Source organism: Paenibacillus sp. H1-7 (assembly GCF_022354825.1).
Classification (GTDB): domain Bacteria; phylum Bacillota; class Bacilli; order Paenibacillales; family NBRC-103111; genus Paenibacillus_S.
Genome location: NZ_CP031168.1, coordinates 495,001 through 552,671 on the forward strand (window position 1 = coordinate 495,001; position 57,671 = coordinate 552,671).

A 57,671-nucleotide genomic window follows, 5' to 3' on the forward strand; every position below is an offset into this window, starting at 1 on the left:
AAATAGCTTTAGGGCTAGCCTCGGGAGATGAGTAGTGGAGGTAAAGCACTGATTGGGTGCGGGGCCCGCCAAGGGTTACCAAGTCCAGTCAAACTCTGAATGCCACATACTTTATCCCGGGAGTCAGACAGTGAGTGCTAAGATCCATTGTCAAGAGGGAAACAGCCCAGACCATCAGCTAAGGTCCCCAAGTGTGTGTTAAGTGGGAAAGGATGTGGAGTTGCGCAGACAACCAGGATGTTGGCTTAGAAGCAGCCACCATTGAAAGAGTGCGTAATAGCTCACTGGTCGAGTGACTCTGCGCCGAAAATGTAACGGGGCTAAACACGCCACCGAAGCTATGGATTGCAGATGATGAATCTGCTCTGGTAGGGGAGCGTTGTATGTAGGTTGAAGGTCGATCGTAAGGACGGCTGGACAGCATACAAGTGAGAATGCCGGTATGAGTAACGAAAAGACAAGTGAGAATCTTGTCCGCCGAAAGCCTAAGGGTTCCTGAGGAAGGCTCGTCCGCTCAGGGTAAGTCGGGACCTAAGGCGAGGCCGAAAGGCGTAGTCGAAGGACAACAGGTTGATATTCCTGTACCACCGTGAACCGTTATGAGCAATGGGGTGACGCAGAAGGATAGTGACGCGGGCTGATGGATGCCCGTCCAAGCAGAGAGGCTGATGTGTAGGCAAATCCGCACATCGTAAGGCTGGTCTGTGATGGGGAGTGAAAATTACAGTAGCGAAGGTCATGAGTTCAGGCTGCCAAGAAAAGCCTCTAGCCAGGGAGAAGGTGCCCGTACCGCAAACCGACACAGGTAGGCGAGCAGAGCATGCTAAGGCGCGCGGAAGAACTCTCGTTAAGGAACTCGGCAAAATGACCCCGTAACTTCGGGAGAAGGGGTGCCTCGGTAGGGTGAATAGCCCGAGGGGGCCGCAGTGAAAAGGCCCAAGCGACTGTTTAGCAAAAACACAGGTCTGTGCGAAGCCGCAAGGCGAAGTATACGGGCTGACGCCTGCCCGGTGCTGGAAGGTTAAGGGGAGTGGTTAGGGGTAACCCGAAGCTATGAACCGAAGCCCCAGTAAACGGCGGCCGTAACTATAACGGTCCTAAGGTAGCGAAATTCCTTGTCAGGTAAATTCTGACCCGCACGAATGGCGTAACGACTTGGGCGCTGTCTCAACGAGAGATCCGGTGAAATTTTAATACCTGTGAAGATGCAGGTTACCCGCGACAAGACGGAAAGACCCCATGGAGCTTTACTGCAGCTTGATATTGGACTTTGGTACGATCTGTACAGGATAGGTGGGAGCCTAAGAAGCATGAGCGCCAGCTTGTGTGGAGGCGACGTTGGGATACCACCCTGATCGTATCGGAGTTCTAACCCGCGGCCGTGATCCGGTCGGGGAACAGTGTCAGGTGGGCAGTTTGACTGGGGCGGTCGCCTCCTAAAAAGTAACGGAGGCGCCCCAAGGTTCCCTCAGAATGGTTGGAAATCATTCGAAGAGTGCAAAGGCATAAGGGAGCTTGACTGCGAGACAAACAGGTCGAGCAGGGACGAAAGTCGGGCTTAGTGATCCGGTGGTACCGAATGGAAGGGCCATCGCTCAACGGATAAAAGCTACCCTGGGGATAACAGGCTTATCTCCCCCAAGAGTCCACATCGACGGGGAGGTTTGGCACCTCGATGTCGGCTCATCGCATCCTGGGGCTGAAGTAGGTCCCAAGGGTTGGGCTGTTCGCCCATTAAAGCGGTACGCGAGCTGGGTTCAGAACGTCGTGAGACAGTTCGGTCCCTATCTGTCGTGGGCGCAGGAAATTTGAGAGGAGCTGTCCTTAGTACGAGAGGACCGGGATGGACGTACCGCTGGTGTACCAGTTGTTCCGCCAGGAGCACGGCTGGATAGCTACGTACGGACGGGATAAGCGCTGAAAGCATCTAAGCGTGAAGCCCCCCTCAAGATGAGATTTCCCAGTATGTAAGACCCCTTGAAGACGACGAGGTAGATAGGTTCGGGGTGGAAGCACGGCAACGTGTGGAGCTGACGAATACTAATCGGTCGAGGGCTTATCCATTGATCTGCCATACGAAGTATGGTCAGAGATGCAATACACTTGCTTATTACACGCATCGTTTCGTATCTAGTTTTCAAGGAATAAATCCTTGAACAAAGCGTATGCTTACGAAGCCAGTTTTCTAACGAAAACTCTTAGTTTGGTGATGATGGCGGAAGGGAACCACGCGTACCCATACCGAACACGACCGTTAAGCCTTCCAGCGTCGATGGTACTTGGACCGAAGGGTCCTGGGAGAGTAGAACGTCGCCAAGCGGACATTCCCTGATAGCTCAGTTGGTAGAGCACTCGACTGTTAATCGAGTTGTCACAGGTTCGAGTCCTGTTCGGGGAGCCATAAGCTTCCATAGCTCAGTAGGTAGAGTGCATCCATGGTAAGGATGAGGTCACCGGTTCGATCCCGGTTGGAAGCTCCAGTGCACGGCCCGTTGGTCAAGGGGTTAAGACACCTCCCTTTCACGGAGGTAACAGGGGTTCGAATCCCCTACGGGTCACCATTCTCTCTATACATATGGAGGCTTAGCTCAGCTGGGAGAGCATCTGCCTTACAAGCAGAGGGTCGGCGGTTCGATCCCGTCAGCCTCCACCATGAATTTGCCGTTGTAGCTCAATTGGTAGAGCAACTGACTTGTAATCAGTAGGTTGGGGGTTCAAGTCCTCTCGACGGCACCATCTTTACACTCAATGCATATTGGGGATTAGCCAAGCGGTAAGGCAACGGACTTTGACTCCGTCATGCCTAGGTTCGAATCCTAGATCCCCAGCCATGTATGAGCCATTAGCTCAGTTGGTAGAGCACCTGACTTTTAATCAGGGTGTCGTAGGTTCGAGTCCTACATGGCTCACCATGTTTTTCTTAAAGCGCGCGTATGGCGGAATTGGCAGACGCACTAGACTTAGGATCTAGCGGGCGACCGTGGGGGTTCAAGTCCCTCTACGCGCATTGTTTTTGCGGAAGTGGCTCAGCGGTAGAGCATCGCCTTGCCAAGGCGAGGGTCGCGGGTTCGATTCCCGTCTTCCGCTCCATAATTATGTGCCCTTAGCTCAGCCGGATAGAGCGTTTGACTACGAATCAAAAGGTCGGGAGTTCGAATCTCTCAGGGCACGCCATTAATCAAATACAAGCTTATGCTGTAAACTTTTAAAAGTTTGCTTCATATACCATCGGGACGTAGCTCAGCTTGGTAGAGCACCTGGTTTGGGACCAGGGGGTCGCATGTTCAAATCGTGTCGTCCCGACCATTTTTATTTACGCGGGTGTAGTTCAATGGTAGAACTCCAGCCTTCCAAGCTGGTAGCGTGGGTTCGATTCCCATCACCCGCTCCATAATCTTTAACGATGACTTGAGATTGCTCAGGTTTTTTTTATATTAAATTACTTTAATACGTTAATTTGATGAAGTGAAGATGGCAAATTGAAGTTAGCTGCGACAGCTACGGCCATCGGCGGCTTGATCGCCTTTGCAGGACTGCTGATCCCCCACATTACCCGGCTGCTGGTCGGCTCGGATCATAAGGTGCTCCTTCCGTTCTCGGCCCTTGCCGGGGCATTGCTTATACTGGCTTCCGATACGCTCGGAAGAACGCTGCTCGCTCCTGCCGAAATTCCGGCATCGATAATTATGACGGTGATCGGCGGCCCTTTTTTACTTTAGAAAGAATAATCGCATCTATGGAAAATAGAGATGTCAGCTTTTCCTACGACAAAGCAAACGATCAGCTGAAATCGATAACGGGCAGCATCGACACCGGCAAAATTATAACCATCATTGGACCGAACGGCTGCGGCAAATCGACGCTGCTTGGCGTCATGTCGCAAAACTTCGCGCCCCGGAGCGGGCAAATCGTACTGGACGGCAAGCTGCTGAGCGAGTATAAGCCCAAGGAGCTTGCACGAAAGCTGGCTGTCGTTCATCAGCAAAATGAAGCTCCGTCGGATCTGACGGTTGAGAAGCTGACCGGCTTCGGACGGATGCCTCACCGGCGTTTGTTCGCACAGCCGGATGAAGAGGATGAGCAGGCAGTGGAGTGGGAGTTGTCGTGCACGAATTTGCTGTCCAAGAGGAAATTGACCATTAATCAATTATCGGGCGGAGAGAGGCAAAGAGTGTGGATCGCCATGGCATTGGCGCAAAAAACAAAAATACTGTTTTTGGATGAGCCGACAACGTATCTTGATATATATTACCAAATTGAACCATTAGAGTTAATTAAGACTCTTAACACGACCTACGGGCTGACGATTGTTATGGTCCTCCATGATGTTAACCAAGCGATTCGTTATAGCGACTGGTGATCGTGATGAAGGATGGAGCCATCTAGATGATGGGTGAGCCGAGGGAAGTCATTACAGCCAATGCGGTCAAATCGATCTACGGGGTAGATGTGGTCGTAAAAAATGAAGAGGACACCGGATTCTATCTGGTACCGCTAGGCATCTCATGACGAGTAGCGGGAGAAAGTACTTGAGGGGAGCTTTCATGGGACTAAGTATAATCGGAATAGCTTATTCCTCGTATCAGCTTGGCTTCAGCTATGCAACAGGCAGCCAGGCTATGGCAGAGCGCGCCAAATCTATTATTCGAGCTCGGAGGAGCCAGCGGAAGCAAAACCACCGGAAGCCAAACGAGCGGAGGCCCGAGTCCCTTCCATCCCTGCCATCCCTACCATGCCTTTAAAGGCAGCTTCCCGATTCAACAGCTTGAATAGATCACTCCGGACGTTGTCGGCTGGTTAAGACTGAATGAGACCCCGATTGATTACCCCATCGTTCAAGCGCAAGATAATGAGTATTACTTGAACCGCAACGGCATGAGGAATCGAAGTCCGGAAGCATTTTTATGGACCATCGCAATAGGGCTGAAGAAGAGAATCGGCACACCGTTATCTACGGCCATAATATGAAAGACGGCTCGATGTTCGGCCAGCTGAAGCGGTACGAGATCCGGAATTTTTCCGCGCCCATCCTGCATTCACCTTCGATACCTTATATGAGAGTTATGTCGCGGAGGTGTTCTCCGTCTACTACACGACAACCGATGTCGACTATATCCTAACCCAGTTCGATACCGACGCGGAATATGAAGCATTTGTACAAGACTTTCGGGAACGGTCGTTGTATCCTTCGGAAGTGTCGCTTTCTGCGGATAGTCTAATTATTACCTTATCTACGTGCGATAATACAATGGATAAGGAAGCAGGGCGTTTGGCGGTGCATGCGAAGCTGACTAAGCTCGCGAAGAAGGATGTAGCCGGCGGATCCGAATAATACTTTACGGAGCATTCGAGATTATTCGACTTTTCCAGCATAGGAAAAAGCTTCTATATTACTAGACCCCTGCGGGTCTTTTTTCTTTGTTTTTACAAGGGAAAGTAAGAAAGTCTAACATTTCCTTTATAAATTTACTGCATGGTAGCGCGGTATTGTGTTAAAATATTCATTATGACCAAGGTAAGGGATGGAGGAGAACCATGTCGGATTCAGGCAGCTTGATTAACAAAAACACGTCAAACAACCTTTTGCGCAGAGATGTTCGCTTCTTGGGACACATTCTGGGAGAGGTTCTGGTTCATCAAGGCGGTAACGAGCTACTGGCCATAGTAGAGCAAATTAGAGAGATGAGCAAGAACCTGCGCGCCCAGTACAGTCACGAAATGTACGCGGAATTTAAAGAGACGATCAACTCTTTGGCCCCTGATAAGAGACATCAGGTTATTCGTGCATTTGCAATTTATTTTCAATTAATCAATATCGCTGAGCAAAATCACCGTATTCGCCGCAAACGCGATTACGAGCGCTCTGCAGGGGAAAATGTACAGCCGGGCTCCATTGAGGACGTTGTCCGCGATCTGAAGCACCAGGCAATTCCTGCAGCCCAAGTGCAGGATATGATTCAAGGCATTTCGCTCGAGCTCGTAATGACGGCTCATCCTACGGAAGCAAGCCGCCGCGTCGTTCTAGATATTCATCAGCGGATTGCCAACGACATGATGGAGCTGGACAACCCTAGTCTGACGTTCCGCGAGCGCGAACAGCTGCGGACCAATCTGCTCGGCGAAGTCGTTACGCTATGGCAAACGGACGAGCTTAGAGACCGCAAGCCGACCGTTATCGACGAAGTGCAGAACGGCATGTACTATTTTGACGAGACGCTGTTCGATGTACTGCCGGAAGTGTATCAAGAGCTTGAACGCTGTCTGCATAAATACTATCCTGAGGAATCGTGGCATGTGCCTGTCTATATGAAGTTCGGTTCCTGGATCGGCGGCGACCGCGACGGCAACCCTTCGGTAACATCCGATGTAACCTGGGAGACGCTGACGATGCACCGTGAGCTGGCTCTTCAGAAATATGCGGAGCTGCTGCAAGACTTCATTAAGCATATGAGCTTCAGCAAAAACATCGTTGAAGTAACGCAGGAGCTGCTGGATGCGGTGGAGCATGACCGCAAGCATGTGAAGCTGTCCAATGCCGATGAAGTATGGCGTAATGACAAGGAACCGTATCGGATTAAAGTGTCCTACATGATTGAGAAAATTCAGCAATCCGGCAATTCCCGCGTGAACCCGTTACAGAAATATAACAATCCGGATGAATTCCTGGCGGACCTGAAGATTATCGAGCGCAGCTTGCGTAATCATTATGCCGATTTCATCGCGGACACCTACGTGACGAAGCTGATTCGTCAGGTGGAATTGTTCGGCTTCCATCTGGCATCGCTCGATGTAAGACAGCACAGCAAAGAGCATGAAGCGGCGATGACGGAAATTCTAGCCAAAATGAGCATTTGTCCGGATTATTCGGCTTTGGGCGAAAACGAGAAAATCGAGCTTCTGAGCAGCCTTCTGAATGAACAGCGGCCGATTACTTCGCCTTATATGAACTATTCCGAATCCACGCAGGAATGCTTGAACGTATACCGCGTTGTGAAGAAAGCGCAGCAGGAGTTCGGACGACAATGTATCTCCAGCTATTTGATCAGTATGACGCAGGGCGCCAGCGATTTGCTCGAGGTGCTTGTGTTCGGCAAAGAAGCAGGCTTATACCGTCATGAGCAGGACGGCTCGGTCGTCTGTACGCTGCAATCCGTGCCGTTGTTCGAGACCATCGACGATTTGCACGCAGCACCGGATATTATGCGCACCTTGTACAAAATTCCTGCTTACCGCAACAGCCTGATCAGCACGAACCATCTGCAGGAAATTATGCTGGGCTATTCCGACAGCAACAAGGACGGCGGCGTGATCACAGCCAACTGGGAGCTTCGCGTAGCGCTTCGCAGCATTACGGAAGCGGCCAAAGAGTTCGGCGTGAAGCTGAAGTTTTTCCATGGCCGCGGGGGCGCTCTCGGCCGCGGCGGTATGCCTCTCAACCGCAGCATTTTGGCGCAGCCGGCGGATACGGTTGGCGGCGGCATCAAAATTACGGAGCAGGGCGAAGTGCTGTCCTCCCGTTATTCGCTGAAAGGGATCGCGTACCGCAGCTTGGAGCAAGCTACTTCGGCTTTGATCACGGCTGCTTTGAACGGACGCAATCCTCAAGCCGAGCAGATCGAACCGCAATGGGAAGAAATCATGAAGGACATCTCGGAGCAGGCGCAGACGAAGTATCAGGATCTGATCTTCCGCGATCCGGATTTCATGACTTTCTTCAAGGAGTCGACTCCATTGCCGGAAGTAGGAGAGCTGAACATCGGCTCCAGGCCGTCCAAGCGTAAAGGCAGCGACCGGTTCGAGGACCTGCGCGCTATTCCTTGGGTATTCGCATGGACACAAAGCCGTTACTTGCTGCCTGCATGGTATGCTTCCGGCAGCGGCCTCTACAGCTACTACCAAGGCAAGCCGGAGAACTTGACCGTGCTTCAAGAGATGTACCAGAACTGGTCGTTCTTCCGTTCCTTGATCGACAACTTGCAGATGGCGTTGGCCAAAGCGGATCTGTTGATCGCCAAAGAGTATGGCAACATGATCAAGGACAACGCTATAGCGGAGCGTATTTTCAATTTGATCAAGGACGAGTACGACCGTACGTCGGATTTGATCTTGATGATTACCGGACAACAGGAAATTTTGGACAATGTACCGGTTATTCAAGAATCGATCCGCCTGCGCAATCCTTACGTCGACCCGCTCAGCTACTTGCAGGTTCAATTGATTTCCGAGCTGAGAGCGCAGCGGGAACTGAACGAGGACGATGCGCTGCTGCTTCGGGAAGTGCTCTTGACCATTAACGGTATTGCCGCGGGACTTCGGAATACGGGCTGATCGTATTCGTATCCCATACGGAAATTGCATAATGTAATCCCCATCGGGCGGCCTGGACTCAGGCCGTCTGATTTTTTTGCTATGAAACGAAATCGTTCCTTCCCCGTAGGATAAAATAAAAACAATATTGAAGCCAATGTGCAGCAGCATAGTATTCTCTCTGGTTTTTTATGAAAAACTGTACATGTGGTGCGATGGTTTGGTATGATTTTCATATTGGCAGGAATCATTCCCGAAGATACCATGAACGGGGAGCGTCCTGACGAGTCCGGCCACCATAGCTTGAAGCAAGGACCGGAAGTCTGGAGGAGTGTCGTTTGAGTGAAATGGATGTAAGGCTCGCCAAATTGGCCCGAAATGGGGACAGGGCTGCGTTTGCCGAGCTAGTGGAGCTGTACAAGGACAAAATTTATCATCTGGCCAACCGGATGCTGCATAACCGCCATGAGGCGGAGGAGATTGTCCAGGAAACGTTTTTGCGCGTGTATACGAACCTGGAACGGTACGATGAGAACCAGAAGTTTTCCACCTGGATTTATCGGATCGGTACGAATCTTTGTATTGACCGTCTGCGCAAGCGGAAGCCGAATTATTCCCTGGATGCCGAGATGAGCGATGGGGAAGGTACGGATTGGTATGCCATGCTGCCGAGCCAAGAGGATACGCCTGACGATCAGGTTGTGCTAAGCGAGACGCAGTCGGAAATACGCAAATCCATCGATACGCTGCCGGATAAATATAAATCGATAGTCATCTTACGCTATTTGCAGGATTTGTCCCTTCAGGAAATCAGCGATGTTCTCTCGATGCCGGTGACCACAATCAAGACCAGGCTGCACCGCGGCAGGGAATATTTGCGCAAAAAATTAGAGCATATTTTATAAATGTTTTTGAAACAAAATCGAATGTCGTACGTAAAGTAACACACAAGCGTACAAGGACAACGGAAAGGAGTTGCTCTATATGGATTGCAATGAAGCCCTTCCTTTGATGCATGAATATTTGGATGGCGGATTGAAGGGCAAAGAGGCCGTCGCATTAAAAGAGCACTTGCTTGCTTGTCCGGCTTGTAGAGAGCGTCTGAAGCAGTTCGAAAAAGTCGAAGCGCTCATTCAAGCGTGGCCGAAGCAGGAAGTGCCCTCAGGGCTGACAGAGCGCATCATGCAGGCTCTACCGCCTGAGAAACGTAAAAATCCTTGGTGGCAATGGATTCGCAGACACCCGGCCGCATCGGTCGCGGCAGTATTTGCGCTCGTGATGATGAGCAGTTTCATGTCACTATGGAATCAGGATACCGAGCTCTTGGTGAAAGGTTCAGATCTTCGGTCGGTCGTAATAGAAGGGGATACGGTTTACGTTCCTCAAGGGAAGACTGTTGCCGGTAATTTGACGGTCGAGAACGGGAAGCTGAAGGTGGACGGAGATATTGAAGGAAATATTGTCGTGATTGACGGATCGGTCGTAATGGCGTCGACGGCGCATATTTCCGGACAAATTACAGAGATCGACGAGGCGTTCGGCTGGCTCTGGTATAAAATGAACGATTGGGCTTCGACCTTATCGCATAAATAAATAGTTCGTATGAACCATTTTTCGAAAATCCTCCCTAATTGACAGTGTGAAAGGGAGGGTTTTTTCTTCATTATGTGGTATGATGGAAAGAAGGGATTATAGATATATAAGCTGGATCCTGTTTGGGGGCAAATGATATGGATTTCATTCGTGCCATCAGTATCAAAGACATTGTCGACATTCTAATCGTTAGCTACGTTATATATAATTTGATCTTGCTGGTCAGGGGCACCCGAGCCATTCAGCTGCTAAAAGGAATTTTCGTAGTCGTGGTTACATGGGCGCTCAGTATTTGGTTCAAGCTCAACACGCTGCAGTGGATGATGAATCAGATGTTCACCTTCGGGGTTCTTGCGGTCATCATCATTTTTCAGCCGGAACTGCGCAGAGCACTGGAGCAGCTGGGCCGCGGAACTTTGTTTAGCAGAACCACAACGGAGGACGATCAAGAGTTAAGTCGGCGGGTCGGCGAAGTACTTAAGGCAGTTAATTATTTAGCACGTCGAAAGATTGGGGCATTAATCGTTTTTGAACGGGAGACCGGCTTGAAGGATTACATAGAGTCAGGGATTTCGATTGAAGCGCACATCAGCTCCGAGCTGTTGATCAATATTTTTATACCGAATACGCCTCTGCATGACGGGGCAGTCCTATTAAGCAAAAATCAGCTTATGGCCGCGGGATGTTACCTGCCTTTGTCCGAGAATCCTTTTATAAGCAAAGAATTGGGTACACGGCACCGCGCGGCGATCGGAATGAGCGAAGTGTCCGATGCGATCTGCGTCATTGTCTCGGAGGAAACGGGACAAGTCTCTCTCGCTATGAATGGGCATATCGTCCGCGATATTAAGGAGGAATCGCTTCTCTCCAAGCTGTTCGAGGAGCTCAAGTCGAAGACGAAGACTAAGGAAAAAAGCTCCATTTGGAAATGGAGGCTGCGATGATGGACCAATGGCTGCGCAACACGAATGTAGTGAAGGTGGTCGCTCTCGTCATCGGGATTTTATTGTGGGCAGTTGTCCATATGGATGACAGCACGGTCCCCGGCACGGGAGGAACGGGAGTACGGGAGGAGCAAATCTCCAACGTCTCTGTTACGCCAAAATACGACAATAATCAGTTTTATGTTGAATCCATAGACCCTGCTCAGGTAGTATTAACCATATCAGGGAAAGATTCCATATTGAAGAAAGCCATGAGCACGAGCAACTATTCCGTCGAGCTTGATTTGACGAAGGTTGGCAAGGGAGAGCATATACTGCCGCTGACACCGGTTGGATTTCCCTCCAACGTGACGGTCAAAGTAAGCCCGCCTAATGCGAAGGTTGTAATAGACGAGAAGTCGAACAAGCAAATGCCGGTTACCGTCAATGTTACCGGGATCCCTGCCGTCGGATTGAAAGCGGGGCAGCCGATCGTGAAGCCGAACAAGGTAACCGTTACGGTTCCTAGCGGCAGCATCGAGGAGATCGAGTCCGTAAGAGCTGACGTGAATGTGGAGAAAGCCCAATCTCCGGTATCCAGCAAGGCGCGTCTCGTAGCCTACGACAAAAACGGCAAGGTTATGGAGATGGCGGCCATCAACCCGGCTGTAGTCGAAGTGGAGGTGCCGATCACGAGTCCTTTTACGACGGTACCGCTTCAGCTGAAGCTGGTAGGGGAACCGCCGCGGGGCTTCAGCGTAGCTTCGCTGCAGCAAAATACGGATAAAGTGACGGTGTACGGGTCGCAGGATGTCCTGAACCGCATGGAGTATTACGAGGGGCCGAGCGTCAATCTGGCGGATTTGAAGGAGGAGAAGGAATATACGCTCTCTCTGGATATTCCGCTGCGCAACAAAGCCACTCAGCTGGACCCTGCCAAGGTGGAAGTAAAAATCAATATTGTTGCTTCGGCAACGAAAACGTTGGAGCAAATCCCATTGTCCATTGTAGGGCAAAATGACGGGTTCGACACGAAGGTGGTGCTGCCGGAAAGCGGCAAGCTGAACCTGGTCGTAGAAGGTGCTCCGGCGCTTCTGGATAAAGTGAAGGCGCAGGATGTGCAAGCAATCCTGGACGTCAGCAATTTGCCGCCGGGTCGTCACGAGCTGCCGGTCACGCTGAATTTGCCGACCTTTATTAAGAAAGGTCCGCAGCAAGACTTTAAAGCGACAGTCGAGATCAGCGCCAAGCAGGCGAACGCTAACGCCAATGCGAACACGAATGCAAATGCTAATGCGAACACGAATGCAAACGCTAATGATGCGGCCAAGCAACCATAGCCAACGGGAGAAGAAAGGGAGATTTCGTTCATGGGGAAATATTTTGGAACTGACGGAGTACGTGGAGTCGCGAATCAGGAGCTGACTCCCGAGTTAGCATATAAGATCGGCCGCTGCGGCGGTTATGTATTGGCAGGGCAAGTGGAGAAGCCGAACGTATTGATCGGCCGGGATACCCGGATTTCGGGAACGATGCTGGAAGCCGCGCTTGTAGCGGGACTTTTGTCCATAGGAGCCAACGTCATTCGACTTGGAGTCGTTTCGACGCCGGCGGTTGCCTACTTGACCCGTACGATGAAGGCGGATGCCGGAGTTATGATTTCGGCTTCCCATAACCCGGTAGAAGATAACGGGATCAAATTTTTCGGCGGGGATGGCTATAAGCTGTCCGATGAAACCGAGCTCGAAATCGAGCGTCTGATGGATGCCGAGGTGGACGAGCTTCCTCGTCCTGTCGGAGGCGATCTCGGAACGGCTGAAGACAACGAGCAGGCTAAATATCAATATTTGGACTTTTTGAAATCGACGGTGAAGTCGTCCTTCAAAGGCTTCAAAATCGCGCTCGATTGCGCTAACGGTTCCGCATATGAGCTGGCTCCGAAAGTATTCGAAGCATTAGGTGCCGAGGTTATTACGGTAGGAGCGGAGCCTAACGGCCGCAACATCAACGACCATTGCGGGTCTACGCATCCGGAAGCACTGCAGAAGGTAGTGCTGGAGCATAAAGCTTCAATCGGTTTGGCGTTCGACGGCGATGCGGACCGGTTGATTGCTATCGACGAGAAAGGTGAGGAAGTCGACGGCGATTTCATTCTGAGCATTTGCGGACACGCGCTGAACGAAGCGGGCTTGTTGAACAACAGCACGATTGTAACGACGGTAATGAGCAATATCGGCTTTTTCAAAGGGATTGAAGCGGTTGGCTTGAAGGCGGCGAAGACGGCGGTCGGCGATCGTTATGTAATGGAGGAAATGCGCAAGGGCGGCTATAACCTCGGCGGTGAGCAATCCGGACACGTGATTTTCCTGGATTACAACACAACGGGAGACGGCATTCTGACGGCGCTCCAATTGATGGATACGCTCGTTCAATCCGGGAAGAAGCTGAGCGATTTGAAGCAAATTATGCGCAAATATCCGCAAAAGCTGGTTAACGTGCGCGTAGCTGATAAGAGCAAATGGAAAGAGAACGAGGCTATCGGCCAGGCCATTCGCAAGGTTGAAGAAGAGCTCGGAGATAACGGCCGCGTACTGGTAAGACCATCCGGTACGGAATCGCTGATTCGGGTTATGGCGGAAGGTCCGGACAAAGCTCAAGTAGAAGCCTACGTACAGGATATTGCCGGAGTCATCCAGCAGGAGCTTGGCTAATAGATAATAGGCATTGTAGATGCAATCATATCCATATCATAGATTTATTAGTAGAAATTCTCTAATGGGTTTTGAAGCCTGTTAGAGAATTTTTCCTTAAAACTGACGCATGAAAACATCATGAAAATATGTGTTGCACATCGGTACGAAAATGAATATGATGGTTATATGCATTTTGATTCCGAAATGGAAAGGTGGGTAGAGGTTACAACAATCATAGCGCCAGAACTTACGAGGGTTTCTACATAGATTGGAAGTCCGATTCATAGGACTAGACAGGATCTAGCGTTTGGAAAGCCGCTTGTAAGTTGACGAGGTGAAGGTGTTCGAAACATTCGGCGGGGACCTTCCGGTAGACGATCACTACCGTACAAGCCGCGATTGGAAATCATCCGGGCGACTGGATGGACAAAGATCCGGCATGACGAAAAGACGGACGGACGTTGTATCACTCCGCAGGGGAATGGCGTCTCAGTCACTAGCTAGATGCATTCATTTCCTGCTGCTGATACAAAATGTACCAATTGTGTCGGTCTCATTCTAAAAGTGCGTTCGCAGAGGACGCATTTCCTAAAATAGCAGGAGGTTCTATCCCTTATGTGCGGTATTGTTGGATACGTTGGAAAACGTAATTCTCAGAATATATTGATTGAAGGCTTGAAGAAACTGGAGTATCGCGGTTATGATTCCGCAGGTGTTGCCGTATTTACCGAGAACGGGTTGGAAGTGAAAAAATCGAAGGGCAGACTTGCGAACCTGGAGTCGAAGCTGGGAGAAGCGCCGCTGAACGGATATATCGGTATCGGCCATACCCGCTGGGCTACGCACGGCAAGCCTTCGGACATTAACTCTCATCCTCATACGGATAATTCGCATAAATTTTCCGTCGTTCATAACGGCATTATTGAAAACTATATTTCTTTGAAAGAAGAATTGATTGCCAAAGGACACGTATTCGTATCGGAGACGGATACGGAAGTCATTTCGCACCTTATTGCAAGCCTGTATCAAGGCGATATTGTTAAAGCGGTACAGCAAGCTGTTACCCGCATGAAAGGCGCTTTTGCACTTGGTGTTTTGACCGAATATGAGCCGGAGAAGCTGGTAGCCGTTCGTTTGTCCAGCCCGCTGATTATCGGCGTAGGGGAAGGCGAGAACTTCATCGGTTCGGACATTCCCGCGATTTTGGACTATACGCGTAATGTGTATATTTTGAATGACGGAGAAATGGCGGTTTTGACGAAAGATGGTGTCGAATTAATGACACTGGAGGGGAATTTTATTTCCCGGGAATTATTCTATGTCGATTGGGACATTATGACGGCGGAAAAAGCCGGATTTGATCACTTTATGATGAAAGAGATCCATGACCAGCCGAAGGCTTATCGCGATACGATGGGATCCCGTCTGGATGCGTCCGGAACCAAAGTCGTTCTGGATGACATTAATATGTCGGCTGAGCAGATCCGCTCGATCCGCAACGTTCATATTATCGCATGCGGTACCGCGTATCATGCAGGTCTGGTTGGAAAAACCGTCATTGAGAAGCTGGCTAGAATCCCTGTGGAAGTCGATGTTGCTTCTGAGTACCGTTACCGTGAACCGATCATCAACAAAGACACTTTGGTTATCGTAGTGAGCCAATCCGGGGAGACGGCCGATACGCTGGCTGCACTTCGCGAGGCCAAGCGTAACGGTGCTGCGGTTCTTGCCATTACTAACGTAGTAGGCAGCTCGGTTGCTCGTGAAGCCGATCATGTTATCGTAACATGGGCCGGTCCGGAGATTGCCGTTGCTTCTACGAAAGCTTATACGTCACAGCTGATCGCATTCTATCTGTTCGGTCTGTACCTGGCTCAAACGCTGGAAACGAAAGAAGCAAGCTTTATCGCGAATGTGATTTCCGAGCTGAAGCTGCTTCCGGAGAAGGTTGAGCAAATTTTGGAGCAATCCGAAAGCATCAAAGAATGGGCTGAGCAAATTTCGACACACAGCAACCTGTTCTTTATCGGTAGAGGTCTTGATTACGCAGTTGCACTGGAAGGCTCCTTGAAGCTGAAGGAAATTTCCTACATTCACTCCGAAGCTTATGCTGCAGGCGAGTTGAAGCACGGTACGCTGGCGTTGATCGAAGATGGCATTCCGGTCATTGCGCTCGGAACGCAAGAAGACCTATTGGAAAAAACGATCAGCAACATCAAGGAAGTTAGTGCCCGCGGCGCTCATGTATTCGGGCTTCAGTCCGAAGGGCAAGCTGAGCTCGGCAAAGCAGTGGACGGCGTATTCACGATCCCTCGCACCTTGCCGCTGCTGACACCGGCCTTGTCCGTGATTCCGCTGCAGCTTCTGTCCTACTACGCCTCCTTGGCGCGCGGCAACGATGTCGATAAACCGCGTAACTTAGCTAAGAGCGTGACGGTAGAGTAAGGTTGTCTGTTTTGTGGGGGATAGTTGTTCAGTGAAAATAAAGTATTAGACTGAAAAATAAAGTATTAGACTGCGAAAATAAAGTATTAGACTGAGTAAATAAAGTATTAGACTGCTGGGCGTGACAGCATTTACTCCGAATAACAGACATCATGAGCTTGAACCCCGTAATTGTAACTAATTACGGGGTATTTTTGTTTTCTGGAGCTGATACAGATGAATCTAGGTGAGAAAGTCAGATTTATCCGAAAATCAAATGAGTTAAATCAGAAGGAATTCTCGGTCAGGATTGGAGTCTCTCAAGGGACGCTGAGTGACATTGAACGCGGTGTTTGTCTCCCGTCATGTGAAACGATTATTGCACTCAGAAATAAATTCAAATGCGATTTGAATTGGCTGCTTGCTAATGAAATTGAGTCTTCTTCCATGCAAACCGATGTATTAAATGAGGAGTTGGAACTGCTCGACAGCATTCGATCCCTCCCTACTCGTGAAAAAAACGAACTGTTTGAAATCATACATATCAAGCTAAGGAAAAATAAATATCCGTTTACGGATTAAAAAATCCGAAAAGTGTAATCATGGTAACATTACCGAAAAATGCGGGGTGTTACCTTGGAAGAAGATAAGTTGGATATAGGAATCGTAACTCCAAGCGGAATCTGGTTTGATGGGAAAATCTATTCTTGCTCTTGGGCTGTTCGACATCAATGGTTTAAGCATGCGGAGTTCATTGGAGGCTGGCCAGTATCCGTAAGAAGTCACAAGGAGCAAGCAGATCAAATAGAAGTCATACTGAAGGATGGCAATCCTGTCGTGTGCATCAGGATAGATCACATACCTGTTAATTCAGTGAAACTCGAAGCGTACTATCTGGAGTTTCAAGGGTTAGTGACTTTAAGAAAACAGCGGCAGGCTGTGAAAGAAACCATTCCAGAAGATCAGAGACATTCGGATGAGCCTACTAACAACTGAGGTGAATGATGGCCAAACGAAAAAGGCAACTAACCGAAGCGAAAATCGAAAAAATGATCAAGGAAGGCAGAGGTCAAGGCACCGGTAAAGACTATCTTCCTTGGCTCAAGATTCAGGACGTTCCATCGGAAGGCAGAGCAACTCGTGGCGTAGGCTGGACCACAGGCCGAAGACACGAGCTTCTTTCGGATATTGAGCGTGATTATTGCTATCTGCTTGACTATGCAGATGAGGTTTCAGATATCCGTGAACAATACCCACTATTGCCACTTGAGGAAACCTTGATGATTGCAGAGAAAATCGGAGTAAATCATCCGCATGATCCTAAGACTGGCATTCCTATCGTGATGACTACGGATTTCCTCATCACTTACGGGGACAAGGATTTTGCAAGGACTGTGAAGCCCTATAGTGAAATGGAAGATGAACGAACGATAGCCAAGTTTGAAATTGAGCGGGTCTATTGGGAAACACGTCATATAGATTGGGGCATTATTATTGACCGTGATTTACCTGATGTGCTGATTAGAAATATAGAGTGGGTCCATAAGGAGTATCATAACGAGGACGTATCTGATCTAGGTGTGTTTACTATTCGCAATTTAGAACAAATGCTCGCTGCCCATTTACACGAAGGGGAAGCAATATCGAAGGCTTGTTTAGCTTGCGACGAACGATTAGGACTAGAAGTTGGAACATCTCTTGCTTTGTTCCGTCATTTTGTCGCGCGTAAAAAGTGGTCTGTAAATATGAATGATAGAATCATTCCGACTCTCCCTGCGAAAGAGTTTAAGATAGCGGCTCCTGAATATAGACTTGAAGCCAAAGGCGGTTGATTATAATGCAGGCGATTTATGAAAATATGGTCGTGGAATGGATCTCGTCTGATTCAGAGGATCGGCACTTAGAACGTATATTATGGATTTCCCCTTTTAACGACGTGGTCTTCAGTATTGCAATGGAAGATGACAAGGCTTTCCCCATCATGAAAACATATTTCGAGTATATTACAGGCTTCGAATCAAATCTTTGCAAGACAGTCGAATGGATAAATGGAAATATTCCTTTACTGGATAAGGACATTAATGAAGATTATCTGACCATTAGAGATAAAGCTTGGGACGTAATTAAAGACATCGTTATGGATGAACCGGGCTGCTTCGATAAGAATTTCCGAGGCTCACGAGTAAGAGAATCGCAGGAGCGAACCGGATTACATAAAAGTACGATTTACCGTTACTTACGAAGGTATTGGCAAGGCGGAAAGATGAAGAATGCTCTTCTGCCCCATTTTAATAATAGTGGTAGTTATGGGACTGAGAGATCACCGGGAGATGCGAAGCGCGGTCGTCCGCGAAAGTTTGAAGATGAACCGTTAGGCATAAATATCGACGAGGAGACAAAACAATTACTACGGTCGGGCATCCGACTGTTCTATAACAATAAGCAGAAAGCTCCTCTCAAACATGCGTTCCAAAAAACATTGGAGAAGTTCTTTGCTAACGGATTTCGACAAGATGGACAAGCGTTGGTGCCGATCCTTCCTCCCCCTGAGAAGCTGCCGAGTTTTGGGCAGTACAGGTACTGGTTCAAGAAAGAAATGAATTTAGAGGATACGCTCAAAAGTCGGCTTGGAGAAAAACGTTATGCTTTAGATTATCGGCCTATTCTTGGAAGCTCCACGTTTGAAAGTTTTGGCCCAGGGTCTAGGTTTCAGATTGATGCGACTGTTGCAGATGTGTATCTGGTCAGTGAGTACCACCGGGAGTGGATCATTGGTCGCCCTATAATCTATATCGTTATTGATGTCTTCAGTCGTTATATTACAGGTATCTACATTGGACTTGAAGGTCCAAGCTGGATTGGTGCAATGATGGCTTTAGCTAATACGACAGCCGATAAGGTAAAGTTTTGTGCCCAATATGGGATAGATATCGAACCTGAAGAATGGGTATCCAGTCATTTACCGCAGAAACTGACGGCAGATCGTGGGGAACTTGAAGGGGAGAAACCCAGTCACTTAATTGACGTGCTTGGTGTTGATGTGGAAAATGCCCCACCGTATCGTGCCGACTGGAAAGGCATCGTTGAACAACAGTTCAGATTGGCGAACCTGCGAAGCATTCAATTCATTCCTGGAGCGATAAAAGAGCGCTATAGAGAACGTGGACAACGAGACTATCGTTTGGATGCAAAGTTAACGCTTCGAGAGTTTACGAAAATTATGATTCAAACTGTCCTTTATCATAATAATGATCATCACATGCTGTGGTATGACCGGAATGAGTTTATGGTAGCTGACGAAGTATCTCCTATTCCTAGAGACTTATGGCATTGGGGGGTCATCAATCGCAACGGAAGGCTTAAGAAACAACCGGAGCATATCGTTAAGCTAAATCTAATGTATCAAGGCGAGGCAACAGTGACTGCTGCTGGTATCCAGTTCAAGGGTATGCACTATAGTTGTGAGTTGGCTATGCGGGAACAATGGTTCGTTAAAGCAAGGGCAGGCAAGACTTGGCGAGTTAAGGTCTGCTACGATCCTCGATCAACGAATGAAATCTATTTATGGTTGGACGAAGGGCGCCTTTTTGAGACTTGTATTCTACTAGAGCGTGAAGAGCGATACCTCAATAAGAGAATTGAGGAAGTCGAAGATTTGCTCGAGATTGAGCGGTACCAAGGACGACATCAGGAAGTAAACAATATGTTATCCAAAATTGAGCTCGACGCACAAACAAAGGCTATTGTTGATGAGGCAACCAAGAAAACGGATGCAGCCATCCAGCAAAGCGAGGAAAGCAACAGTAAGCGTGTCAAAGGCACCAGACAGCGGCGTTCTAACGAGAAAGCGACTAATCGTGAACAAGAAGCATTCCAGTTGTCTGAAAAAGTCTCGACACCAAGCAATCCAACAAACAACGTAGTTCCCTTGAAACGCGACGACAAGGCAGAGACCAAACAAGCCTATGTTCCTCCAGCGGACAAGTTATCTAAAATAAAAGCTTATTTGCTTGAAGATGGTGATGATGAATGAGCGAATTTGATGTCCCGTTATTCCATTTCAGCCGCGGCGAGTTTGTGGAAGCCGATTACCAAGATCCGCTTCTTGAAGATTATCGGAATAACCCACTGCTCGAAGCTCTACCGCCGATTTGGGATGATAAGACGGTTGTGAACAAACTGGCGTCCAAGCCAATCTTCAATGCCTCGGAGCGTGACCTTCCCGTTCATCTCCGGTTGCACTGTGTCCAACGTATATCGCGCGACTTCTTTCGACCGTTATCCAGACATTTAGAGCTTCAGCAGAGCATTTCAAGGCTTATTCGTGACGGTTATGTAGGACGTAATCCTCTGACTCCAAATTACGCTTTCAGAGCTCGCAAGGACGCCTATGAGCTCATTATGCAGGGCAATACAAGCGGTTACCCCGTGAATACTCCAACCTCTGCTGGATTTGCCTTAGTTGGCATATCCGGGATTGGTAAGTCCAGCAGTTTGTTGCGAATTCTGCAGATGTATCCGCAAGTCATTCTTCACCGCAAGTATAGAGGGCAGGATATGCCTGCTCCGTTCCAAATTGTTTGGTTGAAGATGGATTGCCCTCATGATGGCTCCATAAGAGGGCTATGTCTAAACTTCTTGTTAGCAGTAGACAGCCTCGTTGGAACTAAATATTACAAGAAAAATGTAACCAAAAGCCCAGATGAGTTACTTCCTCTGATGGCACAAGCTGCGGCAGTCCACTGCCTCGGGGTGCTTGTCATTGATGAAATTCAGAATCTTCAAGAAGCCAAGGATGACCGCGCTGCTCAAATGCTTAACTTCTTTGTTCAGTTAGTTAATACCATTGGGCTGCCGGTAATTCTTGTCGGAACCTACAAAGCTCTTCCTGCATTGAACGGCGAATTTCGTAATGCTAGACGGAATAGTGGTCAAGGAGATGCCACATGGCATCACTTCAAGAAAGATGAGGAATGGGCCTGGTTGCTTCAGGGGTTGTGGAAGTACCAGTGGACGGACAAGAAAATGGAGCTAGATCAAGAATTCATAGATATCATGTATGAAGAGTCACAAGGCATATCGGATATTGCCATTAAGCTATTCATGCTAACGCAATGGAGAGCTCTGGATAAAGAACTCGAATCGGTTACGCCGGGGTTAATTCGCTCTGTGGCAAAAGATCGACTCACTTTGATTAGGCCAGCTTTAGAGGCCCTACGTTCCGGTAAGAAAGCTCAGATCCAGAAATTCGCTGATATTTATGACAGTGTTTCCATTGACGATTATTTGGATCGCATTGAAGCTGAACAGCGGCAAGCAGAACGGTTAGAAGTAATTCGAACAGAACTTGGTTATGACGTTACTGAACAGACGATAAACGAAGTTAGTGCTTGGCTAATCGAGGCTGGTGTGACACAAGCCATAGCTTCTCAAGCTGCGGAAGAGGTAACGAAAATTCATCTTCATGAATTGGATGAAATCGATCTTCATAAAGAGGCACTTAAAGTGGCATTTCAGAAGCAAAGTGTTTTGGTGAATAACTCATCGCAGCAGCGTAGTAAGACGAACCCAAAGGTCATACCGTCGAATCCAAGCGATTTGCGGCTCATTGTATCACAAGGCCGAAAGAAGAAAATGTCTGCTTACGATTCGTTGAAGGCTGCGAATTATATTAAAAATCCAATGGAGTTTCTCGGATAGGTGATAAAAGTTGAGTGAATGGTGTGCACTTCCAATCCCATACCCTGACGAACTCTTGTACAGTGTGATCGCCAGGTATCATATTAGATCACATAATACGAGTCCCAAATGGACACTTAGGGAAGTTTTCGGTACTGACAATGTCATTCCTACGATCGACCTTCCAAGCCATCTGGATGCATTGTCAAGAAGAAACATAGTTCAGATCATGGCTGATGAATGGATTAGGAAGCACACCTTTTATTCTTACTATGCCCCTTTCTTACCGGACTCCCGAGCGATGCGCGTTAAGGCACTTATGAGAAGCATGGATGGATCGGGCATTCATGCTTTAGTAGGCATAACAGCAAGCACGATTGATCGGATGGATCGATTGTGGTTTTGCCCTTCCTGTTACGAACAAGATATTCAACGTTATGGTGAGCCCTACTGGCATCGAGTTCATCAATTACCAGGTGTATATCTCTGTCCTCATCACCGGAGAGTTCTACGTAAGCTAACGAGTCCATTGTCGGATAGACATGGTTTAAATGTTTTGCCGATATCTAGACATATGTTCCGTTCGATTGCTGTCATTGAAGATTTACCCGATAAACTAAATGATCGTCTGTCGGATATTGCTGAAGACATTCATTTACTCGTTCAGCTGGACAATCAGCCGATTTTATATGACTTAAGAACGGCTATCCTGCCACGATTAGCAGAGAAGGGATATGTTACTGTATCATCGCGTATCCGCCAACAGAAGCTTTGCGAGCAGCTTGTGCTATTCTATGGTCGAGAATTGTTAGATCTAATAGATAGTGACCCGACAGAAAGCAGATATTCGTGGTTAGAGCAATCAACGAGAACAGCGCGGCGAGCTATTCATCCTTTACGTCAGTTGCTTCTTATCCGATTTTTATATGGGTCATTTCGTGAATTTCTTGATCGCACGGACGGTACAAACGCTCCGTTCGGCAATGCACCTTGGCCCTGTCTAAATAAGGCAGCTGACCATTATAAGGAATTAGTTGTTACGCAGTGTGATATAACCCGTTGCTCAGATACAGGGCAACCTGTTGGCACATTTGTATGTTCATGCGGATTCTCCTATTCCCGTCGTGGTCCTGATAGATCTGAGGAAAACAAGTACTATCGGGGAAGAATCAAGTCCTTCGGTCCGATATGGACGGAAAAACTTAAGCAATGCATGCAAGAAGGGATGTCCTATCGCTCCGCTGCTGAGAGACTTGGGGTGGATACGAATACTGTCATCAAGTATGCCAACGGGAAATGGCCGGAACGAAATGTTCCAGTTAAACAAAAGTACACTAAGAAGGCTGCAATAGCTCCTTCTTTGATAAATACAAGGAAGTCCCCTCGCATACGCGTTGACTGGGAAAATCGTGATTTGAAGCTAAGCTGGATGGTTGAACAGGTATGTAAAGCCATGTTGGCCGAAAGTAACGCCAAGCCTGTTCGCATTACAATTACTTTGCTTGGCAAGAGAATCGGGAAGCTTAGCTGGCTAGAGAAGTATCAACATAAGCTTCCAGTAACGGTGAGTATTTTAACTACCTATGTAGAATCTGTGTCCCAGTTTCAGATACGCAGAGTACGCTGGGCTGCGGAACGTTTGTCCGGAGAGTGGCCTATTAAACGATGGAAGCTGGAGAAGCTTGCAGGACTAAGACCGGACTATTCTCAGGAAGTATTAGACGAAATTAATCGATGCATCGGTCAAAGCCGACTATTGCAACCATACACATCACCAGAGGAGACTTCTTCATGGCAACACTGACGTTGAGATCCTGGCCTTTTCCAGAGAATCACGAGGCAGAATTAGTCTGGTTTGGATCGCCGTTTATGGACTATAAGGGTAATTGGAGAATTCGTGTCGCATTTAGAACTATATCTGAAGGGATAAAGGTAGTATCTTACCCCTGGGGTACGATGCCATATTTGCGGATTGGCCAAGTTTATACCAATGGCATGTATGACCAGATAAGACCTATGAGCGGATCAGCTTTTCAATTTACTATAGATTCCTTCAACCAAGGCAATCTGACTAACGGTTTTAAGCTGCCTAAACGATTGAATGATTTTGGCAAAATTCCTGAGCTCGGGCTACAAAATATTATTCAGTATCAAACGAATGGTCTCACATACTGTATACCGGTAATTGAATTGATTAGAGCTCTGTTTATTAACTCGAGGTACTTAGCCTACTATTTGCTCCAACCTCATGGCTTGGACTTGTTAATCGATAATAGCTATTCATTGGGGGGGACATTGCATTTCGACTTGAGCAATCGAGTTCCAACCAAATTGGCTACAGACAGCAATGTACGCCACCTCTCATGGATCTACACAGACCCGATGATTCGGTCTTTGTGGGATTCTGTTTATCAGAGTATGTTCAGTCATGCAGTTAAAAGTTCACCCTATAATCCATCCGCCACCTTAAAGAAAGGTGTTCCTTTAAATATCGATCTTCCGCCCTTAGGCCCTATTGAAATACATAGTCGTGGGGTTCAATTTATTGATTACGTGTTAGTCAAAGAAATTATTGCCATAGGCGGATTTCAGCACCCATCTAATGAGATTCTCTTTTGGCATCCTTCTAAAAAGCGCCGTGAATGGAGCTCAGGTGACAAGACTGTACGTATGATTCCTGGTTCTAAAAACACTGACTATGTGCTGAACGATCAAAGTGACAACGCCAAAGAAGATTTGAATCAAGATATACTGGAAACTTCCCCTACAATAATGCGATTCGCCAATTATCCTGTAGTGGAGACTCGTCGATCAAGTGTAAGACAATCGAATACAGGAAATGAAGTCATCGTGTCGACTGGACGCGGGGGAAAACATACGGCTGCTTCTGAAGAAATCAGTACTCAGGATTCCATGGTTGGCGGGGATACCCCACCTATCGACTTCCAGACACTCGAGACGATTCCAGCGTCCGATGCAATCGGTCTTGAACCATTTTTTCTGATGATTGAATTGTTGAAGAAGACATTCCCAGTAAGTGTAAGGATATCAGTAGTAAGAGTGCAGCCTGGTAAGCGATTCTCTGTCTGTATGAACGGAGCTCGCAGAACATGTGCCATAGTTCAGGTGACTACTGGAATCACGACATCCTATATTGTCGAAGTGGCAAGACCGGATGATTGGTCGATCTCTACCCTTATTCTCCGTCCAAAAAATCCGTTGTTGTCATTTAGGATAATAGAGCGAAACATAAAGCAGCTTCTCGATGGATTGGTTCAAAAAGGTGGACACTGGGATCAGTCAGTCCTTAACCAATGTGAGACCTTGAATATTGAAAAATTAAAGCATTATCAAAGTGATACGATTCGCGAGTGGGCCTCTAGACTTGCAGGTAAGTTAATGACGTAAAGAACCGATATCAATCGGTTCTTTATTTTTAGTATTTGAATACTTGATTTTATTATGGTACTATTTAGGTGTAAGTTCCTAGGGCTAGAGGGTGATACTTTGATTGAAACGTTCTGGAATATTTGTCTTCTTCATGATATAGCTGCCCGAGATCAATTGCTTCGAGAAGCAGTTCGGGTCGTTCAAACAAGAAAGTCGCTCGAACTGCAAGGAGCTGCACACACATCTATCCTAGAACCGGAAATGCTGTTCCAGTGGATGAAGCAGTATGCTGGTGAGCGTGAGTTCGGACACTTCCCCGGTGATCGGGATTTGTTCTATAGGCTGTATCAAGTGGGCAAGGATATGAACTTGTTAGATTATGCCGTACAGACGATACAGCAAGATCGTATTACAGGCGGTATTGTTGTTCATACGAGTATTGTGGACAGATTTAAAGACATGTGTGAACGCAACCTCTACCGAACGCTGTTAATAGCAGAAGTGGAGAAATACTTACGTGGTTTGGCGGAAACTCGATTATTCAAGAAATCATTTACGATTACGCTGCTGACCGAAAGTTACATTATCGCCAAGCTGCTGAAGACTTATTTTGAAGCTTATCCGAACGTTAATATCATTCAAGGCACGATCTATCAGCCGTTACCTTTGCAAGAGAAGTTCGATGCTATCTTAACCATCCCAAACTTCGGATTAAAGATGGATGACGTTGAAGATGCAAGCATTAGAGATTCGGAAGGCGTAGCCGTCAACCATTTACTTCCCCTGTTGCGAGACACAGGGAGAATAAGTGTGACATTCCCCCCAAGGATGATGTTTCAATCGGGGAGCATTGCAAAGTGGCGTGAACTGACGAATGAGTCTTACCCTGTTCAATCGGTACACATGCTGCCCGATGGATTGTTTCGACCCTATACATCGGTCAAGACCTATCAGGTTGAATTTGGGAGATCGCCAGAGCAAGTTCTGATAGGTCGATTACAGCTGCAAAAGATGTCATTGGAGCCTGAGCGAGAAATTTCGATTCATGCCGAAGCATTTGCTCAACTTGAAAACTGGCGAATCGATATGCTGCTTGATGAAGATCAAGATACACTGCGTTCCTTCCATCAAGCGCCTGTTCCTAAGGTGAAGTTACGGGATGTTGCGGATATATTTCGGGGAAAGTCTGTTCTCAAGCAAGACCTTAGAGCTGGAAACATTAAGGTGCTTAATATCTCCAACATTGATGACGGCGAAGTAAAACTGGATCAGCTGGAAACGATTGACGAAGAAGAACGGAAGGTCAAACGTTATGAGATCCTTCCTGGTGATCTTGTCATGGCTTGCCGTGGCACGGTGAATAAACTTGCCATCTTTCCAGAAGCAGAAGGTACGGTGATTGCTTCCGCCAATATTATCGTAATTCGATTCAAAGCGTCTATGATAAGCGACTTTGCAAAAATATTTCTGGAAAGCCCTGTGGGAATAACAATGATTCAGAGCTTCCAGCGAGGAACGACTGTTATGAATTTGAATCCCTCAGATGTAGGGGAAATTGAACTGCCTCTCCTCCCTCACGATGAGCAGATCAATCGAGTGAATCGTTATAACGAGGAGAAGGAACGATTTAAACAAACGATTCGTGAGGCAACGGATCGATGGGTGCAAGTGAAGAACAAGCTTTATAGTGAACTCTACTGAGGAGGATCTTGGGAATGGCAACAGCGAACCTGGGTTTTGAAGAAAAATTATGGAGCATGGCCGACAAGCTGCGCGGCAGCATGGATGCTGCGGAGTATAAGCACGTCGTGTTAGGCCTACTATTTCTTAAATATGTTTCTGATGCATTTGAAGAGAAATATGAAGCACTGAAGAATGAGCCCTATGCGGACCCCGAAGATCGGGATGAATATGTTGCCGCGAATATCTTCTGGGTGCCTAAGGATGCTCGTTGGAGTCACATCAAGAACAATGCCAAGAAACCGGAAATCGGCCAAATCATTGACCAAGCGATGATAGACATCGAGAAGGAGAACACTTCTCTGAAAGGTGTTTTGCCGAAGGATTATGCAAGGCCTGCTCTAGATAAAACACGTCTTGGTGAAGTTATTGACTTATTCTCGTTCAAGGTTGGCGATGAAGATAGCCGCTCCAAGGACGTGCTTGGCCGGGTATATGAATACTTCCTTAGTAAGTTCGCTAGCGCCGAGGGTAAGAACGGTGGCGAATTCTATACGCCGAACAGTGTTGTCAGCTTGCTCGTTGAGATGATTGAGCCATTTAAGGGACGTGTCTATGACCCATGCTGCGGCTCTGGCGGCATGTTCGTTCAGAGTGAGAAGTTCGTCGAAGAACATCAAGGTAAGCTTGGCGATATCGCAGTATATGGTCAAGAATCGAATCCAACGACTTGGAAGCTATGCAAAATGAACTTGGCAATCCGTGGAATCGATAGCAACTTGGGCGATCATAATGCCGATACGTTCCATAACGATCTTCACAAGAACTTGAAGGCCGATTACATACTGGCCAATCCTCCGTTCAACATAAGTGATTGGGGCGGTGACCGGTTAACGGAAGACGCCCGTTGGTCGTATGGTATTCCACCAGTAGGCAATGCCAACTACGCTTGGATCCAGCACATGGTGAATAAGCTGGCTCCAAGTGGTGTAGCCGGTTTCGTCTTGGCGAATGGTTCCATGTCCACCAGTACGACGGCTGAATTGGACATTCGGAGCAAGCTGGTCAATGCGGATTTGGTGGATTGCATTGTTACTCTGCCTGGGCAGTTGTTCTACTCAACGCAAATTCCTGTCTGCCTCTGGTTTATGGCGAAGAATAAGTCACCAAGAGGACTACGAGACCGTCGTGGAGAATTGCTGTTCATTGATGCCCGCAAAATGGGTCAAATGGTCGATCGTACGCATCGTGAGATGACGACGGAAGATATCACGAAGATAGCGAATACGTACCACGCTTGGCGCGGTCAGGTCCAAGCCGGGGCATATGAGGATGTTAAAGGCTTCTGCAAAGCTGCGAAACTTACTGAAGTGCAGGAGCATGAATACATTTTGACGCCTGGACGATATGTAGGCATTGAAGATGTCGAAGAAGATAGCGAGCCGTTCGAGGATAAAATGGCCCGGCTGACATCGGAGCTGGCGGAGCAGTTCGCCAAATCTCATCATCTGGAAGACGAGATTCGTAAGCGGCTTGGAGGGATTGGGTTTGATTTCTGAGTTGGGGTTTGATATTCCTTTTGACTGGAAAGTATTTAATCTTGTTGATGTAGCTTCTGAGGAAAAGAGATCAATAATCTCTGGTCCTTTCGGATCGAGTATTAGCAGTAAATTTTTTATTGATGAAGGTATACCTGTCATTAGGGGAAGTAACCTCTCTGTCGATATTAAGAAATTCAACGAAGAAGGGTTTGTCTTTATATCTAGAGAAAAAGCAGAGGAGCTTAAAGCATGGGCACTTTCAGGAGATATAGTGTTTACTGCAGCAGGTACCCTCGGTCAAATAAATATTATCCCTGAAAGCTCTAAATTTTCAGAATACATTATTTCTAATAAGCAGCTAAGAGTTCGTTTAAACGAAAAACTTGTAGTCCCGATGTTTGCGTATTACTGGTTAAAAAATAAGCCAATGGTAAGCCATATAATTAACCAAAATACTGGATCTACGGTTCCTTTGATAAATCTGACAATATTAAAAAAATTGCCTATAGCATTACCTAGAATTAATGAGCAAAAACAAATAGTCAATATTTTAGAGAGTCTTGATGACAAAATTGAACTTAACGATGCTATCAATAAAAACCTTGAAGAAATGGCCCAGGCCATTTTCAAACGCTGGTTTGTCGATTTTGAGTTCCCGAATGAAAACGGTGAGCCGTTTAAGTCCAGCGGCGGCGAGTTTGAGGAAAGTGAATTAGGGTTGATTCCTAAGGGATGGAGAGTTGGAACACTATCTGATCTTGGCGAAGTTGTAGGCGGGGCAACTCCCTCCAAAAGTAAGGAAGAATACTATACTACCTGGGGGATTCCTTGGATAACCCCGAAGGATATGTCGATAAATAAAAACAAATATATTTCTAGAGGCCAAATTGATATTACCGAAGAGGGGTTCAAGAGTTCAAGTACACGAATAGTCCCTAAAGGCACTGTTCTTTTTAGCTCTAGGGCGCCTATCGGATATATTGCCGTATCAAAAAATGAAGTGACCACAAACCAAGGTTTTAAATCCCTTATTCCATTTGAGCATATCGGGTCTGAGTTTCTCTATTATGTCTTGAAGTTCAATACTGAGACTATAGAAAACAGAGCGTCCGGCTCGACATTTAAAGAAATCTCGGGTAGTGAAATGAAGCGAGTTCCCGTGATAATTCCACCCTTTTATGTAATTGAACAATTCAACATTATTGTTGAGCCAATTGGAAAAATGGTTGAGAAATGTGAGTCGGAAAGTGACTCATTGATACAGCTTCGAGACTCTCTTCTCCCCAAACTCATGTCAGGAGAAATTCGGGCACCATTGAAGCAAGAATATTCGTATTCTCAGATGTTTGAGCTGCCAATGGCAGCAGAAAAAAAAGCGCAATACTCCACAACTTAACCAAAGGAGGTGCAAATATGGCCCTGTACACCACATCCTACACAGAGAGTGACCTCGAACAAGCCGCTCTGGAATGGTTCGAAGAACTGAACTACAACAAAGCCTATGGTCCCGAGATTTCACCTGAAGGAGAATATCGGGAAAGACAGTTCTATCAGGACGTTATTCTGAAAGATCGTCTCCGCGAAGCGCTCGTTCGAATTAACAAGCAACTGCCACGGGAAGCGATTGAGGAAGCGATTCGTATCATCGAAGTGCCTCGAAGCCCGAGTCTGCTGATTAACAATAAAGCTTTTCAGAAAATGATAACCGACGGAATCGATGTCCAGTATCGGGCAGCGAATGGCGACTATCCGACAGAGAAAGTCTGGTTGTTTGACACACATCCAGATCGGGTGGACAACAACGACTTTCTCGTAGTGAATCAGTTTACGGTCATTGAGAACCAAGTGGATAAGCGCCCGGATGTTGTGGTATTCGTCAACGGCCTTCCGATTGCGGTACTTGAGCTGAAGAGCGCCTCCAATGAAGAAGTGGGAATTAGTGATGCGTACAATCAGGTACAGACCTATAAAAAGGCGATCCCGTCCCTCTTCACGTACAATTCCTTCATGGTCATCAGTGATGGAGTCAATGCCAGAGTAGGTACTCTGACGGCTGACGAGGAACGGTTCATGATGTGGCGTACCATTGATGGCGAGGATGTGGCCTCCTCTTCCCTGCCGCAGCTCGAAGTATTGATTAAGGGCATGTTCGAGAAAGGTCGTCTGCTGGACATTATCAAGCATTTTGTTCTATTTCAGACGGATGGTGAACGTCTATTCAAAATATTGGCTGGTTACCATCAATATCATGCTACGAATAAGGCGATTGCTGCTACGGAAAGAGCAACACTTGAGGAAGGCGACCGCAAGATCGGAGTTGTCTGGCATACTCAGGGCTCGGGCAAGAGCCTTTCCATGGTTTTTTACGCCGGCAAACTGGTTCTGACACTCGATAACCCGACGATTGTTGTCGTAACAGACCGTAACGATCTCGACGATCAGTTGTATGCTACTTTCAGCAAGTCGAAAGATTTGCTCCGTCAAACCCCGCAACACGCCGAAGACCGCACTCACTTAAAACAGCTGCTTTCGGTGGAGGCAGGTGGAATTATTTTTACAACGGTTCATAAGTTCACGCCTGAAGAAGGCGAATCTAAGTACCCTGTGCTGACGGACCGCCGTAATGTCATCGTAATGGCAGACGAAGCGCATCGCAGTCAATACGGTTTTCAAGCTGAGATGGTCGCATCGGATGAGGGAGCAGACATTAAGTATGGCTATGCGAAATATATGCGTGATGCATTGCCGAACGCTTCTTACATTGGGTATACCGGAACGCCGGTTGAGTTGACGGATAAGAACACCCCGGCTGTTTTCGGTGATTATATCGACATCTACGACATGACCCGGGCTGTGGAAGATGGTACGACCGTCAAGATTTACTATGAGAGCCGTATCGCACGGTTGGAGCTATCGGATAATGAGCGTCCAGTTATCGATGAAGAGTACGAAGAGATCACTGAGTATCAAGAGTATTCTCAGCAAGAGAAGCTCAAGTCCAGATGGGCGCGTCTAGAGGCGCTTGCTGGTGCGGAGAAACGGATTAAAAAGGTCGCCAAGGATATGGTTGACCATTATGAGCAGCACAAAGGAGCTATGTTCGGTAAAGCGATGATTGTCGTTATGTCGAGACGTATTGCCATCGATCTCTACAGAGAGATTATTGCTCTTCGTCCGGACTGGCACAGCGACGATGACAATGAAGGCAAAATCAAAATCGTCATGACGGGAAGCTCAAGCGACCCTGCTGAATGGCAGCCTTATATCGGGACAAAGCGGCGTCGGGAACATCTGGCCAAGCGAATGAAGGACTTGAACGATCCTCTGGAGATCGTCATTGTGCGCGATATGTGGTTGACCGGGTTTGACGTACCGAGCATGAACACAATGTACATTGATAAGCCAATGAAGGGTCATAACCTGATGCAGGCTATTGCTCGTGTCAACCGCGTATTCCGTGACAAACCGGGTGGGCTAATCGTGGATTACATTGGTATAGCAGATATGTTGAAGTCGGCACTCCAGCAATACACGGAAAATGATCGCAAGACTGCGGGGATCGACACCGATCAAGCTGTCGATTTCATGCTGGAGCGGATTCAACTCATTCGTGAGCAGTTGCACGGACACGGCTTTTCAAAATTTGCATCTGAAAAAGCCTCTGAGCGGATGAAGGCAATCGTCGAGACAGTAGACTATGTGCTTGGACTTGGTGACCAAGGCAAACGTAATTTCGTCAATTGGACGACGGAGTTGGCGAAGGCTTATGCATTGTGCGCTACGACGGAAGCTGCAGAATCGGTCAACCTGGAAATCAGCTTCTACAAGGCCGTAAAATCAGGCATTGTAAAAATCATCACCACAGAGAACAAAAAGAAAACTACAAATGAGCTGGATGCGGAACTGAACCAGTTGATTTCTAAATCGGTCATGTCCGATGAAGTCGTCGATATTCTCGAAGCTGTCGGTTTGCAGAAGCCGAACATCGCGATTTTGTCGAATGAATTCTTAGAGCATGTTCGGGGATTGAAGCAGAAGAATCTCGCTGTCGAATTGCTGAGAAGGCTCCTTCAGGGCAAAGTAAAGGCTGTATCTCGAACCAGCATTGTACAGTCAAAGAAATTCTCAGAAATGCTTGAAGAAGCTATTCGGAAATACAATAATCGTACTATTGAGACAACGCAGGTAATTGAAGAGCTAATCCAGATGGCCAAGGAGATGAATGCTGCCGTCAAGCGCGGCGAAGACCTCGGGCTTATCAAAGAGGAAGTTGCCTTCTATGACGCATTGGCTTCTAATGAGGCTGCAAAAGAGTTAATGGGAGATCTAGTTCTTAAGCAGATCGCTCACGAGTTGACCCAAGCTATCAAGAACAATATCAAGGTGGACTGGACTCTTCGAGAGAATGTACGGGCTCAGATGCGGATTACGGTTAAGAGACTGTTGAAGAAATATGGCTATCCACCGGATCTTGAGAAAATGGCAATTGATTTGGTGCTTCAACAGGCGGAGTTAATGGCGCAGGCAGAGACAGAAGAATTTAAATACTAACAGACAAGAGCGCAGACTACATGAATGATTCATATGGGATGCGTTCTTTCTATTCTCTTGATCAAATGTGGGGGTTGAAATGAAATATACGTTATGCTTGTCTGGCGGAGGATTTAGAGCAACATTGTTCCATTTAGGAGTCATTAGGCGGTTAATATTCCTAAATGTATTTAATGAAATTGAAAGAATAAACTCTGTTTCCGGCGGATCCATTGCAGCAGCTATGGTTATGCAGGAATTAACAAAGTCATCATTTTCCTCTATCGAAGATTTTGATCATCGGGTTATTAAACCAGTTGTGAACTTTATTCAAAAATCACCTAGAGGGAACATATATACAATCATTCCACTTAGAAAAGATCCACTTAAATTTGCAAAGGTATTGGATGAGGAGTTATTTCAAGGTCTATCATTCAATAAGCTTGCCAAATCGCCGCAATGGGTTTGTTACGCCACTTCTTTAAATTCAGCATATTCTTGGAAGTTCTCGCAGGATGAAATCGGTGATTCATCAATAGGACATACTCAACCTACTCAGGATGATCGAATCTCAATAGGGGTAGCTGCGTCGGCATGTTTTCCACCTCTCTTTAAGCCACTGAGATTTGAAACTTATAACCGAAGTTTTCAGTTCAAATATGTTGAGGGTATGCTTGTTGATCGTAACAATCCTACCCCTCCCCAAACTATCTTACTTACTGACGGGGGAGTTTACGATAATTTGGGCTCAGAATCAGTTTTAACAAAAGGGAATTCATTTATTATATCCGATGCGTCAGGTATAACCGGTAATTGGCGACATGACCTTCCTGGGTTATTGGGTGAGCTAAAACGCCCAGTTGATATTGCGATGGACCAAATTGGAAAATTACGTAGAAGGCTCCTATTTAACATGTTGATAAAATCCGATGATAGCATTTTGATTGAAGCAGCTAAGCCACTGAGTGCATACTCGACTAAAGAATTACCCGGAAAAGAGTCCCCTACTAGACCAGATAATATGCCCGTATATGTATCATTACCCAGAGATTTGGAAAAGTCGATTGGCGAAATTCGAACCGATTTAAATGCCTTTCATGATATTGAAATTCACCTACTTTTATGGAACGGTATGGTGAAAATAGATGCTGCACTGAAACGATGGGTTCCATATTTAATAGATAAGAAGTTTTGGAACGTAGTTCCAGATATAAATATTGACTTTGATAAGGCACTTGAGATCATGAAATCTGGAAAAAGCGTAAGGGTATGGGGAGAACTGCATAAGGAACTGCATATTAATCCTCAGAGGAAGTTCATTGATCATATTACAACGGTACTTTAACTTTATAATATGTATGAGGTGCATGAGATGAGTATTATCAAATCGTTTTCTGTAGGCAACGGTGACATGTTCTATATTAATCATGGGTCAGACAACTTTACTGTTATTGACTGTTATTTGTCCGAAGAAAACAAGATGTCAATAACTGATGAAATACTTATTGAGTCAAGAGATAAAGGTATTACCAGATTTATTTCAACGCATCCTGATGAGGATCATATTCGTGGTTTAGAATATTATGATGAAAAACTTTCAATTGCAAACTTTTATTGCGTCGAAAATGAAACAACAAAAGAAACAGGTACAACTGATTTTAATAAATATTGTGAGCTTCGAGATTCATCTAAAGCCTACTATTTGTATAAAGGATGCAGTCGTAAATGGATGAACGAATCGGATGCTGAGCGTGGAAGCTCCGGCATTAATATTTTGTGGCCAGATACCGACAATGATCATTATAAAGAAATGCTTACTAAAGCAAAAAACGGTGGTAGTCCTAATAATATATCTATAATTATGAAGTATTCATTACAAGACGGTGTTAATGTTCTTTGGATGGGCGATTTGGAAACGGATTTTATGGAAAAGATCAAAGATGAAATTAAATGGCCCGAAGTAGATATTCTCTTTGCGCCTCACCATGGAAGAGGGAGTGGAAAGATTCCTAGTGAAATACTAGAAATGTTAAATCCCAAAATTATTATTATTGGAGAAGCACCTTCGGGTCATTTAAATTATTACAATGGATATAACAAAATAACTCAAAATTCTGCATGGGATATAACATTCGAATGTGTTACAAATAAAGTGCATATTTACGTCTCGAATCCAAACTATAGTGTGGATTTCCTTGCTGACGAAGGAATAAGTAATTATAACCATTATATTGGTACATTGAATCTATAAATGAGTCACTGAGTAGTCTAATACTTTATTTTCTTGCCTGCGACTATTATGAAATTCAGTTACTTAGTCAGTCTAATACTTATTTCTCAAAAGCTGACGATTTTTCAACTCAAAAACCGCGCTAAATCAACAACTCCAGTCTAATACTTTATTTTCTCCTAACAATAGTGTCCGGTGATAAAGATGTCTGGAACCAGTGAAAGATCTATGGAACTAGTAAAAGAAGGGAGCCCGAGAGGAATAATTCGGTGCTCCCTTTTAAATTGTGTTTAAGTTGATTTACAGAGAACTTCAAGACCGGTGGTGAAATTGATGAGTGACATTGGCATAGAATCAAATGTATCCGCAAAGAGAATAGTTTAAACCAAATTCAGTTTGCAAAAAGTATAGGCATATCACAAGGAAACCTGAGTGAAATTGAAATGGGAAATAGTAATCCCTCTGCGGAATGAAATAATTGAGATAATGCGACTTAAAGAAAGATTAAGATCAATAAAACGAAGCTAATATTAATTAGTGGGTCCCAAGCGAGTGGTTTTTTACATGCTACATACCAAATGAGCAAACCGTTTCGCGGAAATTTTCCGTGGAACGGTATTTTTGTATTTGTAGAAAAACAAATGAGCTAAATAAACAAATAAAAATGAGCTCTTTGGCAAAGAAACTCTTTCGTCAAAATAATATTCATAGCTCATGCTGTCCCTGCAAAATAAAGTGATAGACTCGGAAATAGTTGTAGACTATGAAAATAAAGGTATAGACTCAGAAAATAAAGGACTAGACCGACTGCGGCGTTACGCTAACCGGCAGTATAATTACTCAAACTCCCGTTGTTCATAAGCGGACAAAACATCAGCAGGGACCTTAAGAAAACTAGCAGAATAGTTCAATTAATTCTACAGAATGCCAGGGGGATTGAGTATTTTAAAATCACAAATCAGACGTTACCTGGAAAGAATTATAAACAAAAAAACGCCTATAGAGAAGAGACGGGAGAGCAGAGATGCACAGAGTGCGTGGCGATGACAATCTGAAGCAAAACAAACGAAGGAACGCTTGTTTAAGTGTGTTTGTGACGAAGCCCAAAAAGTGCGGAGCGTGTCTGCCCTTGTTGTATTGTTGGATTCTTGACACGGGGAATATTTGATTCCCTCAAGTCTTCGGCTAAAATCAAAAAACGCGCCTGAACCATGGTGGCTTTGCGCGTTTTGTCGGACGAAATACGGTGTCAGGACGGGATGTTCATAGCGGTCTGAATATTTTTCAGATCGAGCTGAATTTGCTCCGGAATATGGTAGGGATGGTATAGGCCCCGCTGCATCATGTAGTTTGTTATCTTTTCATGGGAGTCTATAGCTTCGTCGAGCTGTTTCATCAAAATTTGCTTGATTTCGGGGGTGGCACATTCGGTTACGGCCATGGCGTAGTTTCTGACTCCGCTCTTGGCGTTCATCAAAAAATCCATTGCGATCACGTCGTCGGTCAGCGTATGAAGCCCTGTCAAGTGTTCTAATAGGGGGTTCATGTTTCTATCTCCTTTTAGGTTAGGGTCACTTTAGACAGCACTCCACCGAGCTCCTGAAGCTGCTGCTGTGATAATTGCACGTCTTGCTGCAAAATTTGTCTGAGCTCCGGGTCGGTTACCAGAGCCTGCATGGTTTTGCATTTGGTCATGCAAACGGTCTTGAACGCAGCCATTTCATGAACCTCCAGCATCTCATGCAAAGCGTAATTGGAATTCATTCGGATTGTCCTCCCCTGTATTTACCCATATTCAGGGCTTTAAGATGACTTTGATGCAATTGTCCGTTTTCGTATCGAACATTTCATAGCCGTGCTTGGCCTCGCTAAGCGGAATGACGTGCGTAACAATATCTCCAGGGTCTACTTTGCCCGACGTTACCAGCTCGTACATATACGGCATGTAATGAATGACCGGGGCTTGTCCGGAACGGATATTCACGTTGCGCTGCATGATGTCGCCGAGGGGGAATCCGTTATAGCGTCCGCCGTATACCCCAGTGACTTGGATGGTCCCGCCTTTGCGGACAGCCTGAGACGCAATGATAAATGCGCTCATGGTGCCGCCTTGCAGTTTCAAACCGCTGGCTAGAAATTCGAGATCGCTCATCTTGCCGTCCATTCCTACCGCATCAATCACGACATCGGCGCCGCCTTTGGTCATTTCCTTGAGATTGTTGCCGATATTCTTATCCTGTTCGAAGTTTACGATTTCCACATTGTTTGTTCGCTTCGCATGCTGTAAGCGGTAATCGACATAGTCAACGGCGATGACTCGCTTTGCTCCCTTCAGCCAGCAGAATTTCTGGGCCAGAAGTCCGACCGGACCGCAGCCGAGCACGATGACCGTATCTCCATTCTTGACACCGGCGTTATCTACGCTCCAGAATGCCGTCGTCATGGCATCGGCGATCAAGCTTAGCTTTTCGTCCGGTTGCTCGCAGTTTTCAGGAATCTTGAAGTGGGTGAAATTAGCAAACGGAACTCGTAAATACTCGGCTTGCCCTCCAGGGTAACCACCGGTCGTTCCGGAGTAGCCGAAATATGCACCCATATCCCCGTGTTCGTTTGAATTGTCGCATTGGCTTTCCAGCTGATTCTTACAATAAAAGCATTCGCCGCATGCGATGTTAAAAGGGATGATCACCCGGTCGCCTTTCTTTACCTTGGTCACTCCAGGGCCTACTTCTTCTACGATCCCCATCGGTTCATGCCCGATGACATAGTTCTCCTGAAGGTTAGGGATCATCCCGTGAATCAGGTGAAGGTCCGAACCGCAAATGGCGGAACTGGTGACTCTTACGATCATATCGTCCGGTTTCACAATCTTCGGATCCGGCACCTCTTTGACCACGACATTTTTAATCCCTTGATACGTTACCGCCTTCATGCTTTATGTCCTCCAATATGTTCATCTGGGGTCCGATCAAACATCCCTTTACGCGACGTATCATCCGGGAACAAATTCATCTGCCCGATCATCACCGTATTTTTCGCTGAAAGCTGGTCGAGTTGGTACTGTTCGTTCAGCTCGTAAGGATGGAACCATTTTTTGCGAATCATAAGCTCCGTGATTTCTTGGTGCAGTGCAATCCCCTGCATAAGATGATTTCGCAGCAGTGCTCTTACATCGGGAGAAGCCGTTTCCGTCAGGGCGATGGACAAATTTCGCACACCCTCCTTGGCACGAATAAGGAAGTCCATTGCAAATGTCATATCTGCCATCTCCGGCATATTTAACGAATTAATCGGGTCTAAATAATCGGTGTTCATTGGCGCTCCCCTTTAATGAGTGATAGGTGTCGGGCTATTCGGAACAGGCGCTTGGAATGGAGCTCTTGCGTAGATGGCCTGGAGCTCGGCGATCTGTTGCGTAGATAGAATGACGTCCTTCTGCATTAACGCTTTCAGCTCCTGGTCAAAGACCAAGCCTTGCATAAGTTTTGACTTAGCGAGGCAGAGCGTTTTGAAGTTTAACGCTTCATGCAGTTCCATCGATTCGTGCGGCGCTAGCGTTGGCGTATTCATTGAGTAATTATCTCCTTTCTTTCATCAAAGTTAGACTTTCCTACGCATTGGATCCTATACTAAAATGGATTGCCGAAAATCTGGGGTCCGAATATTCCCATGCAGTTCGTAAGAATATAAACAAAATCTCAACCGCATACTTATTTCTGTTTAAGTTATTGATCTTTGCTCTAAGGAGGGAGGACTCACCTTGCCCAATGAAAACAAAATTGATCTAGCCACCGAAAATGCAAGAAAACCGGCAGAAGGTACACTTCACTCGAGCGGCAATACGCTGGAGCAGCATGCATCTAACGCGGTTTCTGAGGCGCAAACGGCTTTAAATCAGGCGATAAGCTCGATAAGTGAATCTAATGCGGCAACAAATTCACAAGCTTTGGAGACGGCCCGGCAGCAATTGACCCAAGCGGAGGAATTTTTAGATCAAGCGCAAACTTCAGCAAACGCATTACGTCTGCCGGACCAACAATAAAACGGTAGCTTTGGTAGTGGCAGAGATTCTCCTTCTTTGTCGGATACAAGTGGAATCAAGCTCACTAATGTCGAGGTATGGTCGTCTGTCTATGTAGACGCTGCGTATGATGTTTTCCGAATTTACGCCGATACTCTCCGGCAAATGAACTGCGTTGACGCTTGGAGGAACGTATTTGCCATAGACGCGGAGAGTCACCTTAATTAACCTCTTAATGTTGAAGAGCATATTTTTAAGTGGATAAAAGCAGACTACGGAAATTGCCCCCTTTCAATGAGACATTTTTGTACGTCGGCGAACGCGCTTGATTTGGCGGACCAGCACAGCGAATCATGACAAGCGGAAGGGAGGCCCTTTAAGGCGCCCTCCCTCTTTCTTCTGCTTCCTATTATTACGGATTGGTCGTTAAAATGCCGACGTTTCTTCAGCACTACGCGCGGCGGCAGCAGGAGCGCGGCCAGCGTGGCATAGCCCTACATTTAGGAACGTGTCGTACTGGATGCGTTCTTTTGTTTTGCCGTTTCCACTCGTGTCATGGTTCCGAAGTAGATCACGCAGAACGCTCGAGTCATCAGGAATGTGAGGAAAATCGTAACCCACGACCAAAACCAGTTCCAACGAATATACCGAATCAGATCGGTATATTGTACGAGCAGCACCTCAACTATCGTCAGTACAGTAGTGAATAACACGTAATAGCCGAATTGAATCCAGCCACTCCGATGGTTCGGATAATACGCGTTAAACACCGCGCATGTCATCGGATAGGCCATATATTCGTAGGTGAAGCTCGTCCGGCTAACGTCGGCAAGCTCCCTTACGGGATAGGCCAGAAGTTTGTGCTCGACCACGGCATGACCGAAAATACACGTAATATACTGTTTGAACAAAAAAGCGACCATCGCCAATCGATGTTTCTGCCGCGGGATGATAAGAATCAATAACAATGAAAGATCCACACTGAAACGATAATGCCGTATTGCAGCAGCAAACTCATCGCTCGCTTCCTTCCTGAAAACTTTGCGATCCCTAAAGAACCAACCCGCTAGGCCGTGGACGGATAGGAATATAATCGATAACACGATCGCCATCAAACTCCAGTGAAAATGTACATAATCCACCAAGTCGGTATACACGAACTTTCGGGGTTCCCGTAAAAATATTATATTATCCAGGCACTTGAACCACATTCAGTCATATAAATAGGTAATAGCAGTTCGAACTTGTTGAGGAGGATTTTATGCAAGTGATGTTACCGAGTGAAAAGTATTTCGGTAAGTTTGAGGCGTTTTTTTTATTTTACGGAGCCATGCCTACAGGCGTTACTGTTTCTGAAACTGGGCGCATTTTTATTTGCTTTCCAAGATGGGGAGACGATGTTAAATTTACGGTGGCTGAAATCGTTCGCGGTACATTACAGCCTTATCCTAGTTTAGACGCTAATTTGGTAAGCCAATCGAATATCACAACGTCCTTCATTAGTGTCCAAAGTGTCGTTGCTGATGGAAAGGGAACGCTTTGGGTACTGGATACGGGGGCTCCTAATTTCTCAGAACCCATCAAAGGGGGGGCTAAGTTAGTCGCTGTAGATTTAAATTCAAATACCATAAGAAGTGTATATACATTTACGGAAGATGTTGTCTTGCCAACCACATATCTGAATGATGTCCGATTTGATTTTCGAGTTGGTAAAGCAGGTTATGCTTATATAACGGATTCGTCTTCCCGAGGACCAGGAGCCATTATTGTCGTTGATTTAGAAACGGGCTATGCCTGGAGACGGTTAAACGGAGCAAATTCAACCTCGCCCGATCTCTTTTTCTTACCGAAAGTTGAAGGTAAAATCCTGATGAATCGAAACAAAGACGGATATACTTCACCGTTTAGATTGGCATCCGATGGTATAGCGATTTCCCCGGACGGTAAGATGTTGTATTTTTGTCCTCTCTCCAGTCGTCATCTGTACTCGATTTCGACGGAAGCCCTAAGAGACCGAACGATACCGGATATGAATTTACAGGATCACGTGAAGTATTGGGGAGAAAAAGGTGCTTCAGATGGAATGATCACCGATGCAAAAGGAAACGTTTATGCTGGAGACTATGAAAACAATAGTATTCGAAAGATATTGCCGAATGGAATAATGGAAACCATTGCACATGATCCGAGGATTTTATGGCCGGATACTTTTTCAATTGGTCCAGATCAATACTTATATTTCATCGTGAACCAATTACATCGGCAGGCAAGATTTCATTATGGAAATGACCTGCGGCAGAAGCCTTATAGTTTACTCCGTATGAAAATAGATGAACCGCCTGCTCCTACCTTTTAGTAAATATTTCGCTTTACAAAGTTGACTCTATTTGCATATAAAATGTATTTTATTACTTTAGGGTTATGAAGAATTTGGAGGCTGCCGCTCGGCAGCCTGTTCAGCTATCGGGGAACGTTAGTTGAAGCCCCAACCCAAGTAATCGCCAGCATCAATGATCTCCCTGCGGCAATCCCCCGATACCAGCGCCCTCGGCAATGCCAAGCTGGGTAAAAGAGCTGTTTAGACTAGCCATAATACCGGGCGCTTCCGGAGGAAGAGAGACAACGTTATAATTCTGTACCGCCCCAAACGACCATGCAGCCATCATCCAGATTATGAGCAATGTGATAGAGACCATTAACGAACCAGAGATGATGGATAGCAGTATGAGGGCGAGAACATGAAAGACATTGCTGCCGAAAAGCATACGAGTGGTACCGATTCGATCAGCTAGGAACCCACCAAACCTGGAGCCAATCACAGCGCTTATTTCCCGATCACCTATCTTCTTAACCATTATTACATATCCCGAAAAATCAATGTGAATAATTAGCCGGCATTGCTGTTGGCAACACTGATATGGAACGGAGTTGAGGAAGTACCTGATCAAACAAACCGAAGTACGGGGTGTGACTTTAATGAAGCGATGGCAGTGAAGCTTGAGTGAAAATGCGTTTACTGAGAAATGGATGTGCGAAAGTGACGGCACGAGGCATTATTTTCAAGTATTTACCGGTGCTATAGATATTGTTGCACTCTGGCGTTATACTTAAAAACACACAATTTGGCATGCCCGTATCGATAAGCAAGGCTTGACGAAACAGAATGAAATTATTATAGTATTTATATACCCATAGGGGTATGTGTATATTCGTGAACACCGAAAGTACTAACTGTCTTGAGGTTATTTTTTTGCTTGAAATGATACCCTATGGGGTATGGAGGTACTGGCTTCCGGTACCTGCAGCAATGATTAAACTACCAGAACACTTGCTTCACCGATCGGAGCTTAAGAGAAACAATAGCTATGGCCCTTTTGATCAAGTCAAGTCCGTTATCATGTTTACATTACCATTCTATTTTCCAAAGAAAGGATGATCCAAATGAGTGCGGCATTTTACAAAGAACTGCCTCCGCAGGAGGTTCAAGAGCGTATCCTTCGACAAGAGAAAGTGACACTTATTGATGTGCGTGAATCCGATGAATGGGAAACAGGGCATATTCCGGGCGCCAAACATATCCCACTGGGCCAAATAGCCAGAGCGCTGAACGAGCTCGATAGGAAGGAAGAAGCGATTATCGTGTGCCGGAGCGGGAATCGAAGCGGCAAAGCTTGCGGGTATTTATCTTCATTCGGCTATAGCGTAGTGAATATGACCGGCGGCATGAGTCAATGGTCTGGCCCGGTCGAGTACGGCAAATAATAGGGTGCACCTAACATAGGAGGTTTATTCTAATGAACACTGTGAATGTGAATCAAGTATTGGAATGTGAAGGCTTGGCTTGCCCGCTGCCAGTAGTTCGAACCAAAAAAGCGATGGATGAAATGAAATCCGGCGAGGTGCTGGAAGTCAGAGCTACCGACAAAGGCTCGGTTGCGGACCTGCAGAGCTGGGCGAAGCGAACAGGGCACCAATACATTGGATTGAAAGAAGAGGACGGCGTGTTTCGACATTTCATTCGTAAAGCGGACGCTTCGGAAACGAAGAAGGAAGTCATCTATCCACATACGATAACCAACGAAGAAATCCTTACTAGGTTGTCTGCTGGAGAGAAGCTGCACCTTATCGATGTCCGTGAGCCTGCCGAATATGCGTTTGGCCGAATTCCCGGAGCGGTATCGATTCCTGCGGGTGAGATTGGCGACAGAATTCATGAACTTGACCCGAATCAGGAATATTTCGTAGTTTGCCGTACGGGGACCCGCAGTGACATGGTGTGCCAGATGTTGAATGAACAGGGCTTCCAGCAAGTAAAAAATGTTGTGCCTGGAATGAGCGGCTGGACCGGTGAAATGGAGAAAGAGTAATGATAGGTCGAGGAATCTCGAATATCGGATTTCAATGCACTCGTCTTCAGCGCTAGCCGCGTTTAAGCACATAATCGTACTAACAGAAGGAGGTCTACATTGACATGGAATCGGCTCAAATTATAACGGCAAAAGAAATCGCTCGAAAGATTCTCCAGAAAGAAAAGCTGTTCATCCTCGATGTCCGTAACGAGGCGGATTATAACAATTGGAGAATCGAAGGGGAAAGTGTAGAGATCACCAATGTTCCTTATTTCGAATTATTGGACGGAATCGACCCGGCGCTCGACCGGATACCAAGCGGGCAAAGCGTTGTCGTGGTGTGCGCCAAGGAAGGCTCATCCCAATTCGTTGCGGATCAACTCGCTGAAGCGGGAAGGAGCGACATCTTTTATTTGCAAGGCGGGATGAAAGCATGGAGCGAGTATCTTGAGCCGGTGAAGGTAGCCGACCTCTCGGGAGACGGGGAGCTGTACCAGTTCGTTCGCTTGGGGAAAGGCTGCCTATCCTACATGGTCCTCTCAGGCGGGGAAGCTGCAATTATCGACGCAAGCCGCATGACGGAGCAGTATGAAGACTTCATGAAGGAGAAAGGAGTCACGCTTGTTCACACGATCGATACGCATCTTCATGCCGATCATATCTCGGGCGGAAGAACGCTCGCAGAGAAGCATGGAGCCCTATACCATTTGCCGCCAAAAGACGCAGCGGAAGTGACCTTTGATTTTGAGAAGCTGGAGGAAGGCAAGGACATTCACGTCGGAAAACAAGCGATCAAGGTCCAGCCAATCTACTCGCCTGGGCATACGATTGGTTCCACCTCCTTCAGTATCGACGATACTTACCTGCTGTCCGGCGATATTCTTTTTGTCGAATCGATCGGTCGTCCGGATCTGGCGGGTATGGCGGAAGACTGGGTAGGTGACCTGCGGGAAACGTTGTATACGCGGTTCGCCGAGTTATCGGAGGCTTTGCTTGTGCTCCCTGCCCATTTCGGCAATAGTTCCGAGCTTGGAGAAGGCGGACTGGTGGCTGCTCGTCTAGGGAAGCTGTATCAGCATAATCCGGGGCTCAATCTTCATGACGAGGTAGAATTCCGCAAAACGGTTACCGAAAACCTGCCTCCGCAGCCCAATGCGTATCAGGAAATTCGTCAAACGAATATGGGAAAAATCAATCCGAATGAAGAGGAACAGCGCGAAATGGAAATCGGTCCGAATCGGTGCGCCGTTCACGATAAATAAGGAGGAACTACGATGAATAGCGATAAACTGCTGGATGCCAAAGGATTAGCCTGCCCGATGCCGATTGTAAAAACGAAAAAATTGATGGACCAATTGCAATCGGGTCAAGTGCTGGAGATCCATGCGACGGATAAAGGCTCCCAAAGCGATCTTGCGGCATGGACCAAAAGCCAGGGTCACGAGCTGCTGAACCATACGGCAGAAGACGGTGTATTTAAGTTTTGGATTAAAAAGGCGTAGCGATCGGTAGGGAACAACGATGTTCGGTGCTGTGGTTTCCTTCTTTTTAACGGGGCATTCTAACGATTTTATATACCTATACATGTATAGGTAATTTGGGAAAGGCGGGCTGATTTCATGGCTGAGAAAGAGAAAACAACGATAGTGCTTTTTAGCGGGGATATGGATAAAGCCATTGCGGCTTTTATTATTGCCAACGGCGCAGCTGCTTATGATCATGAGGTGACGATCTTTTTTACATTCTGGGGATTAAACGCTCTACGTAAAGATGAACCCATAACTGTCAAAAAAGGCTGGCTAGAAACGATGTTCGCCAAAATGATGCCGCGCGGTGCGAACAAGATGGGGTTGTCCAAAATGAACTTCGGCGGCATGGGGCCTCAGATGATCAAGCATGTGATGAAGAAGCACAATGCTTTGTCGCTGCCGCAATTAATCGAGCTGGCTCAGGAGCAAGGAGTCAAATTGGTCGCCTGCACGATGACGATGGATCTTCTTGGCTTGCAGAAGGAAGAGCTGCTGGATGGGATCGAATATGCGGGAGTTGCTGCGTATTTGGGAGATGCCACCGAAGCTAAGGTCAATTTGTTTATATAAAGCAGGTTGTTTTCACCGTTTGGATAAGCAATAATATACCTATACCGGTATCATGGATGGGGGTTATAGGATGCAATACGATGATGATGTAAAAAGAAGACTGAAGCGGGTAGAGGGACAAATTCGCGGCGTGCTGAAAATGATGGAGGAAGAACAGCCCTGTAAGGACGTTGTCAGCCAGCTGTCCGCTGTCCGAAGCGCCGCAGATAAAGCTATAGCCTATATCGTCGCCGTCAATTTGGAGCAGTGCATTAAGGAGGAAATGGAAGCGGGAAGAGACAGCAGCAAAATCGTTCAGCAAGCCGTAGAGCTGTTGGTGAAAAGCCGTTGATGTTATAAAAGCATACTGCAGATGAGCCTCCCTTTTTTGTGGAGGCTCAATTATTTAGAAATCATTAGCTTCGTCAGCTAATGATTTTTTTGTTTATTCATAGAAGCGCAATTAATTTAATATTGTCGAAAAAAGGAAAATTTCCAATGTTTGTGGAATAAGACTAACGGACTAGTCCGTAGTGGCTGACTGGAACTTCAAACGCAGACAGAGAAAAGAGGGAATTAGAGAAATGAAAAGATGGACATGGCTTACCTTGATCCTCGGGATAGCAGTAGGGTTATCGCTCCCGGCAGGCAATGGATACGCCGAAGAGAAGCTTATCGAAGACCCGGTATTGGAAGCAGCTATTAAGCAGGAACTGAAGCTTACGCAAGACGCAGAGCTTACCCAGGAGCACTTGCTTCAATTGACATCCTTGTATCCGAAGGGGGAGGGGAAGATCCGGAGTCTGAAAGGGCTGGAATATGCGCAGCATCTTACAGGGCTATACTTGCCTAACCAGGAAATAAAGGATATTGCTCCTCTTGAGAAGTTAACAAGTATTGCTAGGCTTGGTTTAAACAGTAATCAGATCGAAAATATTTGTCCCATCGCAAATATGTACGAGTTAAAGCAGTTGGTGATCTCAGGAAATAACATCCAATCCATCGACTGCTTATCGCAAAATTACAATCTCACGGATTTATTAATAGGTAAAAACAAAGTTCAAGATATAACGGCGCTGGCACACCTGCCTTTAAAATGGGTTGGCCTCGAAAATAATCAGATTACGGATATTCAGCCGTTGGAGGACCATGCTACCTTAGAGACAGTTTACCTTAACAACAATAACATTCAGGATATTCGCCCCCTTACGTCAATCAAGAATCTAAAAACGGTAGTTCTTAAAGATAATCCTCTGAAGGATGCAGGAAAGCCGATTATTGATCAATTGACGGCACGAGGAGTTACTATAAACGAAATGCAGTCAGGTACAAAAGCACCGAAGGATATAACGGTAAAGGTTGATGGCAAACGTGTAACCTTCAATGAGAATCCAACACTTGTAGAAGGAAATACGATCGTTCAGTTTCGTCCACTGTTCGAAGCGCTTGGAGTACAGATTGAGTGGGACGAATCCAAACAAGAGATTACAGGCAAGAAGCAGGGGCTGCAAATCGATCTTAAGATGAACAATCCCATGGCAACGGTTAACGGTGTGAAACAAATGCTGCCGGTAGCCCCTATGATCATTAACGGTAATGCGTTCGTCCCCGTCCGGTTTATTAGCGAAGCGTTACATTATGATGTCGTGTGGGATGCAGTTACCAAAACGATAAATATGTATACTGAATGGCAAGAGTTTGCAAGTGATGATCGCACTTGGTCATTTAAGGCAAGTCATAAGTGGAAAGATCTTTCTCGTTCCCAACCTCCTGGATATTATGTTGATGTTTATGCCGTATTCAATAAAGCTGAATTCATTTTTTTCGAGGATAAGTACTCGCCAGCCCAGAATTTAAACGAATACGTTGAAGCAATCAATAAGTATGATGCTTATGAAGGTATCACTCTTATATCAGATCCCAAGACATTTTCTATTAATGGGCTGGATGCAATAGAAGTATTTTTCACTACAAAGTCACTTAATAATCAGGCTAAAGTTCATATGATCATTATCCAAGGCAAGCACAGATTCTACAGACTCGGAATTGGATCACTAGAAAAAGATTTCGATGATTACTCCAACGAGCTCATGGAGATAGCAAAAACATTCCGGGAACTTCCGACACCCCAAGAAAAAGTAGCGGAGAAGTTCAAAGGAATGAGCGCGGAGCAGCGGATTCGCGAGACCTTTGCCTTTTATAAGCAAATGGGCTTTTTCCAATCGGTGGATGCAGGCGCTGCGGAGAAGACCTTCCTCGATAACTATGCCAAAGAATTTGCAGTGGACGAGGAATATGACCCGTACCGGGACCATACATACTATCAAGTGTTCGCCGACCTGTTCATCCTGGAGCACGACAAAAGCCGGGTTTGGATGGAGGATACGGAGGCGGATGTCGGCAAAGGTAATAATGTCTACGTCCGAGTGCTGAAGGATTGGGCGAAAATATCGCGGGGAGCCTTCCAGCCAACCAACATTGAGGAGACATGGAATAGCCAAAACGGACCGGTCAAGGTTACATTTACGTTAAACGGGGAAGAGGTTACTCTCTATCCCCAAAACTTGAACGACTTTATCGATGTCGGGATTGTCAAGAAGATTAATGCCAAGATTGCCGGCAGCGGGTATCAATTTGCGGTAGTTGTAATGGATCAATCTGCGTTTGTAACGGTACTTAACGAGCAAGAGCTGGCTAAAATACGCAATGAGCGTTTCTGGCCGCTAGTGGAGTTATAGGAATTTTAATCATGATAAGGTCGAGCTGAAGCGGGACGATGGTCCTGCTGTTGGCTCGGCTTTTTTTCATTTTCCGACATCATCCGCAAACTTCGAACAATCACTATGGTTTTTAAACGATTCCCCGATTGTGAATCCGGACCCGGTTCCACATAATAATAGATGTACTTAAGTCCTATACAGATACATACAGGGGGAGGATTTTCGATGAAAAAGAAAGTAATCTCAGCCTCGCTCGTCGTTGCGCTGGGCACCACCGTGGCTCTTACCGGATGCGGCGGCGCAGACGAAAAGGCCCAGGCGGATAGCAAAGCGGCAGCGGAAAAAGTATCGCCGCCCGGCACATTCCCGATCGTGAAAGACAAAGAAACGTTAAAGGTGTATAACGTCGGCGATCCGAACATTGAAGATTTGAACACGAATGAATTTACGAAATGGTACGAGAACAAAACGAACATTCATGTCGACTGGACGGTCGTTCCGACGACGGCCAAGGATGAGAAGCTGCAGGTGACGCTGGCCGGAGGCGATTTGCCGGACGTGTTCATGAACGCGGGCATCAGCTCCAGCCAGCTGGTAGCTCTGGGCTCTCAAGGCGTCTTCCTGCCGTTGAACGATTTGATCGATAAATATGCGCCGAACATCAAACGGGTTATGGAAGAAACGGCTTCGTATTCCAAACCGTATTTTTACGCGCAGGACGGAAACATTTACGGCTTGCCGAATATGGGCGAAGTGGTTCACTCCACGATGCCTCGCAAGCTGTGGATCAACAAAGCGTGGCTGGACAAGCTCGGTCTCCAGGTTCCTACTACAACCGACGAGCTGTACAACGTGCTGAAAGCATTTAAGGCGATGGATCCGAAAATAGTTCCGCTCTCCGGAGCGAACCAGGCGAACAATGAGATCGACGGCGCCCTCATGCAAGCGTTCACTTATTATGAGCGTGGAACTTACGTTGAGGTGAAGGATGGACAAATCCAGTTTTCCGCCAATACGCCGGGCTTTAAAGCCGGACTTGCTTTCATGAGAAAGCTCGTTCAGGAAGGGCTGATGCAGCCGGAAGCGTTCATTCAGGACCGCAAGGCGCTGACCGCTTTGGCGGAAGACCCTGCAGGCTCGCGTCTCGGTGCGGCATCCGCACTGTACTGGGGACAGTTCACGGTAGATAACGGCCCTAGCGGACGGTACAAAGACTACGTGCCTGTACCGGTGCTGAAAGGGCCTAACGGCGAAGCTTACGGCTACGACCGCGGCTATGCGCCGCTTCCGGGATCTTTCGTCATCACGAAGGATGCGAAGAATCCGGTTGCCGCCATCCGCTGGATTGACTGGCTGTACGATGAGCGTACGGGCATTCAAGAGGGCGCATCGTCCAGCTGGGGGATTGAAGGCCAAGGCTGGAAAAGACCTGCTCAAGGCGTTCTCGGCTTGAACGGCAAGCAGGCGCTGGTCGAACCGATCGTGCCGTTCGGAACGAAAACGAACATCCGCTGGGGGCAGACGGCCGCACGCTTTACGGCGCGCGACGTTCAAGAGGGCGGAGTGGTGACTCCGGACAGCAAGCTGGAGTCGCAATTGCTGGACATTACGAACAAGTACTATAAGCCGTTCGCCAAGCCGGACAGCCACGTACCGTTCATGTTCATGTCGGGCGATGATCTGACCAAGTATGGCGACGTGACGAAGAACATTCAGAACACCGTTCAGCAGTTCATGCTGAAATTCATTACTGGCAACCTCGATCTGGACAAGGATTGGGACAAGTATTTGAAAGAGCTGGATAACGCAGGCTTGCAGCAATACATTCAAATTTTGCAAAGCAACTATGAAAAAACGAAAAAGTAATCAGGCTTGAAAGCCCGCAAGACCCGGGTCATTCGGAATTCGACAATTGCGATGCCCGGTTTTTCTTTTTTTGCCACAAACCACCGGAAGGGGATGAGAACTATGATCAAAGTACAGCGTAAGCAAATCCTCGAAAACTGGCAGTTATATGCGCTTGTTGCGATTCCGTTTCTTTACGTCATTATTTTTCACTACGTGCCGATGCTCGGCATTCAGATCGCTTTCAAGAATTACAATATCGTCAAAGGCATATGGGGGAGCGAATGGATCGGCTTCGACCATTTTCAGCGATTCTTTCGCTCGTATGAGTTTATATTGGTGTTGAAAAACACGCTGCTGCTTAATTTATATAATCTGGTGGTCGGCTTCCCCGCGCCAATCGCTTTGGCTCTTTGTCTCAATTACATCCGCAACGAGCATTACAAAAAAGCGGTTCAGCTCGTCACCTACGCGCCGCATTTCATTTCCGTCGTCGTTCTTGTCGGGATCGTCATTCAGATGTTTTCCCCGCTGACGGGCATCCTTTCCCAACTGATTACATGGTTGACCGGCGAAAAAATCAACGTGCTCGGAGATCCGGCCTACTTCAAATCGCTGTACGTCTGGTCCGGCGTCTGGCAGCATATCGGATGGGGCTCGATCATATACTTGGCCGCCTTGTCATCCGTCGATCCTCAGCTGCATGAAGCGGCTATCGTGGACGGAGCATCCAAGCTGCAGCGGGTCCGCCATATCGATATTCCGAGCATAATGCCGACGATTGTCATGCTGCTCATTCTGGAGTTCGGTAAAATCATGACGGTCGGATTCCAAAAGGTGCTCCTGCTGCAAAATCCGATGAACGTCGACGCCTCCGAGGTTATCGACACGTACGTGTACAAAATCGGCTTCATTACCGGGATGCCCAACTATTCTTACGCTACGGCGATCGGGCTGTTCAAATCGCTGATCGGTCTTATTCTGATCATTACGGCCAACAAAATCGCACGCAAAGTGAACGATACGAGTCTTTGGTAGACATCCAATTAACAAGCTGAGGTGAATGACATGAACGAAAACCGACTGATCCGCGACTCCGGGGCCGACAAGCTGTTTACTTGGATGGTCTATGCCGTAACGTTTATTATCTTTTTGCTGGTGCTCTACCCGATACTGTACACGCTCAGCGCTTCCTTCAGCTCCCCGCAAGCTCTCGTTGCCGGTAAAGTATGGCTGTGGCCCGTCGACTTCGGTTTCGAAGGCTACAAAGCGGTACTGCAGTACAAGGACGTATGGGTCGGCTATTCGAACAGTATTTTTTATATGGTCGTCGGTACGCTGATTAACGTCGTCATGACGATTGCGGCGGCGTATCCGCTGTCGCGCAAAGATTTTGCCGGACGCAAATTTATAATGATGACGTTCGCGTTTACGATGATTTTCTCCGGCGGCTTAATTCCAAACTATTTGCTTGTCAAAGAGCTGGGCTTGCTGAACACGCGCTGGGCGCTGCTTATTCCTAATGCGATGAGCGTGTTCAATGTGGTTATGACGATGACGTTTTTCCGCTCCAATATTCCGGACGAGCTGCTCGAATCGGCCAAAATCGACGGCTGCAGCAACTTCCGCTTTCTCGTCAGCATCGTGCTGCCGGTTTCTGGAGCGATTATCGCCGTTATTACGCTGTTTTATGCGGTTGAGCATTGGAACGAGTTTTTCAGCGCATTGCTCTATTTGAACAAAAAGTCGATGTTCCCGCTGCAAATTTATTTGCGCGAAATTTTAACGATGAATACGGCCGATCAATTGACGACGAGCATCGCCGATCAAAATCAGCGTCTGTATTTGAACGAGCTTTTGAAGTATTCGCTCATCATTTTTTCCAGCTTGCCGCTGATGGTGATGTATCCTTTCATTCAAAAGCATTTTGTTCGCGGCGTGATGATCGGCTCGATTAAAGGTTAATCCGAAAATTGGAAGGAAACGGCCCTGGTTGCATCAGGCTATCCCTCCGTTATAATAAAAACGAGTCATACAGATTACGGCTGTATTGCGAACTTACTTAGGATGTTAGCTACGGGGGAGAGTGACCTGCATGTTGCGTGTTCTGATAGTCGACGATGAGCTGCATATTCGCTCAGGCATCAGGGCCAAGCTGGAGCAGTGCGGCGACAGCTCGATTGCTGTCTGCGGCGAGGCGTCGGACGGCCAAGAAGCGCTCGACTGGCTCGGCCGGCATTATGCCGACCTTTGCATCACCGACATTCGGATGCCGATCATGGACGGTCTTGAGCTGATCCGCCATATCAATGAACGGTACCCATGGATGAAAAGCGTTATCGTCAGCAGCTATGACGATTTCAATTATGCGAAGACGGCGATGGCTTTGCACGTTACCGAATATATATTGAAGCCGGTGGAACGGGAGATGCTGCGAGAAGCAGTGGAGGATGCCAGAGGCGGTCTATTCCGGGAACGGCTTGACCGTGCGCATAAAATTGTCGCCGAGCGGCTGAACCAGTCTCACGGGCTAATGCAGCATTGGGTCGACGTGATCCAAACCCGGCAGGCGGATAAATATCCGCTGCTTGTTGTCGATACGCTGCTGATGATGGAAAGCTGGATTCAGCACGAGTATTATATGCTCGACTCCTTATCGGCGGCCTGGATCGATATGGTGGCCAAGCAGGCGAAGCTTACCGTTCCGGGCTGTGCAGAGATTATAGACCGGGAGCTTGGCTTCGACCGGGAAGGTCTGCTCCATGAGGAGGAGCGCGTCTATTTCCGGCTTGCAGCAGTACACCGCTTGGAAAACAGCGTGCTGAGCCTGTTCGACCGGATGAAGAACGACTTCGGCTCGGAAAACGCCAAGCTCGTGTACCAGGTGAAAAGCTACATCGAGCAGCATTATCACGAGAAGATCAACGTCGCCGAGCTGGCCGATCAAATCCCGATCAGCCGCTCCTACCTGGCGGTACGGTTCAAGCAGGGGACGGGAACGACCATTTCGTCGTACTTAACCGACGTTCGCATGAATAAAGCGAAGCTGCTCCTGCTAGACCAGCAGACGAAGGTCTATGAGGTGGCGAACCGCGTCGGCTATGAGAACGGGGAGCATTTCGCCAAGCTGTTCAAGGACCATTGGGGGATTACACCGAAGGAATACCGCAGGCTTATGGGCATGACGGTCGAGGTGTAGCCGATGCCGAAGCTAAATAAAGGCACGCCGCAGCGTGCCGCAGTTATCGATAGGCTGGGACGATGCGCCGATAGGCTGAGGTCAGCCTATTCGTTTTGGCGGAAGTCTTTTAAATGGAAGCTGGTTTCCATTTTTGCCCTTATTGTGTTCGCAAATTTGCTGGTGATCGGCTTTTTCGTCAGCAGGGAAGCGGCGTTCAAAATTCAAGAGGACGATATGAAATTCAGCAGCCTGGTGCTGAAGCAGGCCAATTTGAATTTGGAGCGGTACTTGGGGGAGTATGAGCGATTTCTGCTTACACTCGGCTCGAGCGAGCAGCTGCAGTCATGGAGCAGCTTAAGCGTCGACAGGCAAAAGCAGTCGGTCGTCCCTTTTTATGTATTGGAGAGCGATTTCATCAAGCCCTTCGTCAACTCGCACCCGGAGATGATCTCGGTCGTGCTGTTCCATCAGCTGGGCAACCAGGCCTATATCACGACGGAGCTTGGAATCAAGCCCGGATACCGGATGAGCGACGAACCGTGGTTCCAGAGCATTAACCCGATACAGCGGGCAACGTATATTGCCGAGATTACTTCGGACTACGTCGATACGCAGCTTAACGAGGTGCGGCTTCCCGTCATCAGCATAATCAAGCGGGTCGGCTTTAACGGCGCTACCTATATTAAGCTCGATATCAAGCCGGATTTGATGCAGAGCATATTGAACGAAATGAATATCGGCAAAAACGGCGTCGGATTCATTACGAACGGCAGCGGGACGATCGTCGCCCATCCGAAGCGGGAGCTGCTGCAGATGCAGATGGACGCAGATATGCAGCGGCGAATCGGCCAAGCCGACAGCGGCTCGTTCATTCATCCGGGTACGAACGAGATTGTCGTATACCGGTCGATCCATGGGACGGATTGGAAGTCCGTTATCGTCATTCCTTATGTTGAGGTGGCGGGGAGCGTATACGAAATTCGCAACATCATCATGGTGACAGCCGCTATTTGTTTGGCTGCTTCGGGCATTTTCATCGTGCTGGTCTCCACCTCGGTGACCCGGCGAATCAGCGTGCTCAAGCAGCGGATCAAGCAGACAGGGCATGGAAATATCGATGCCCCCATAGAGGTCGAGGGCGAGGATGAGATATCGGCGCTGGCGCAGTCGTACAACGAGATGCTGTCGGATTTGCAGCAGCATATTAAGCGGCTTGCCGAAGCCCGTCTTGCCGAGCAGCAGGCGGTGCTGTTCTCGCTGCAATCCCAGATCGACTCGCACTTTTTGTACAACACATTGGAAATTATAAACTCCATGGCTACGAAAATTCGCCATAACGACATTGAGCAAATAACGATCTCGCTCGCCCACATGTTCCGTTACACGGCCAATTTCCGGCAAACCGACGTGACGCTGGAGCAGGAAGTCCAGCATTTGAAACGGTATTTGCAAATTATTCAGATCCGGTACGGAGACGCCTTCGCATATACGCTGACCATGGACAACGCATGTAAGGAAGTGCACTGCTTGAAGGTCATTTTGCAGCCCATTGCGGAAAATGCCGTTCGTCACGGCTTCGAGATGAAGGCGAAGAGGCTGAAGCTGACGATACGAATCTTGCGTAATGAGTCGGGATGGGTCGAGGTCTACATAGCCGACGACGGCATGGGCTTCGATCCGGACAGGCTGGCGGAGCTGACGCAGCGGCTCGGTCAAGCGGAGGAGCAGAATGCCGATTTTACCCGAATCGGACTGCTCAACATTCAACACAGGCTGAACATGCGCTACAACAGGCCGGACGCTAAATTGACAATCGGCAATAACCCTGGAGGCGGGGCCTACGTGAAGATGACGTTTCCCGCGGAATAGATGAGCGGCGGAAGCCCGAAATGAAGCGAGTAACGGATCTGGAGTCCGATGAACTCGCCATTTCGGGCTTTTTTGCATAAATAACGGAAGCAGTGTCCGATCCGTATCAGGAACCCTAGCGTCAAGTATGAATCAGGAACAACCGACGGGACAGGTAATGGAGTAACTGAAGCATAACATACCGAATTACTGCCTAACGTCACGCTGTAAGCAGGAACAATGATCAGAGAAGTATGTGTACCTTGTGCACAACAATCCGTATTACTACCCGGGCTATGACTCTCCGAACGGGACGAGCGATCGGACAGGCAATCCGCTATTTCAATGAAATGCAGCCAAATGGGTACCTTATCGGATACAGATGCGCTTATTGAGCGATATTCTCAATAAAATGGCCCGAAATGAAGCGAATAACGGATCTGGTGTCCGATGAACTCGCCATTTCGGTCTTTTTGCACAAATAACGGAACCAGTGTCCGATCCGAATCTGGAGCTCTAACATCAAGCACGATTTAGGAAAAATCGACGGGACACGTAATGGTGTTGCATTCTGTACAACTGCCCAAGCTACGCTCATCCAATTGGACAGCTTCGTTCCTCACACCAGCCGCCACCATCCCCACAGCATCTGTTAGCACAACAAAGCCGCCCCGCAGCCATGACATGTTCCTCGGCTATTTATACAGAATATCTTCCCGCAGCGATGCTACCTTCTGCAATGCAGCAGTAATATCCTCTTCACCGACACCAAAATGCTCCAGCGCAGCGCGCAAATGTCTCACTATGGCATCGAAGTGGACGGGCTGCAGATTCATCCCCGCGTGAACCTTGGACATAGCTCCGCCGGAATACTGGTTGGGACCGCCCAGCGCGTAGCTGATAAACTTCGTTTGATGCTTGCGCTGCTTCTCCATATCCGTATGCTCGAAAAAGTGATTTACAGTATCGTCCGCCAATACCAAATCGTAAAAATAGTCGACGACTTTCCCAATCGTCTCTTCTCCGCCGAATTTCTCATATAACGTGCTCATGAGCATCCCCTTAAATTAAGTTTCATGATGGATTCACCATTTTAACGTTAGGTTACCCGAAAAGGGGAATGTCATGCAATGATTACCTGCCCTGTCCAAAGTAAAATGCAAGAGAATGAGCGATTTAATAAGCAGAATGAAGTATTTCCGAGAAAAGAGCGATTTTACTTTCTATCATTAAACCATTTCGCCTATTCTGTTCCCATTGTAGTTTTACAGCCTGAGGCAAAAGGCGTATCATTCATTTTTGTGAAATCCATATATAGTTTCCATTCTAATATCGCTGAGTTTTCAGAAATGAAGAAGCGGGGGAACCAAACAGGTCGAAAGCGGGCTGCAAGCGGCTCTATGTTTCACTTGGGTGAATCCAGGAATGCTTCTGGTAGGGCAACTCACCATGCCCGAATCCGTCAGCTAACCTCGTAAGCGTATTGGAGAGTAGAGGGTGAAGCTTGTGTCCTAAAAGGAACCGCAGGGCTGCATGCACCTGTGGTTTTTGCTGCTTTTCAAGGGATAGAGAGGCATTAAGGGAACTTATAACCGCTGTCATCTGCCGGGATTTTTGTTTCTGCGAATAGGGTAATCTACTTTTATAAATCACTGGTGGTGAATGCAATGTTTACTTCCTTGAAGAGGTTTTTAATTGGGCGGCCATTAAAATCCAACGAGCTAGGTGAACAAAAGCTTAATAAAACGAAGGCGCTGGCGATTCTTTCCTCCGACGCGCTATCTTCCGTTGCTTATGGTCCGGAGCAAATTTTGCTGGTGTTAATTACGGTTGGAGCAACGGCCTTCTGGTACTCGCTTCCTATCGGAATAGGAGTATTGATTCTGCTGGCGGCCCTCATTTTATCTTACAGGCAAATCATTTTTGCATATCCGCATGGCGGCGGAGCGTACGTTGTCTCCAAGGAAAATCTGGGCATGTACCCCGGACTTATCGCCGGAGGCTCCTTGCTCGTAGACTACATTCTAACGGTGGCCGTGAGCGTATCGGCTGGAACGGATGCCATTACGTCAGCGTTTCAAAGCCTTCACACCCACAATGTAGCTATTGCCATTACGTTTGTTATCCTGATTACGATCCTGAACCTGAGAGGCGTAACGGAATCGGCGTCCATCTTAGCATATCCCGTGTACTTATTTGTCTTTGCGTTATTCATTCTTATCTGCGTGGGGATATTCAAAATTGGGACGGGGCAGGTTCCGCCTGAGCTGCATGCTCCGATCGGTACACCGGTGGCGGGGATCAGCCTGTTTTTATTGTTAAGAGCATTCGCATCCGGAAGCTCCGCCTTGACGGGAGTCGAAGCCATTTCAAATGCTATTCCGAACTTCAAGACTCCTGCACCTAATAACGCCGCCAAGACATTAATGGCGATGGGGACGTTACTGGCACTATTATTTTCCGGAATTGTGTATATGGCCTATTACTACGGGATTTCGCCGAGAGAAGAAGTAACGGTGGTTTCCCAAATCGCCGAACAGACCTTTGGCCGCGGCTTCATGTATTTCTTCATCCAGGGAACGACGGCCTTGATACTGATTCTTGCTGCTAACACAGGGTATTCCGCATTTCCTTTGCTT

46 protein-coding genes, 12 tRNA genes, 2 rRNA genes, 2 pseudogenes and 1 riboswitch (2 of these 63 only partly in view) are annotated in these 57,671 nt (G+C 47.1%); of the genes and pseudogenes, 53 read left to right on the top strand and 9 right to left on the bottom strand.

Annotated elements, in window-relative coordinates; all coding sequences use genetic code 11:
• The 16 genes and pseudogenes from DVH26_RS02425 to DVH26_RS02500 all read left to right on the top strand — a co-directional run.
• A 23S ribosomal RNA gene (locus DVH26_RS02425) occupies positions 1 to 2,064 on the top strand (it extends 858 nt beyond the left edge of the window).
• Between the two features lie 138 nt (positions 2,065 to 2,202).
• Positions 2,203 to 2,319: ribosomal RNA gene (rrf, locus tag DVH26_RS02430) — 5S ribosomal RNA — on the top strand.
• Positions 2,320 to 2,325: 6 nt separating this feature from the next.
• Positions 2,326 to 2,401, top strand: a tRNA-Asn gene (locus DVH26_RS02435).
• A 3-nt stretch (positions 2,402 to 2,404) separates the two neighbouring features.
• A tRNA-Thr gene (locus tag DVH26_RS02440) sits at positions 2,405 to 2,480 on the top strand.
• A 6-nt stretch (positions 2,481 to 2,486) separates the two neighbouring features.
• Positions 2,487 to 2,561, top strand: a tRNA-Glu gene (locus DVH26_RS02445).
• 16 nt (positions 2,562 to 2,577) lie between these two features.
• Positions 2,578 to 2,653 (top strand) — tRNA-Val (locus tag DVH26_RS02450).
• A 7-nt stretch (positions 2,654 to 2,660) separates the two neighbouring features.
• Positions 2,661 to 2,736: transfer RNA gene (locus tag DVH26_RS02455), tRNA-Thr, on the top strand.
• A gap of 20 nt (positions 2,737 to 2,756) precedes the next feature.
• Positions 2,757 to 2,831: transfer RNA gene (locus DVH26_RS02460), tRNA-Gln, on the top strand.
• A gap of 5 nt (positions 2,832 to 2,836) precedes the next feature.
• A tRNA-Lys gene (locus tag DVH26_RS02465) sits at positions 2,837 to 2,912 on the top strand.
• A 15-nt stretch (positions 2,913 to 2,927) separates the two neighbouring features.
• Positions 2,928 to 3,007 (top strand) — tRNA-Leu (locus DVH26_RS02470).
• An 8-nt stretch (positions 3,008 to 3,015) separates the two neighbouring features.
• A tRNA-Gly gene (locus DVH26_RS02475) sits at positions 3,016 to 3,090 on the top strand.
• A 7-nt stretch (positions 3,091 to 3,097) separates the two neighbouring features.
• Positions 3,098 to 3,174: transfer RNA gene (locus tag DVH26_RS02480), tRNA-Arg, on the top strand.
• 55 nt (positions 3,175 to 3,229) lie between these two features.
• Positions 3,230 to 3,306 (top strand) — tRNA-Pro (locus DVH26_RS02485).
• Positions 3,307 to 3,317: 11 nt separating this feature from the next.
• A tRNA-Gly gene (locus DVH26_RS02490) sits at positions 3,318 to 3,391 on the top strand.
• Positions 3,392 to 3,485: 94 nt separating this feature from the next.
• Positions 3,486 to 3,719, top strand: a pseudogene (locus DVH26_RS02495) (iron chelate uptake ABC transporter family permease subunit); the annotation flags it as partial.
• Between the two features lie 17 nt (positions 3,720 to 3,736).
• Positions 3,737 to 4,509: pseudogene (locus tag DVH26_RS02500) on the top strand (ABC transporter ATP-binding protein).
• Between the two features lie 347 nt (positions 4,510 to 4,856).
• On the opposite strand, the gene DVH26_RS37015 reads toward DVH26_RS02500, so the two are convergent.
• Entirely contained in the window at positions 4,857 to 5,036 is a 180-nt protein-coding gene (locus DVH26_RS37015) for a hypothetical protein (protein WP_275590444.1), read from the bottom strand.
• 38 nt (positions 5,037 to 5,074) lie between these two features.
• Here DVH26_RS37015 and DVH26_RS37020 point away from each other — a divergent pair, with 38 nt between their 5' ends.
• The 22 genes from DVH26_RS37020 to DVH26_RS02610 all read left to right on the top strand — a co-directional run bounded on the left by DVH26_RS37020 (position 5,075) and on the right by DVH26_RS02610 (position 35,463).
• The gene (locus DVH26_RS37020; RefSeq protein WP_275590445.1) at positions 5,075 to 5,332 is read left to right on the top strand and encodes a sortase family protein; all 258 of its coding nucleotides are present in this window, start codon (positions 5,075 to 5,077) and stop codon (positions 5,330 to 5,332) included.
• Between the two features lie 203 nt (positions 5,333 to 5,535).
• Positions 5,536 to 8,328 (top strand): phosphoenolpyruvate carboxylase, encoded by a 2,793-nt coding sequence (ppc, locus tag DVH26_RS02510; protein WP_239630986.1) that lies wholly within the window; start codon positions 5,536 to 5,538, stop codon positions 8,326 to 8,328.
• A 317-nt stretch (positions 8,329 to 8,645) separates the two neighbouring features.
• Positions 8,646 to 9,212, top strand: a complete 567-nt coding sequence (gene sigW / locus DVH26_RS02515) for an RNA polymerase sigma factor SigW (RefSeq protein ID WP_239630987.1) — start codon at positions 8,646 to 8,648, stop codon at positions 9,210 to 9,212.
• Between the two features lie 79 nt (positions 9,213 to 9,291).
• Positions 9,292 to 9,900 carry a zf-HC2 domain-containing protein gene (locus tag DVH26_RS02520; protein WP_239630988.1) on the top strand — a complete coding sequence of 203 codons (609 nt, stop codon included), beginning with the start codon at positions 9,292 to 9,294 and terminating at the stop codon, positions 9,898 to 9,900.
• A 137-nt stretch (positions 9,901 to 10,037) separates the two neighbouring features.
• Complete coding sequence (cdaA, locus tag DVH26_RS02525) at positions 10,038 to 10,844, top strand: diadenylate cyclase CdaA (RefSeq protein WP_239630989.1); 807 nt, start codon at positions 10,038 to 10,040, stop codon at positions 10,842 to 10,844.
• Positions 10,841 to 12,163, top strand: coding sequence for a CdaR family protein (locus DVH26_RS02530; RefSeq protein ID WP_239630990.1), 1,323 nt, complete (start codon positions 10,841 to 10,843; stop codon positions 12,161 to 12,163). Before cdaA ends, DVH26_RS02530 begins: the two co-directional genes overlap by 4 nt.
• A 30-nt stretch (positions 12,164 to 12,193) precedes the next feature.
• On the top strand, positions 12,194 to 13,534 hold the full coding sequence (glmM, locus tag DVH26_RS02535) for a phosphoglucosamine mutase (protein ID WP_239630991.1): 1,341 nt from the start codon (positions 12,194 to 12,196) through the stop codon (positions 13,532 to 13,534).
• Positions 13,535 to 14,131: 597 nt separating this feature from the next.
• Positions 14,132 to 15,961, top strand: coding sequence for a glutamine--fructose-6-phosphate transaminase (isomerizing) (gene glmS, locus DVH26_RS02540; RefSeq protein WP_239630992.1), 1,830 nt, complete (start codon positions 14,132 to 14,134; stop codon positions 15,959 to 15,961).
• Positions 15,962 to 16,177: 216 nt separating this feature from the next.
• Positions 16,178 to 16,522 (top strand): helix-turn-helix domain-containing protein, encoded by a 345-nt coding sequence (locus DVH26_RS02545; protein ID WP_239630993.1) that lies wholly within the window; start codon positions 16,178 to 16,180, stop codon positions 16,520 to 16,522.
• A 54-nt stretch (positions 16,523 to 16,576) separates the two neighbouring features.
• Complete coding sequence (locus tag DVH26_RS02550) at positions 16,577 to 16,936, top strand: hypothetical protein (RefSeq protein WP_239630994.1); 360 nt, start codon at positions 16,577 to 16,579, stop codon at positions 16,934 to 16,936.
• A gap of 5 nt (positions 16,937 to 16,941) precedes the next feature.
• Complete coding sequence (locus tag DVH26_RS02555) at positions 16,942 to 17,772, top strand: TnsA endonuclease N-terminal domain-containing protein (protein ID WP_239630995.1); 831 nt, start codon at positions 16,942 to 16,944, stop codon at positions 17,770 to 17,772.
• A 5-nt stretch (positions 17,773 to 17,777) separates the two neighbouring features.
• Positions 17,778 to 19,973, top strand: coding sequence for a Mu transposase C-terminal domain-containing protein (locus tag DVH26_RS02560; protein WP_239630996.1), 2,196 nt, complete (start codon positions 17,778 to 17,780; stop codon positions 19,971 to 19,973).
• The gene (locus tag DVH26_RS02565) at positions 19,970 to 21,640 is read left to right on the top strand and encodes an ATP-binding protein (protein WP_239630997.1); all 1,671 of its coding nucleotides are present in this window, start codon (positions 19,970 to 19,972) and stop codon (positions 21,638 to 21,640) included. The genes DVH26_RS02560 and DVH26_RS02565 overlap by 4 nt, the downstream gene beginning before the upstream one ends.
• A 64-nt stretch (positions 21,641 to 21,704) precedes the next feature.
• Entirely contained in the window at positions 21,705 to 23,423 is a 1,719-nt protein-coding gene (locus DVH26_RS02570) for a TnsD family Tn7-like transposition protein (RefSeq protein WP_239635259.1), read from the top strand.
• A complete protein-coding gene (locus tag DVH26_RS02575; RefSeq protein WP_239630998.1) occupies positions 23,411 to 25,027 on the top strand; it encodes a Tn7-like element transposition protein TnsE in 1,617 nt (538 codons plus the stop codon). The genes DVH26_RS02570 and DVH26_RS02575 overlap by 13 nt, the downstream gene beginning before the upstream one ends.
• A 99-nt stretch (positions 25,028 to 25,126) precedes the next feature.
• Positions 25,127 to 26,710, top strand: a complete 1,584-nt coding sequence (locus DVH26_RS02580) for a restriction endonuclease subunit S (RefSeq protein ID WP_239630999.1) — start codon at positions 25,127 to 25,129, stop codon at positions 26,708 to 26,710.
• Positions 26,711 to 26,724: 14 nt separating this feature from the next.
• Positions 26,725 to 28,248, top strand: a complete 1,524-nt coding sequence (locus DVH26_RS02585; RefSeq protein WP_239631000.1) for a class I SAM-dependent DNA methyltransferase — start codon at positions 26,725 to 26,727, stop codon at positions 28,246 to 28,248.
• Positions 28,238 to 29,626, top strand: coding sequence for a restriction endonuclease subunit S (locus DVH26_RS02590; protein WP_239631001.1), 1,389 nt, complete (start codon positions 28,238 to 28,240; stop codon positions 29,624 to 29,626). Before DVH26_RS02585 ends, DVH26_RS02590 begins: the two co-directional genes overlap by 11 nt.
• Positions 29,627 to 29,643: 17 nt before the next feature.
• Entirely contained in the window at positions 29,644 to 32,781 is a 3,138-nt protein-coding gene (locus DVH26_RS02595) for a type I restriction endonuclease subunit R (RefSeq protein ID WP_239631002.1), read from the top strand.
• A gap of 79 nt (positions 32,782 to 32,860) precedes the next feature.
• Positions 32,861 to 34,105 (top strand): patatin-like phospholipase family protein, encoded by a 1,245-nt coding sequence (locus DVH26_RS02600; RefSeq protein ID WP_239631003.1) that lies wholly within the window; start codon positions 32,861 to 32,863, stop codon positions 34,103 to 34,105.
• Positions 34,106 to 34,132: 27 nt separating this feature from the next.
• Entirely contained in the window at positions 34,133 to 35,011 is an 879-nt protein-coding gene (locus DVH26_RS02605) for a ComEC/Rec2 family competence protein (RefSeq protein ID WP_239631004.1), read from the top strand.
• 386 nt (positions 35,012 to 35,397) lie between these two features.
• A complete protein-coding gene (locus tag DVH26_RS02610; RefSeq protein WP_239635260.1) occupies positions 35,398 to 35,463 on the top strand; it encodes a helix-turn-helix domain-containing protein in 66 nt (21 codons plus the stop codon).
• 776 nt (positions 35,464 to 36,239) lie between these two features.
• Here DVH26_RS02610 and DVH26_RS02615 read toward each other — a convergent pair.
• From DVH26_RS02615 to DVH26_RS02635, 5 genes are read right to left on the bottom strand one after another with little or no spacing between them, the layout of a single operon-like run.
• Complete coding sequence (locus DVH26_RS02615) at positions 36,240 to 36,536, bottom strand: spore coat protein (protein WP_239631005.1); 297 nt, start codon at positions 36,534 to 36,536, stop codon at positions 36,240 to 36,242.
• 14 nt (positions 36,537 to 36,550) lie between these two features.
• Complete coding sequence (locus tag DVH26_RS02620) at positions 36,551 to 36,754, bottom strand: hypothetical protein (RefSeq protein WP_239631006.1); 204 nt, start codon at positions 36,752 to 36,754, stop codon at positions 36,551 to 36,553.
• A 31-nt stretch (positions 36,755 to 36,785) separates the two neighbouring features.
• Positions 36,786 to 37,922, bottom strand: coding sequence for a zinc-dependent alcohol dehydrogenase (locus DVH26_RS02625; RefSeq protein ID WP_239631007.1), 1,137 nt, complete (start codon positions 37,920 to 37,922; stop codon positions 36,786 to 36,788).
• On the bottom strand, positions 37,919 to 38,305 hold the full coding sequence (locus DVH26_RS02630) for a spore coat protein (RefSeq protein ID WP_120749736.1): 387 nt from the start codon (positions 38,303 to 38,305) through the stop codon (positions 37,919 to 37,921). The genes DVH26_RS02625 and DVH26_RS02630 overlap by 4 nt, the downstream gene beginning before the upstream one ends.
• Positions 38,306 to 38,317: 12 nt before the next feature.
• Positions 38,318 to 38,560, bottom strand: coding sequence for a spore gernimation protein GerQ (locus DVH26_RS02635; RefSeq protein ID WP_127462735.1), 243 nt, complete (start codon positions 38,558 to 38,560; stop codon positions 38,318 to 38,320).
• A gap of 190 nt (positions 38,561 to 38,750) precedes the next feature.
• Here DVH26_RS02635 and DVH26_RS02640 point away from each other — a divergent pair, with 190 nt between their 5' ends.
• Positions 38,751 to 39,032 (top strand): hypothetical protein, encoded by a 282-nt coding sequence (locus DVH26_RS02640; RefSeq protein ID WP_063184920.1) that lies wholly within the window; start codon positions 38,751 to 38,753, stop codon positions 39,030 to 39,032.
• Between the two features lie 479 nt (positions 39,033 to 39,511).
• Here the strand turns inward: DVH26_RS02640 and DVH26_RS02645 are convergent, their stop codons facing one another.
• Positions 39,512 to 39,979: a CBO0543 family protein gene (locus DVH26_RS02645; protein ID WP_239631008.1), complete on the bottom strand. Its 468-nt coding sequence runs from the start codon at positions 39,977 to 39,979 to the stop codon at positions 39,512 to 39,514.
• Between the two features lie 293 nt (positions 39,980 to 40,272).
• Here DVH26_RS02645 and DVH26_RS02650 point away from each other — a divergent pair, with 293 nt between their 5' ends.
• On the top strand, positions 40,273 to 41,367 hold the full coding sequence (locus DVH26_RS02650; RefSeq protein WP_239631009.1) for a major royal jelly family protein: 1,095 nt from the start codon (positions 40,273 to 40,275) through the stop codon (positions 41,365 to 41,367).
• 151 nt (positions 41,368 to 41,518) lie between these two features.
• On the opposite strand, the gene DVH26_RS02655 is transcribed toward DVH26_RS02650, so the two are convergent.
• On the bottom strand, positions 41,519 to 41,866 hold the full coding sequence (locus DVH26_RS02655) for an MFS transporter (protein WP_239631010.1): 348 nt from the start codon (positions 41,864 to 41,866) through the stop codon (positions 41,519 to 41,521).
• A 586-nt stretch (positions 41,867 to 42,452) separates the two neighbouring features.
• Here DVH26_RS02655 and DVH26_RS02660 point away from each other — a divergent pair.
• From DVH26_RS02660 to DVH26_RS02715, 12 genes are all read left to right on the top strand, one after another.
• A complete protein-coding gene (locus DVH26_RS02660) occupies positions 42,453 to 42,773 on the top strand; it encodes a rhodanese-like domain-containing protein (protein WP_239631011.1) in 321 nt (106 codons plus the stop codon).
• 32 nt (positions 42,774 to 42,805) lie between these two features.
• Positions 42,806 to 43,378: a sulfurtransferase TusA family protein gene (locus tag DVH26_RS02665; protein WP_239631012.1), complete on the top strand. Its 573-nt coding sequence runs from the start codon at positions 42,806 to 42,808 to the stop codon at positions 43,376 to 43,378.
• Positions 43,379 to 43,482: 104 nt separating this feature from the next.
• On the top strand, positions 43,483 to 44,622 hold the full coding sequence (locus DVH26_RS02670) for an MBL fold metallo-hydrolase (protein WP_239631013.1): 1,140 nt from the start codon (positions 43,483 to 43,485) through the stop codon (positions 44,620 to 44,622).
• Positions 44,623 to 44,634: 12 nt separating this feature from the next.
• Positions 44,635 to 44,862: a sulfurtransferase TusA family protein gene (locus tag DVH26_RS02675; protein ID WP_239631014.1), complete on the top strand. Its 228-nt coding sequence runs from the start codon at positions 44,635 to 44,637 to the stop codon at positions 44,860 to 44,862.
• Positions 44,863 to 44,979: 117 nt separating this feature from the next.
• Positions 44,980 to 45,459 (top strand): DsrE/DsrF/DrsH-like family protein, encoded by a 480-nt coding sequence (locus DVH26_RS02680; RefSeq protein ID WP_239631015.1) that lies wholly within the window; start codon positions 44,980 to 44,982, stop codon positions 45,457 to 45,459.
• 70 nt (positions 45,460 to 45,529) lie between these two features.
• Positions 45,530 to 45,790 carry a metal-sensitive transcriptional regulator gene (locus DVH26_RS02685; protein WP_239631016.1) on the top strand — a complete coding sequence of 87 codons (261 nt, stop codon included), beginning with the start codon at positions 45,530 to 45,532 and terminating at the stop codon, positions 45,788 to 45,790.
• Positions 45,791 to 46,022: 232 nt separating this feature from the next.
• Positions 46,023 to 48,176, top strand: a complete 2,154-nt coding sequence (locus tag DVH26_RS02690; protein ID WP_239631017.1) for a stalk domain-containing protein — start codon at positions 46,023 to 46,025, stop codon at positions 48,174 to 48,176.
• Between the two features lie 207 nt (positions 48,177 to 48,383).
• Entirely contained in the window at positions 48,384 to 50,024 is a 1,641-nt protein-coding gene (locus DVH26_RS02695; RefSeq protein WP_239631018.1) for an extracellular solute-binding protein, read from the top strand.
• A 102-nt stretch (positions 50,025 to 50,126) separates the two neighbouring features.
• Positions 50,127 to 51,041 (top strand): ABC transporter permease, encoded by a 915-nt coding sequence (locus tag DVH26_RS02700; protein ID WP_239631019.1) that lies wholly within the window; start codon positions 50,127 to 50,129, stop codon positions 51,039 to 51,041.
• Between the two features lie 30 nt (positions 51,042 to 51,071).
• Complete coding sequence (locus tag DVH26_RS02705; protein ID WP_239631020.1) at positions 51,072 to 51,968, top strand: carbohydrate ABC transporter permease; 897 nt, start codon at positions 51,072 to 51,074, stop codon at positions 51,966 to 51,968.
• Positions 51,969 to 52,098: 130 nt separating this feature from the next.
• Positions 52,099 to 53,202, top strand: coding sequence for a response regulator transcription factor (locus DVH26_RS02710; protein WP_239631021.1), 1,104 nt, complete (start codon positions 52,099 to 52,101; stop codon positions 53,200 to 53,202).
• A 3-nt stretch (positions 53,203 to 53,205) separates the two neighbouring features.
• Positions 53,206 to 55,053: a sensor histidine kinase gene (locus DVH26_RS02715; protein WP_239631022.1), complete on the top strand. Its 1,848-nt coding sequence runs from the start codon at positions 53,206 to 53,208 to the stop codon at positions 55,051 to 55,053.
• Between the two features lie 674 nt (positions 55,054 to 55,727).
• On the opposite strand, the gene DVH26_RS02720 is transcribed toward DVH26_RS02715, so the two are convergent.
• Positions 55,728 to 56,084, bottom strand: a complete 357-nt coding sequence (locus DVH26_RS02720) for a group I truncated hemoglobin (RefSeq protein ID WP_239631023.1) — start codon at positions 56,082 to 56,084, stop codon at positions 55,728 to 55,730.
• Between the two features lie 271 nt (positions 56,085 to 56,355).
• A riboswitch (cyclic di-AMP (ydaO/yuaA leader) is annotated at positions 56,356 to 56,528 on the top strand.
• A 171-nt stretch (positions 56,529 to 56,699) separates the two neighbouring features.
• Here DVH26_RS02720 and DVH26_RS02725 point away from each other — a divergent pair.
• Positions 56,700 to 57,671, top strand: partial view of an APC family permease gene (locus DVH26_RS02725; protein ID WP_239631024.1) — the 5' portion only. The gene runs 855 nt beyond the window's last position; the window shows 972 of its 1,827 coding nt (coding positions 1–972); the start codon lies at positions 56,700 to 56,702; its stop codon lies off the right edge, out of view.

Excerpts from the sequence above, each read along its gene's own strand:
- DVH26_RS37015 (WP_275590444.1), bottom strand. The coding sequence starts at position 5,036 with ATGCAGGATGGGCGCGGAAAAATTCCGGATCTCGTACCGCTTCAGCTG.
- ppc (WP_239630986.1), top strand. The coding sequence starts at position 5,536 with ATGTCGGATTCAGGCAGCTTGATTAACAAAAACACGTCAAACAACCTT.
- DVH26_RS02520 (WP_239630988.1), top strand. The coding sequence starts at position 9,292 with ATGGATTGCAATGAAGCCCTTCCTTTGATGCATGAATATTTGGATGGC.
- cdaA (WP_239630989.1), top strand. The coding sequence starts at position 10,038 with ATGGATTTCATTCGTGCCATCAGTATCAAAGACATTGTCGACATTCTA.
- DVH26_RS02530 (WP_239630990.1), top strand. The coding sequence starts at position 10,841 with ATGATGGACCAATGGCTGCGCAACACGAATGTAGTGAAGGTGGTCGCT.
- glmM (WP_239630991.1), top strand. The coding sequence starts at position 12,194 with ATGGGGAAATATTTTGGAACTGACGGAGTACGTGGAGTCGCGAATCAG.
- glmS (WP_239630992.1), top strand. The coding sequence starts at position 14,132 with ATGTGCGGTATTGTTGGATACGTTGGAAAACGTAATTCTCAGAATATA.
- DVH26_RS02545 (WP_239630993.1), top strand. The coding sequence starts at position 16,178 with ATGAATCTAGGTGAGAAAGTCAGATTTATCCGAAAATCAAATGAGTTA.
- DVH26_RS02555 (WP_239630995.1), top strand. The coding sequence starts at position 16,942 with ATGATGGCCAAACGAAAAAGGCAACTAACCGAAGCGAAAATCGAAAAA.
- DVH26_RS02560 (WP_239630996.1), top strand. The coding sequence starts at position 17,778 with ATGCAGGCGATTTATGAAAATATGGTCGTGGAATGGATCTCGTCTGAT.
- DVH26_RS02565 (WP_239630997.1), top strand. The coding sequence starts at position 19,970 with ATGAGCGAATTTGATGTCCCGTTATTCCATTTCAGCCGCGGCGAGTTT.
- DVH26_RS02575 (WP_239630998.1), top strand. The coding sequence starts at position 23,411 with ATGGCAACACTGACGTTGAGATCCTGGCCTTTTCCAGAGAATCACGAG.
- DVH26_RS02585 (WP_239631000.1), top strand. The coding sequence starts at position 26,725 with ATGGCAACAGCGAACCTGGGTTTTGAAGAAAAATTATGGAGCATGGCC.
- DVH26_RS02595 (WP_239631002.1), top strand. The coding sequence starts at position 29,644 with ATGGCCCTGTACACCACATCCTACACAGAGAGTGACCTCGAACAAGCC.
- DVH26_RS02600 (WP_239631003.1), top strand. The coding sequence starts at position 32,861 with ATGAAATATACGTTATGCTTGTCTGGCGGAGGATTTAGAGCAACATTG.
- DVH26_RS02605 (WP_239631004.1), top strand. The coding sequence starts at position 34,133 with ATGAGTATTATCAAATCGTTTTCTGTAGGCAACGGTGACATGTTCTAT.
- DVH26_RS02615 (WP_239631005.1), bottom strand. The coding sequence starts at position 36,536 with ATGAACCCCCTATTAGAACACTTGACAGGGCTTCATACGCTGACCGAC.
- DVH26_RS02620 (WP_239631006.1), bottom strand. The coding sequence starts at position 36,754 with ATGAATTCCAATTACGCTTTGCATGAGATGCTGGAGGTTCATGAAATG.
- DVH26_RS02625 (WP_239631007.1), bottom strand. The coding sequence starts at position 37,922 with ATGAAGGCGGTAACGTATCAAGGGATTAAAAATGTCGTGGTCAAAGAG.
- DVH26_RS02630 (WP_120749736.1), bottom strand. The coding sequence starts at position 38,305 with ATGAACACCGATTATTTAGACCCGATTAATTCGTTAAATATGCCGGAG.
- DVH26_RS02635 (WP_127462735.1), bottom strand. The coding sequence starts at position 38,560 with ATGAATACGCCAACGCTAGCGCCGCACGAATCGATGGAACTGCATGAA.
- DVH26_RS02650 (WP_239631009.1), top strand. The coding sequence starts at position 40,273 with ATGCAAGTGATGTTACCGAGTGAAAAGTATTTCGGTAAGTTTGAGGCG.
- DVH26_RS02655 (WP_239631010.1), bottom strand. The coding sequence starts at position 41,866 with ATGGTTAAGAAGATAGGTGATCGGGAAATAAGCGCTGTGATTGGCTCC.
- DVH26_RS02660 (WP_239631011.1), top strand. The coding sequence starts at position 42,453 with ATGAGTGCGGCATTTTACAAAGAACTGCCTCCGCAGGAGGTTCAAGAG.
- DVH26_RS02665 (WP_239631012.1), top strand. The coding sequence starts at position 42,806 with ATGAACACTGTGAATGTGAATCAAGTATTGGAATGTGAAGGCTTGGCT.
- DVH26_RS02670 (WP_239631013.1), top strand. The coding sequence starts at position 43,483 with ATGGAATCGGCTCAAATTATAACGGCAAAAGAAATCGCTCGAAAGATT.
- DVH26_RS02675 (WP_239631014.1), top strand. The coding sequence starts at position 44,635 with ATGAATAGCGATAAACTGCTGGATGCCAAAGGATTAGCCTGCCCGATG.
- DVH26_RS02680 (WP_239631015.1), top strand. The coding sequence starts at position 44,980 with ATGGCTGAGAAAGAGAAAACAACGATAGTGCTTTTTAGCGGGGATATG.
- DVH26_RS02685 (WP_239631016.1), top strand. The coding sequence starts at position 45,530 with ATGCAATACGATGATGATGTAAAAAGAAGACTGAAGCGGGTAGAGGGA.
- DVH26_RS02690 (WP_239631017.1), top strand. The coding sequence starts at position 46,023 with ATGAAAAGATGGACATGGCTTACCTTGATCCTCGGGATAGCAGTAGGG.
- DVH26_RS02695 (WP_239631018.1), top strand. The coding sequence starts at position 48,384 with ATGAAAAAGAAAGTAATCTCAGCCTCGCTCGTCGTTGCGCTGGGCACC.
- DVH26_RS02700 (WP_239631019.1), top strand. The coding sequence starts at position 50,127 with ATGATCAAAGTACAGCGTAAGCAAATCCTCGAAAACTGGCAGTTATAT.
- DVH26_RS02705 (WP_239631020.1), top strand. The coding sequence starts at position 51,072 with ATGAACGAAAACCGACTGATCCGCGACTCCGGGGCCGACAAGCTGTTT.
- DVH26_RS02710 (WP_239631021.1), top strand. The coding sequence starts at position 52,099 with ATGTTGCGTGTTCTGATAGTCGACGATGAGCTGCATATTCGCTCAGGC.
- DVH26_RS02715 (WP_239631022.1), top strand. The coding sequence starts at position 53,206 with ATGCCGAAGCTAAATAAAGGCACGCCGCAGCGTGCCGCAGTTATCGAT.
- DVH26_RS02720 (WP_239631023.1), bottom strand. The coding sequence starts at position 56,084 with ATGAGCACGTTATATGAGAAATTCGGCGGAGAAGAGACGATTGGGAAA.